The following is a 56255-nucleotide window of genomic DNA, read 5'->3' as shown; positions in this document are numbered from 1 at the left end:
CCTTCTTCGTCCTGGGGGACGGGGTGACGCGCTTCCCGCACACCACGCTGGAGATCGTCCGCCGGGGCCATGAGCTGGCCGTCCACGGCTGGACCCACAGCCGCCCCTGGCTGCCCACGGTGTCCCGGGACGTCACGGAGGTCGCCCGTGCCGCCCGCGCGATACGGCTGGCCACCGGCGAGGTACCGCTGTGGTACCGGCCGCCGTACGGCATCCTCACCGGCGGCCGCTGGCTGGCGGCGGCATGGGCCGGGCTCACCCCCGTGCTCTGGTCGGCCTGGGGACGCGACTGGTCCGCGGGCGCCACCGCGCGATCGGTGTTCGCCGTCATACGGCGCGATCTGTGCGGCGGTGCCACCGTTCTGCTCCACGACACCGACCGCGCCGCGGCCACGGGCTGCTGGCGCGCCACACTGGCCGCGCTGCCCATGGTGGTGGCGGAGTGCCGGGCCGCGGGTCTGGAGGTGGGGCCGCTGGCCGAGCACGGCATACGCCGATGAGGTCAGCCGTCGCGAAGGCGGGCCATCTTCCGGGGGTCCACGATGCGGTCGAAGTCCTCGGCGCTGATATGGCCGCTGGCGATGGCCGCCTCGCGCAGGGTCGTCCCCTCGGCGGCGGCCTTGTGGGCGATCTCGCCGGCCTTGTCGTGGCCGATTTCCGGGGACAGCGCGGTGACCAGCATCAGCGAGCGGGCGAGATGCTCGTCGATCCGCTCGCGGTTCAGCTCGATGCCCTCGACGCAGTACTCGCGCAGCTTCTCGCAGGCGTCGGCGAGGATGCGGGCGGAGTGCAGGAAGTCGCTGATGACCAGCGGCCGCGCCGCGTTGAGCTGGAAGTTGCCCCGGGTACCCGCGTGTGCGACGGCGCTGTCGTCGGAGAGCACCTGGGTGCACACCATCATCATGGCCTCGCACTGGGTCGGGTTGACCTTGCCGGGCATGCTGGAGCTGCCGGGCTCGTTGGCGGGCAGGGTGAGCTCCCCGATTCCGCCGCGAGGGCCGGAGGCGAGCCAGCGGAGATCGTCGGCGATCTTCATCAGGGGGACGGCGAGGCCCCGCAGCCCGGCGGAGGCGGCCACCATGGTGTCCACACCGCTCTGGGCCGCGAAGGAGTTGGACGCCACCTTGAACGGATGCCCGGTGGCCCCCGCGATCTCCCGGGCCACCGCCGGTCCGAACCCCTCGGGGGCGCCCAGCCCGGTGCCGACCGCGGTGCCGCCGATGGCGACCTGGTACAGATCCGGCAGGGTGGCGCGCAGCCGCTCCAGCGCGTCGGAGAGCTGGGCGGCGTAGCCGGACCACTCCTGCCCCACGGACAGGGGGAGCGCGTCCTGAAGATGGGTGCGGCCGGTCTTGACGACGTCGTACCACGCGCGGGACTTGGCGGCGATAGCCTCCTGGAGCAGGCTGACCTGCGGCAGCAGGGGGTCGTGCAGGATGCGCACGGCGGCGATGTGCATGGCCGTGGGGAAGGTGTCGTTGGTGGACTGGCCCAGATTGACGTGGTCGTCCGGGTGTACCGGATCCTTGCTGCCGAGGACGCCGCCGACCAGCTGGATCGCGCGATTGCTGATGACCTCGTTGACGTTCACATTGGTCTGGGTGCCGGAGCCGGCCTGCCACACATACAGCGGGAAGTGGTCGTCCAGCGCACCGGAGATCACCTCGTCGGCCACATGCGCGATCAGATCGGCCTGCCACCCCGCCAGCCGTCCCTCCCGGCCGTTGACCAGCGCGGCGGCCTTCTTGACATAGCCGTAGGCGTGGTAGACCGCCTTGGGCATACGGTCGTCACCGATCGCGAAGTGGACCAGGGCGCGCTGGGTCTGGGCGCCCCAGTAGCGGTCGGCGGGGACCTCGACGGTCCCCAGGGCGTCCGTCTCACGCCGGGTGCCGGTGGCGTCGATGCGGGTGGGGAGGTCCCGCACCCTTGGGGTGCCCTGGGCGCCCCGGCGCCTGTGGGGCGTGTTCATCGCGTGCTCTCCCAGGCGGATGGCAGCCCATCCATACGCACACTCCGCATCACGGCTGTTGCACTCACCGCCAGTGTCGCTCCGCTCCGCCCCGGCCGCATCCGGCACCGGAGTGGCCGCCGGCGCCCGCCAGGTCAGGCGCCGTGGCGCGGGGCCGGGGACGGGCGCGGGAGCGCCGGCGGGCGGCGGGTGGGCGACCTTCCCATCCGCCCCACGGCCCGTCCGTGTGCGTCCGCGGGCGACGCGACGTCAGATGCGGGTGCGCAGCCGGATGAGGGTGCCGTCCGCGTCGGCCTGCATCTGTACGACGTCGCACAGCATGCGCACGCCCCACAGCCCGAATCCGGGCTCGGTGCCGGCCGGCGGGGTGAAGCCCCACAGCGCGTCCGGGTACCAATGGCCGGGCCCGGAGATGTCGCAGACCAGATCGCCGTCATGGACCCAGGTGCTCAGCCGCGCCGGGGCCTCGCCGTGCCGGATCGCGGTGGTGGACACCTCGCTCACGGCCGCGACCATGTTGCGCAGCGCGTCATGGCCCATGCCGTGCCGGCTCGCCCGCTCGGCGACGAAGGTGCGCACGGCGTGCAGATCGGTCGAGACGATCGACACCGATTCGGCCATGCGCGGGGCGGGCGGCAGGGGACGCCGGTCGCAGGTGGCGCTGAACGGGCCGGGGTCGGTGTAGGCGTCGCTGCGCTCCGGCCCGTGGCCGTCGATGATCTCGGGGTGGGTCTGGCGCGCGTACGCGAGGATCTCGGGGTGCAGCAGGCGCCGGTCGTAACAGCAGATCGCGCGGGCGCCGGAGTGGGCGAAGGCCGCGTTGACGATCGACTCGTAGCGCGCCCACTCCACGACCTCGAGCGGGGTGCGGCCCTGCCACACCGGTTCGGCGATCACCCGGACCCGGCGCGGCTTCTCGGCCTTCACGAAGGAGTCGTAGGCGGCGATGGTCTTGACCGGGTGCTGGTACCAGCTGAGCGCCTCCTCGAACTGCACCGCCTTGGCGTCCTGCCCGAGCGCGTCCCGCAGCGCGTCGAGGTTGGAGGAGGCGGCGACGACGGCCACGGCGTCGTCCGCCTCCAGGCCCTCGCGGAGGAAGGGGACGCAGACGTCGACGACTTCGTCCTCGTCGCGATAGAGGAATCCGCGATGCATCATGGCGTCGCGGTGGTCCGCGACGGGGCTGCTCGGGCTGGTCATCGGGCCTCCCTGGGGCTCGGCCGGCGAAAACACTTCAGGTGCGTCATCGAATTTCCGGACGGTATAGCGCAGTCTGCCACTTCTCCGGCCCGGCGCGCAGCCCGTTCCGGCCATACGTGGACGGCATCCTGACGGTGCATTAGCATCCTCGGGCGTGACAGAGCTGAAGAACATCAACGCAAATGGACTTGATTTCGGGTATTTCGAAGCGGGCCCGGCCGACGCCCCATTGGCGCTCTGCTTGCACGGCTTCCCGGACACCGCGCACTCCTGGCGTCATCTGCTTCCCGCGCTCGCGGACGCGGGCTACCACGCCGTCGCGCCCTTTCTGAGGGGCTACGCGCCCTCCGGTATACCGGCCGACGGCGCCTACCAGGCGGGTGCGATCGCCGCCGACGCCAACGCGCTCCATGAGGCATTCGGCGGCGACGGTGACGCCGTGCTCATCGGCCACGACTGGGGCGCCATCGCCGCGTACGGCGCCACCGGCAGCGCCCCCGAGCGCTGGCGGCGCGCGGTCACGATGTCGGTGCCCCCGCTGGGCGGGGTGCTGGCCGACTTCTTCAACTACGACTACGGCCAGTTCAAGCGCTCCTTCTACATCTTCCTGTTCCAGACGCCGCTGGCCGAGGCCGGTGCGGCGGCGCACGACATGGCCCTGATCGACGGCCTGTGGCGCGACTGGTCGCCCGGCTACGAGGACGCCGCCGAGGACATCGCGCACGTCAAGGAGAGCCTGCGGGACCCGGCCCATCTCGCCGCCGCGATCGGCTACTACCGGGCCCTGTTCGACCCGTCGCGTCATGTGGCGGCGTACGCGGCGGAGCAGGAGGCCGTCACGGCCACCGGGGAGACCCCCATCCTCTATCTGCATGGCACAGACGACGGCTGCATCGGCGCCGATGTCGTCAAGGGGGCCGAGGACCACCTCCCGGCGGGCTCGCGCATGGAACTGGTCGAGGGCACGGGGCACTTCCTCCACCTGGAGGCGCCCGAGCGGATCAACCGGGAGGTCCTGGCCTGGCTCGCCGGCTGACCGGGCGGCCTTGGGCTCACGCCTTGCTGCCACATCGTGTGTGACCAGGGCCTTTCCCATGCGGAACGCGGTGCGGCCGCGGCGGGGATCTGGACCGGGGCGGACCCGGTCGAGCCGCCGCGGCCGTCGCTTTACCGCCGGTATACCGCCGCTGGTCCGCCCTGGTGCATGCTGGGCGCATCGCTACAGCCGCCCGGCAGGGACGCGTCTGGAGAGGGCCTGTGAACGTCGACCAGCAGCATCAGCCTCGCACCGAGGACGAACCCCTCTACGCCTGGAGCACCTTCCAGCTCTGCGGCGGGGTGGAGGGGTCCGGCCCGAGCGGCACCTGCCGGGCCGAACACACCGCTCGCACCTGTCTGGAAGCGGCGCTCCAGGCCACCGCGACCCACTCCGGCGCGTACTCGTGGGGGCAGCTCAGCCGGGTGTCCGCCGATGTCGGGCTGCCCTTCCACCTATGGGCGCGGGATCCGGTCGCCTGGGCCGAACCGGGGCCCAGTGAGACGGTCACCTGGCGTCCGGGCGCGGCTCCGCATCCGCAGTGATCCGGAACCGTCCGCGGTGAGGCGAGGCAGTGCTATGGGTAAGGGAATCACGATGAAGAGCAGCGGACCCGGGATAGGGCTCCTCAGGACAAGGGCGTGGCGGCCGGCCGACCACGGCCGTCTCGCGGTCAGCGAGGCGAATCCGGCCAGGGTCTACAACTATCTGGTCGGCGGTAAGGACAATTACCTCGCCGATTACGAGCAGGCCCAGCGATTTCTCGGAGTCGCACCCGAAGTCCGCGATACCGCGCTCTCCAATCGGAGATTCCTGCACCGTGCCGTCCGTCATCTCGCCGCCAGTGGAATCAGCCAATTCCTGGATATCGGTGCGGGATTGCCAGCGAATCCGAATGTGCACGAAATCGCCCAGGCCGTGAATCCCCGGGCCCGTGTGGTCTACGCCGACAACGACCCCATCGTGGCCAGCCACGGCCAGGCCCGTCTCTCCGTCTCCGGCACCACCATGGTCAGGGCCGATGTCCGCTCGCCCGACGACCTCCTGGGCCATGAGGAGCTGCGGCGGCTGCTCGACCCCGCGCAGCCGGTCGCCATCCTGCTGACGCTCGTCCTCGACTACATCGAGGACATGGAGAACCCCGTCGGCATCGTCCGCCGGTTCATGGACTGGGCCGCACCGGGCAGCTGTCTGGTCCTCTCCCACGCCACCGGTGACTTCACCCTCGACACCGACCGGGAATGGGAGGTCATCAGCTTCGGGGACGCCGTCAGCCTGGTCGCCCGCGACCGTGCCGGGATCATGGAGTTCTTCACCGGCCTCGACCTGCTCGCCCCGGGCCTGGTGCAACTGCCCTCCTGGCGCCCGGGCATCGGGGCCGAGTCCGACCCGAGCCGGGTGTGGGCCTACGGCGGGGTGGCCCGCAAGCCGTGACCCCGCCCCCGCGGTGTACGACGTCGTACCCCCGGTGCCGACGTCCGCCCCGGATCCCGCCTCAGCGCGGGCCGGGGCCGATCTGTTCGGCGCGGGCCGGGTTCAGCGCGGTCCGGGGCCGATCTGGAGGGTCATACAGGCGGGGAAGAGCCCGCTCCAGGTGTGCCCGCGCCAGCTCTCGTAGGTACCGGGGCGCTGCCACACGGGCAGGGCCTGGTCCATATGGGACCGGCCCTCGACGAACCTGCCCTGTTCCATATAAGTGATCCCGATCTCGTAGAGCGCGAAGCCCTCATGGTGGATGTTGCCCGTGCGGCGGGCGTACTCCAGGCTCTCCTTGAAACAGGTCAGGGCGTCCTCGGGACGGCCCATGCCGCGGTGGGCGCGGCCGAGATTGCCCAGGCCGATCACCTCGGCCGGCAGATCCCCGGCCTCCCGGGCGAGCGTCAGCTGCCGCTCCTGCACCGTGATGGCCTCCTCGAACAGGCCCAGTTCGCACAGCGCGTCCGCGAGATTACAGGCGGAGCGCAACTCCCCCTCCCGGTGACCCAGTTCGCGCCAGATCTCCAGCGCCGACTCCAGCGCGGTCCGCACCTCGTCGTAGCTGTGCTGCAGCCAGTACGCGGCGGAGAGACCGTCCAGCGCCCAAGCCTCGCTCTCCGGGTCGCCCAGGCGGCGGGCGGTCTCGATGGCCAGCTCGTTGACCGTCTGCAAATCCTGGGCGTGGGCCCGGGGGAAGAGAAACCACTGGAGCGCCCGCGCCAGCCGCAGCCCGAGGCGGGCGATGGCCTCGGGCTGGGCGGGCTCGGCCGCGTGGGCGACGGCGGACAGCAGATTGGGGAGCTCGGTCTTCAGCCAGCTCTCGGCCTCGTCCTGGCCGGTCAGCGGGACCGCCGGGCCCTCACCCGGATGCCGGGGCCAGGGGCGGAGCGGGTCGAGCAGGGCGACCGCCTGCTGGGCGGTGGCCGCATAGCAGGACAGGGCCCGCTCCAGCGCCGCCGAGCGCTCCGCCTCGGGCTCCTCCTGCTCGGCCTGCTCCGACGCGAACAGCCGCAGCAGATCGTGCATGTGGTAGCGGACGGAGTCGCGGCTCTCCAGGAGCTGGGCGTCGACCAGCCGCTCCAGCGCGTTCTCGGTGCGGTCGGCGGGCAGGTCCAGCAGCGCGGCCGCCACCGGCAGGCTCACATCGGGCCCGTGCACCACGCTCAGCAGCCGGAAGGCGCGGACCGCGTCCAGGTCGTCGGAGCGCCGGCCGAGCCGGAACGCCTCGTAGCTCACCTGGAAGCTGATACGGACGGCCAGATCGCCGAATCGCAGCTCGTCCAGCCGGCCGCGGGCGTCGGTCAGCTTGGCCACGAGGGTGCGCAGCGGCCACGCGGGGCGGGCGGCCAGCCGGGCACCGGCGATCCGCAGCGCCAACGGCAGCCCGCCGCACAGCCGGGTGATCTCCTCCGCCTCCGCGGGCTCCGCCCGCACCCGCTCCGCGCCGACGACCCGCTCCAGCAGCGCCACCGCCTGGTCCTGGGGGAGCACATCCAGATGCAGATGGGTGGCGCCCTCCAGGGTGGTCAGCATCTCGCGGCTGGTGACCAGCGCGGCGCAGCCCGGCCCGGCGGGAATCAGCGGCCGCACCTGGTCCACACTCGCCGCGTTGTCGAGGATCACCAGCAGCCGCCGACCCGCCGCCAGCGAACGGAACTGCGCGGACGCCTCGTCGGTGTCGCCCGGCACGCTCGAGCCGTCCACGCCGAGGGCGCGCAGGAACCGGCCGAGCACCTCGCCGGGGTCCAGGGCCGACTGCCCGGCGGTCGCCCCGTACAGATCCACATAGAGCTGGCCGTCGGGGAAGCGGTCGGCGAGCTGGTGCGCGGCGTGAATGGCCAGGGTCGACTTGCCGACCCCGCCGGTGCCGTCGATGGCCGCGAGCACCACCGACCGCCCGCCCTCGCCCGGGTCCCCGGCCGCGTCCATCAGCGCCTGGATCACCGCGACCTCGCCATGGCGGCCGGTGAACGTGGGGCTGGCGGGCGGCAGTTGGCGGGGGCCCCGGGGGGTCTTGCGGGGAGCGGCGGGGGCGGGGCGGTCCGCCTCCGGGGCGGGCGGCGCCATCAGGGAGGCGTCGGCGTTCAGGATCCGCTCGTGGAGGCCGCGCAGGGGCGGGGTCGGCTCGACCCCGAGCTCCTCGCTCAGCAGCCGGTGCAGATCCCGGTAGGCGGCCAGGGCGTCGGCCTGCCGGCCGGACCGGTACAGGGCCAGCATCAGCCGGCCGCGCAGCTCCTCACGGAAGGGATGCTCGGCGGTCAGCGCCTCCAGCTCGCCCAGGACGGCCGTATGCCGCCCGCACCGCAGGTCCGCGTCGATCCGGGCGTCCACGGCCTGCAGCCGGCACTCCTCGAGCCGGGTGGCCTCCGCCGCCACCGCCGGGGTCGGGGGCACATCGGCGAACGGGGCGCCGCGCCACATGGCCAGCGCCTCGCGCAGCCGCTCCGCCGCGGTCTCGGGCGCCTCCCGGTCGAGGCTCCGCCGCCCCTCCTCGACCAGCTGCTCGAAGCGGTGGGCGTCGAACTCGGCGGCCTCCACCGCCAGTCGGTAGCCCTGCGCCTTGTAGCCCTGCTTCTCGGTGATCAGGGCCCGCCCGGCCTCGTCGCCCAGGGTCTGGCGGAGCCGGGAGACATAGGTCTGCAGCAGCTTGGTGGCGCTCTGGGGTGCCCGGTCCTCGCCCCAGAGCTCGTCCAGGAGCCGCTCGGTGGAGACGGTCTGGTTGGCGTGGCACAGCAGCACCGCGAGCAGGGTCCGCCACTTGGCGGGCCCCAGGGAGGTCCAGCCCTCGCCGTCGCGCAGCTCAAGCGCTCCCAGCACCCGGTATCGCACCCGTCGCCTTCCCTCGGCTCGTCAACTGACCACTCCATAAGGGTTATACCTCCGGTGTGGCGCCTGCCGGGCATCGTTTCATCCGCCCGGAACCAGGCGACACCGGGTACGCGCTTTCTACGGAGCTTGCAGGGACCTCCCACGGCTCTTCCACGGGCTTTCGCAGGCATCGCGGATGACCGAAAATCGCCGTAGCGGGGTCCCTGCCGGCCGAGGTCAGAACGGCTGGTCGCCCTCGATGGCGACGCGTTCGGCGACCCTGCGATGCGGGGCGTAGTCATTGACCGCGTAGTGCTGCGTGGCGCGGTTGTCCCAGAACGCGATGTCGCCCGGCTGCCAGTGGAAACGCACCTGGTACTCCGGGACATGCGCCTGCCGGCACAGAAAGCTCAGCAGCCGGTCGCTCTCCTCCCGCTCCATCCCGGTGATCCGGGTGGTGAAGGAGGTGTTGACGAAGAGCATCCGCCGGCCGGTCTCGGGATGGGTGCGCACGACCGGATGCTCCACCGGCGGGAAAATCTCCTGGAACGGGGCCAGCCGCTCGGGCCCGTAGAAGCGGGAGAAGCCGGGGATGAAGTCGTGGACGGCGGTGGCGCCGTCGATGCGGTCCTTCACCTCCGCCGGGAGGTTGTCGTACGCCGCGGCCATGTCCGCCCACAGGGTGTCCCCGCCCACCGGGGGCACCTCGCGCAACTGCAGCACGGCGCCGAGCGCGGGCCGGGTGCGGAAGGTGACGTCGGTGTGCCAGATGTTCTCGAAGGTCGGCGTGGCGCCGGAACCCTTGTCGAAGCGGACGACATCCTCGCTGGAACCGGCGGCCAGCAGCGGATTGGTCTCCAACTCGCCCCAGTGGCGCGCGAAGCCGCGCTGCCGCTCCGGGGTGAGGTGCTGGCCGCGGAAGAAGAGCACCTTCCACTCCAGCAGGGCCCGGTTCAGCTCCTCGCGCAGCGCGGGCTCCAGCGGCCGGGACAGGTCCAGCCCGCGGATCTCGGCCCCGATGACGCGTCCGAGGGGCGCGACCTCGAACCGCTCGTACGGACGCTCCTCCCACCCCTCGGGCACTCGCCGCAGGATGCGCTGGCCCTCGTACATCCCGTCCGGCGGGATGGGGGCCTCGCGCAGCGTCGCTGGTGTGGTGTCGACAACGGTCATGGCGTCTCCTCATACGTGACAACGGGCAGGGGGCAGGCGGGGGGAGATGCCCTCGTGCCGAGGGGGACCACGGGAACGTCGTCCGGATCGTCGCGATATCCGGATCGTCAGTCGTCACGATGTCCGGATCGGCAAGGGAATGACCGGCGATCGTCAGAGGAATGACCGGCGTGGCCTCGGGGGCGCGGGGGCGTTGGCCGCGGGATGCGGAGAGTCCCGGTTAGAGGCCCGAGCGCTCACACCCGGTCCGGTCCGGGGCGCGAAGGTGTCCCGTCGAGTCGAACCGGTGCCTGATCATGCGGCAATTCTGGAATCTGCCCTGGTGGGCTGTCAATGGGGCCTGCCATGCGTGTGCGGGGAGACGAGTCCTTACCCGGCGGCGCGGTCGGGGGCCGACGTGGCGGACGTGGCGCACGCTCAGCCCGCCAGGGCGGTGCGGGCGCGCTCGACCAAGGCCCGGCCGGCCGGGCCGCTCGGGCCCTCCGCCCGCCAGGCGAAGGCCAGCCGCCCGCGCAGGGCCGGCCGGTCGATGCGGATCGACCGCAGCCGGCCCGACCGCGCCTCGGCGAACGCGCCGGGCAGGATCGCCGCGCCCAGCCCCCGCTCGGCGAGCTGCGCCAGCACCTCCGGATCGCTGGCCTCGAAGGCGATATGCGGAGTGAAACCGGCGGCCGCGCACGCCTCGTCGATCCGGGTGCGCAGCCCCGTGCCGCGCGGCAGGCTGATCAGCGCACGGCCCCGCAGCGTGTCCAGCGAGATGGCCGAGTGCACGGCGAGCTCATGGCCCGGGCTGACCGCGGCCACGATCGGCTGGTCCGTGATCACCTCCAGCTCGACACCGGCCGGGGTCGTGGCGCCCACGCTGACGATCGCCGCGTCGAGCCGTCCCGTGCGCAGGCCCTCCAGCAGCTCGTCCGAGGTGGCCTCGGTGAGGGTGATCTCCACCGCCGGGTGGGCGTCGTGGAACTCCGCCAGCAGCCCCGGCAGATCCACGCTGTGCGAGGTGACCGTCCCGACCGCCACATGGCCGCGCAGCAGTCCGGTCAGCTCGTCGACCGCGAGCCGGGCGCCCTCCACCGCCGCGAGCGCGGCCCGTGCGTAGGGGAGCACCGCCGCGCCCGCCTCGGTCAGCCGCACCGAGCGGCCCGACCGGTCCAGCAGCTGCTCGCCCAGCTCGCGCTCCAGCCGGCGGATCTGTGCGCTGACCCCGGGCTGGGCCACATGCACCCTCTCCGCGGCCCGGGTGAAGTTCCGCTCCTCGGCCACCGCCACGAAGTATTCAAGCTGTCGCAGCTCCATAACCAATGATTCTAGCAACCAGACTTACCATCTCTTGGACTTCTGATCGCGCCCGCCGGAGGGTGGAGACAGCCGAAAGACGGCCACAAGGCAGTCGAAAGGCAGCCGAAAGGAGTCGACCATGACCGAGACCCGTGCCCGCGCCACCACCCCCGAGGATCTGGCCCGGCTGTTCGTGGAACGTGCCAACGCCGGTGACGCCGAGGGGCTGGCCGAGCTCTACGAGCCCGACGCGGTGCTCGCCTACCCGCCGGGTGCCACGACCGTCGGCCGGGAGGCGATCCGCGCCGTCTGCGAGCGGATGCTGGCGCACGCCCCGCGCCCCTTCCAGGTGGAGGAGGCGCTGCCGACCGTCCGCTACGGCGATCTGGCCCTCACCTCGACCCGCCCCGCCGACCACACCGGCGGCCGGGTGCAGGTGGCCCGCCGTCAGCCGGACGGCACCTGGCTGCGCATCATGGACCGCCCCGAGATCCGCCCCGGGGCCGGAGCCGAGTGATGAGTGTGCTCATCGCCGGGGCCGGGATCGGCGGGCTGGCCGCCGCCCTGAGCCTCCACGCGGCCGGTGTCGGGACGGCGGTCGTCGAGAGCGCCCGGGAGATCCGGCCACTCGGCGTCGGAATCAACCTGCTGCCGCACGCCGTGCGCGAGCTCATCGAACTCGGCCTGGGCGACGAACTCGCCGCCATCGGTGTGGCCACCGCCGAGAACGTGTACGCCGACCGGTTCGGCCGCCGGATCTTCACCGAACCGCGGGGCATGGCCCAGGGCTACCGCTGGCCGCAGTATTCGGTGCACCGCGGGGAGCTGCAGCGGCTGCTCCTCGCGGCGGTCCGCGAGCGCCTGGGCGCGGACGCGGTCCGCACCGGGGCGCGGGTCGTGGGATTCGACGACTCCGCGGAAGGGGCGGGGCCGGCGGAGCGGGACGGTGTGCGCGTACGCATCCTCGACCGGGCGACGCGGACGGTCGAGGAGAGCGCCGCCCGGGCGCTGATCGGCGCCGACGGGCTGCACTCCGCGGTCCGCGCCGCGCTCCACCCGCAGGACGGTCCGCTGCTGTGGTCGGGCATCCGGATGTGGCGGGGCACGACGCGAGCCGCGCCGTTTCTCACCGGACGCTCGATGGTGATCGTGCGCGACGGGGACGCCGAGCTGGTCGCGTATCCGATCGGCGGCGGCCGGGTGAATTGGGTCTGCCAGGTGCGGGTGTCCGAGCCCGGGCCGCTCACCGGGGACGCGGCCTGGAACCGGGTGGGCCGGCTCGCCGATGTGCTGCCGTACTTCGACCACTGGCGGCTCGGCTGGCTCGATGTGCCCGGTCTGCTGGTGAACAGCGGCGAGATCCTCGAATACCCGATGGTCGACCGCGAGCCGCTGCCGTGGTGGGGGAGCGGCAGGGTGACCCTGCTCGGCGATGCCGCGCATCCGATGTATCCGGTGGGGGCCAACGGCGCGTCCCAGGCCGTCGTGGACGCTCGCGTCCTCGCCCGCGAACTCGCGCGAACGGACGATGTGCCGGCCGCGCTGGCCCGCTATGAGACCGAGCGCCGCGAGGCGACGGCGGCCGTCGTACGGGCGAACCGGGCCATGAACCGGGCCGGTGCGCGGACCCCCGAGGAGCTCGCCCGCGTCACCGACACCTACCGGGACAGCACGGGAAGCGACGTTCGCACGCTCAACGCCCGCGCCTCCCTGAGCTGCCGGTGAGCCGTCCGGTCGGCGGGAGGGAGGGGGAGGGCGGAGCGCACCGCGCCGGTCGCCGGCGCACCGCGGCCGGGTGACGCCGTGTCCATGGCGCCGACCCGGCCCGGTCGTTGGGCCGGATGCCAGCGTTGGCGCCCTCCTGACGCCGCGCTTAGCGTGGACATCAGACAGCGGTCTTCACGAGACGGCCCGACGCGGCGACGTGCCGGACCACTCCTGGTGCGGGAGGTCGGGAATGGACTCCGTCTCCTTCCTTCTGGTGGCTGTCATCCTCACGGCACTGGCCTTCGACTTCACCAACGGCTTCCACGACACCGCCAATTCGATGGCCACGTCCATCGCCACGGGGGCGCTGTCGCCCCGGATCGCCGTCGTCGTCGCCGCGGTGCTCAATCTGGCCGGGGCCTTTCTCTCCACGGAAGTGGCCAAGACGATCTCCAATGGCATCGTCGACGACGCCAAGGTCTCCCCGGTCATGATTTTCGCGGGACTGATCGGGGCGATCCTGTGGAATTTGATCACCTGGCTCGCCGGGCTGCCGTCGAGTTCCTCGCACGCCCTGTTCGGCGGGCTGATCGGCGCGGTGTGGGTGGGCGCCGGGGAATCCGCGGTGCGCTTCGCCGCCATCATCGAGAAGATCCTGATTCCGGCGGTCGCCTCACCGATAGTGGCCTGTGCGGTGGCCATGCTGGCGACCTATCTCGCCTATGTGATCACCCGTCGGGCGGCTGTCTCCGCGGCACGCAAGGGGTTCCGCGCGGGCCAGGTGGGATCCGCCTCCCTGGTGGCCCTCGCTCACGGCACCAATGACGCGCAGAAGACGATGGGGGTCATCACCCTCACCCTCATCGCCGGCGGTGCGCTCGGCCACGGCTCAGGGCCCCCGTGGTGGGTGGTGCTCGCCGCGGGCCTGGCGATCTCGCTCGGCACCTATGTCGGCGGGTGGCGGATCATCCGGACCATGGGGAAGGGGCTGACCGACATCCAGCCCCCGCAGGGCTTCGCCGCCGAGACCAGCGCCACCGCGGTGATCCTGGCCTCCTCGCATCTGGGCTTCCCCCTCTCCACCACCCAGGTGTGCACGGGCAGCATCCTGGGGGCCGGCCTCGGCCGCAAGCTGGCCCATGTGCGCTGGGGGATCGCCGGGCGGATCGCCGTGTCCTGGCTGCTGACCCTGCCCGCGGCGGCGGCCGTGGGAGGTGTCGCGGCCTGGGTGGCGGGCCGGGGCAACGCGGGGGTGGCCCTGGTGGCGGGCATCGCCGTGGCCGCGGCGGTGGCCTTCTACGCGCTCTCGCGCCGGCGCCCGGTGAATCCGGACAACGTGAACGAGCCGGGCGTCCCCGAGCCCGCCGAGCGCACCCTGGACAGAACCGTCTGACCCGGATACGACCGCCGTGAGGAGTTGATCCGTATGGGCACCACCTGGGGCACGATCGGCGGGGTCTTCGGGGTCAGCCTCGGGGTCACCGTTCTGGTGGTCGTGATGTTCTCCCTCGGCGTCGCCGCCTGGGCCCGCGCCGGTGGCGGCGTACCGCGCCACGGGGCGCGCCGCGGTCGTTCGGACACGGTGGCGGTGGCCGCGGCGGTGGTGTGTTTCGCCGCCTGCCTGGCGATCGCCGCCTATGGAATCGACCTGATCATTCCCGGCTGAGCCCGCTTGCGACAATGGAGCGCAACCGAGCACCGCCCGCATCGCGGTGCTCTTGTCCAAGCGGGAGACCACGCACGGTGTCACATCCGACCGAAACCCCCTCCTCCGGCCCGGCCGCCGCGGAGCGCACCGCCCTGCGGGCCGACTGCGGCAGCTGCTTCGGGCTGTGCTGTGTCGCCCTGCCCTTCGCCGCCTCCGCGGACTTCGCCATCGGCAAGGGCGCGGGGGAGCCCTGCCGTAACCTCCGGTCCGACTTCCGCTGCGGTATCCACTCCCGGCTGCGGGAAGAGGGCTTCAAGGGCTGCACGGTCTACGACTGCTTCGGCGCCGGGCAGAAGGTCTCCCAGCTCACCTTCGAGGGCCGCGACTGGCGGGCGCACCCCGGGACGGCCTCCGAGATGTTCGCGGTCCTGCCCACCATGCGCCACCTCCATGAGCTGCTCTGGTACCTCACCGAGGCCCTGACCCTGCCGGCCGCCCGGCCCGTCCACGGCGCGGTGCGCCGGGCGTTGCGGGAGACGGAGCGCCTCACCCACGGGAGCGCCTCCGAGCTGATGGAACTCGACGTGGCGGCCCATCGCGACCGGGTCAATCAGCTGCTGCTGCGGACGAGCGAGCTGATACGGGCCCGGATCCCGGGCAAGAAGAAGAACCGCAGGGGAGCCGATCTCATCGGCGCCGACCTGAGGGAAGCCGATCTGCGGGGCGCCAACCTCCGCGGGGCCCGCCTCATCGCGGCGGACCTCACCCGCGCCGATCTGACCGCGGCCGATCTGATCGGGGCCGACTTCCGCGACGCCGACCTGGGCGCGGCCGACCTCCGGGGCGCCATCTTCCTCACCCAGGCCCAGTTGGCCGCGGCCAAGGGCGACGCCGCCACCCGGCTGCCGCCGTCCCTCGCCCGCCCCGCGCACTGGTGATCCCCTCCTCGCCACCGTGCGGTGTGCGACCCTGGCTGCCATGTCCGACACCGTCGACGCGCCCGTGATCCGTAGCGATGAACCCGGATCGTTCGCCCGGAGTGTGCTGGCCGAGCGCCATCCCGCACTGATCGAGAAGGTGCGCGACGCCTTCCCGTACGGTCCCGGGCAGCACCGCGCCCTCGACGCGCTGCGCGACAACGCCGCCGAGGGCACCATCACCCCGCTCCCGCCCACCGCGTACGACCACGACCGGTGGGCGGAGTGGGGCCGGGAGCACTTTGGCCGGTCCTGGTTCGACGTGCCGTTCCTGTGGGCGGAGAGCTACTTCTACCGCAGGCTCCTGGAAGCCGTGGGCTACTTCGCCGACGGCCCCTGGCGGGGCATCGACCCGTTCCGCCCCTTCAAACAGGCCGAGCTGCACACCCCTGAGGCCGAGGCCGAACTGGCCACCCTCGATGACATCCTGCGCAAACCCGCCGGGGAACAGGCCGACGCGCTGGTGCACGGCTCGCTGTGGGGCAACCGCGCGGACCTGGGCTTCCGCATTTCCTCATCGGCCGCGGACGCGAGCGGCGCCGACACCCCGCCGCTGGTCGCGGACGACTCCGAGGCGCTGTGGTCCCTGCTGCCCGCCGGCTCCCCGGCCACGCTGTGCGTGGTGGCGGACAATGCCGGGCGGGAGCTGCTCCCCGACCTCGTCCTCATCGACCATGTGCTCCACCACGGGCGCGCCGAGCGGGTGGTGCTGCAGGTGAAGCCGTATCCGTACTACGTCTCCGACGCCACCACCGAGGATGTCGTCGACTGTCTGCGCCGTCTGCTGCGGGCGGAGGGTGCCGCGGCCGGAACCGGCAGACGGCTCTGGGCCGCCATGGGCGACGGGCGGCTCGTCGTGCGGGCGCATGACTTCTTCCGCGCCCCGCTGCCGTACCAGGAGATGCCCGGCGATCTGCGGAGCGAGTTCGCCGAGGCCACGCTCACCGTCTTCAAGGGCGATCTGAACTACCGCCGCCTCGTCGGCGACCGGCTGTGGCCCCCGACCACCTCCTTCGCCGACCGCACCGCGTACTTCCCCGGCCCGGTGGCCGCGCTGCGCACCCTGAAGTCGGATGTCATCGTCGGCCTCGACGAGCGGACCGTGGCCGCGCTGGACGCGCATGAGGACCACTGGCGCACCAGCGGCGCCCATGCGCTGATCCAGGTGCGGCGGTAAGGGCGCGCTCCCCTCGCCCCGGAGGGCGGAGGGGAGCGCAAGGGCCGGCGACCGTGGCCGCCGTGATGTTTCCCGACGTTACCCGCCGATCAGGTTGGCGCAGGTGCTGCCGATCTCCAGGTCACCGCTCGGGGCGGCTGCGCCGGTGGAGGTGGTGGTGCCGGTGTTGGTGTCACAGTCGTTGCTCTGGAAGATGAAGCTGGACAGGTTGAAGGTGGTGGGAACATCGGCGCTGCTGCCGTAGCCCTGGGCGGTGGCGGTGCCGGTGCCGAGGAGCACGAGGGTGCCGGCGGTGGCGGCCAGCAGGGCGGCCTTCTTCGCGATCTGCATGGATTCCTCCGTGTGGGGTCGCAGAGCGATATATCTGACGATCAGATTTAACGGAGAAGGTGCGGGGAAAGTCAGGTAAGCGCACCGAAGAGTGACCCGTTCGGCGCACCATTCGATCCGAAGAGAAAGCTCCCCCCATCGCCGGAGCGATGAGGGGAGCCTTCTGGTTCGGCGACCGTGGCCGCCGAGGTGTCGCAGAGGTCATCCACCAATGGAGTTGATGCAGGTGCTGCCGATCTCGATCTCGCCGCTCGGAGCGGCGGCAGCGGTGGAGAGGGTGGTGCCGGTGGAGGTGTCGCAGTCGTTGCTCTGGAAGATGAAGCTGGACAGATTGACGCTGGTGGGAACGTCGGCGCCTCTGTCGGAGCCGCCGCCGTTGCCGTAGGCGGCTGCGGTGCCGGTGCCGAGGAGCACGAGGGTGCCGGCGGTGGCGGCCAGCAGGGCGGCCTTCTTCGCGATCTGCATGGATTCCTCCGTGTGGGGTCGCAGAGCGATATATCTGACGATCAGATTTAACGGAGGAATGCCGGAGAAAGTCGGGTAAGCGCACCGTGGAGTGCCCCGTACGGCGTACGTCATCCTCTCCGGTGTCAGTCGGTCCCCGCGGGGATGTCCGACCCGGATGGCAGGATCGCCCCCGCACGCCGTCCGCCCTCTCAGGAAAGTGAGCCCCGCATGGCGCCGTCCCCCCGTGAACTCGCCGATCTGCCCTTCGCCGACCATCTGCGGCCGTTCGACGGGGTCTTGGCGGAAGGGGGCGACTACGACACCGTTCATCTGGACGGCGACGCGTTCGACGGGGCCACCTGCGACAACGCCCGGTTCCTCGAATCCGCGTTCTCCTCGGTGACCTTCACCGGGGGCCGTGGTCGCGGGGCCCGGTTCAATGAGGTGTGGCTGGACGGTGTGCGGTGGGTCGGCACCGATCTGGCGGACACCGACTGGCTGGACGGCGAGCTCAGCGGCTGTGTGCTGGCCGGCCTCGAAATGTTCTCCGCGCGGCTGCACCGGGTGGTCTTCCACCGGTGCAAGCTGGAATCGGTGAATCTGCGCACCGCCACGCTGCGGAACGTCACCTTCGTGGACTGTCTGCTGCGTGATGTCGACCTCGGCGGTGCGGGGCTGACGGAGGTGGCGTTTCCGGGGTCGGCGCTGGAGGACGTGCGGTTCGGCAAGGCGCGGATGGCGAAGGTCGATCTGCGAGGGGCCACCCGGCTGGAGATCGGCGATGGCTATGACGCGCTGCGTGGCGCCACCATCGGCAGCGGGCAGCTGATGGAGCTGGCGCCGATGCTCGCCGACGCCTTGGGGATCACGGTACGGGACGGTGGGGCCGCGCGGTGAGCCCCCACGTCCCACGGTGACCGAGGTTCACTGAGGGATCAGCCAGGGCTGCTGCGGCAGTGGACTCCCCGTCTCGATCAGCGACTTCAGGTTGGACAGCACCGCGGCCCAGCCACCGGCCGCCGCGGTCCGCTCGGCCTCGTCGGCCAGGTTCTCATGGGTCACGGTGAGCCGGACGATGTCGCCGTGCGGCTGGATGTCGAAGGTGACCCGGGAGGGCTCGGCGGCGCCATCCGCGTCGGGCGCGGCCCAGGTGGTCACCAGCCGGGTGGGCGGTGCGCTCTCCACGACCGTGCCGACGACATCGGCGGTGCCGGAGCCGTCCGTCCGCTGATGCTCCCACGGGGAGCCGACCTGCCAGTCCGACACATTGCTGTGGCCCCAGTACTCGGCCGTGAGATCGGCGTCGGTCAGCGCGTGCCAGACCTTCTCCGGTGTGCTCTCGATATAGATGACGTACACGAACGCGGGCTTGTCGGCCATCGCTTCCATCGCTTTCTCGGCTTGTCGTCTCACCAAGCTCAGCGCGCGCAGCCGCGGGCGCTCGAACTTGTCGATCCAGCGCTCCTGGATCTCATGGAGGGGGACGGGGTTGAGGTAATGGAGTTTTTCGCGGCCCCGCCGCACCGTGCTGACCAGATTGGCGGCCTCCAGGACGGCCAGATGCTGGGTCGCGGACTGGCGGGTCATCTCCAGCCGCCGGCACAGCTCGCCCAGCGTCTGGCCGTTGTGCTCATGCAGCATGTCCAGCAGATACCGCCGGGTCTGGTCGGCCAGCGCCTTGAAGACCTTGTCCATCTCTGAGCTCACACCGCACGTTATGCAGGCGATTGCCTGCATGTCAATGCGAGCGATATGACGGCCCCCGTTCTCCGTGATTCCGCGCTAGCGCCTGCGGATCGCGCCGCGGATGAACGCCGCCTGCCCGGCGTGCTCCAGATCGTCCCCGATCACGCTGACCAGCCGTACGCCGAGGGTCACCGCCGGGGTCCACCGCTCGTCCACGATCCGGTCGAGATCGGCGTCGCGGAGGCCGCGCACGAAGGCCAGCGTGTTCTCGTGGACGGCGTCGTAGTACCCGGCGAGCAACTCGGCGTCCGCCCGCACCGCCGCCACGTCCTTGCTCCGGTGGCCGTAGCCGGTGGCGTCCGGCGGGAACGGCAGACCGAACCGCTCGGCCCAGCCCTCGGACGTCCACAGCTGCTCGGTGCCCGCCGCGTCGGCGATGTGGTCGTCCTGGACCCGGGTCAGATGCCACACCAGCCAGGCGATCGAATTGGCCCCGCTGTCGAGCCGTACGGCCAGCTCGTCCTCGGAGAGCCCGTCCACGGCCGCCTGCACCTCCTCGCGCACCCGCTCAAAGGCGTCGGCCAGCAGATCGGCGCTGTTCATTCACGGCTCCCTCGCTCGTGGTTACCTTCCGGCCATGGTTTCACCCCGCGGCGCGGGCCGAGGGGTGCCGACTCGCCGGAACGCGACTCACACGGGCGGGACGAGGGTGAAGTAGCGGTCGGGCACCGCCTGGTCGCCGCGTTCGCCTTCGCTGTCGGCAGACCGAATCGGCCGCGGGCGAAGAAGCACGGGCCCGGCGCGCCGCCGCTGTTAGCTTCCCCCCATCCGGCTCGGCGCCCAAGAAGGCCCGAGAACCCCCAAGAGCCCATGAACGCCCAAGAACACGGTCGAGGACAAGGGAGCGCGGCGATGGTGACGACCAGGCGAATCGAATACCCCGTGGACGGCACGACCATGGTGGGCCATCTGGCGCTGCCCGGGGGAACGGGCCGGCGCCCCGCCGTGCTGATCGCCCATGAGGGCCCCGGCCTCACCGATCACCAGCGCGAGCGCGCCGACCGGCTCGCCGAACTCGGCTATGTCGCCTTCGCCCTCGACTACCACGGCGGCGGTCGGTTCATCGAGGACCGCGAGGAGATGTTCGCCCGGGTCGACGAGCTGCTCGCCGACCCCGACCGCATGCGTGCCCTCACCGGAGCCGGGCTCGCCGTGCTGACCGCCGAGCCCAGGGCCGATACCTCGCGGCTCGCCGCCATCGGCTACTGCCTGGGCGGCACCATGGCCCTCGAACTCGCCCGCGGGGGCGCGGACCTCAAGGCCGTGGTCGGCTTCCACCCCAGTCTGACGACCACCCGCCCCGAGGACGCCGCCAACATCACCGGCAAGGTCCTGGTCTGCGTGGGGTCGGAGGATCCGATCATCCCGGTCGAGCAGCGCCTGGCCTTCGAGGAGGAGATGCGGGCCGCCGGGGTGGACTGGCGCATGACCATCCACGGCGGCGCCCTGCACAGCTTCACCCACCCGGACCTCGACCCCGATCCCTCGGCCCGCCCGGGCATCGGCTACCACCGGGCCTCCGCCGAACGGGCCTGGCGGGCCATGCTCGACCTGTTCGACGAGGTGTTCCCGACCATGGTGTGAACAGCTGACGACCCCTATCGTGAAATGCCATGAGAGACCAACTGCGCTTCCGCCCGGCGAAGTTGGCCGCGACCGCCACGGTCACCGCGGTACTTCTCGCCGGATGCGGCGGCTCCGAGGAGGAGTCCGGGGCCCGGGGCGGGCCGGAGAAGAAGACGATCACGGTCGCCGGACTGCCGCTCGCCGATGTGGCCGCGCTGCACATCGCCATCGATCGGGGGCTCTTCGAGAAGGAGGGGCTGAACGTCCGCGTCCAGCCGGTCCAGCAGAGCGTCCAGGCGCTGCCCGCGCTCGCCCACGGCCAGGTGGACGTCATCGGCGGCGCCAACTTCGTGACGTTCCTCCAGGCCCGCGAGAAGGGCACCCTGGACACTCGGGTGCTGGCCGAGGGCGCGCGCAACGCCCCGCACATGATGGATGTGCTGGTGCCCTCCGACTCCAAGATCAAGGGGCCACGGGACCTCAAGGGCAAGAAGATCGCGGTCAACATCCTCAACAACATCCAGTCGCTCACCCTCAACGCCGTCCTCGGCAAGGCCGGGGCAGGGCTGCCCGAGTACCGGCAGGTCCCGTTCCCGCAGATGGGCTCGGTGCTGGAGCGGGGCCAGGTGGACGCGGTGCATGCCGCCGAGCCGTTCGTCACCGCGCTCAAACGCGAGCTGAAGGCGCGTACCGTGATCGACGGCAACGCGGCACCCACCGCCGGACTGCCGCTCAGCGGTTATGTCACCACCGACCAGTTCATCGACAAGTACCCCAAGTCCGCTGCCGCGTTCCAGCGTGCCATCACCGCCGCCCAGGCCGTCGCCGCCAAGGACCGCGGCGCCGTGGAGAAGGTGCTGCCCGGCTATACGAAGATCAAGCCGGCGGAGGCCGCCACCATCGGCCTGCCCGACTACCCGGCCACTTCCAGCGCCGCCCAGCTGAAGCGGCTCATCTCCCTGATGCGGGCGCAGAAGCTGCTGACCAAGGACCTGGACCCCGCCGCCGTCCTCTACCAGCCCGCCAGGTGAGCCCCGCGACGGCCAGGCGGAAGCGCACCGGGCGGGCCAGGGACGCGCTGCTCGGGGCCGTCGGCGTGCTCGTGGCCTTCGGCGCCTGCGAGGCCCTCAGCCGTTCCGGGATGGTGCGGCGCGCGTTCCTGCCGCCCGCCTCCGAGGTGCTGGTACGGGCCGTCGAACTCGGCGGCGACACCGCCTTCCTGAACGGCGTCGGCGCCACCCTCGAGGCATGGGCCACCGGGCTCGCCCTGGCCTGCGCCCTCGCGATCCCCCTCGGGCTGCTGCTGGGCAGTGTGCCGGCGGCCGGGCAGGCCGCGCGGGTGCTGATCGAGTTCCTGCGCCCGGTGCCGTCGGTGGCCCTGATCCCGTTGGTGTCACTGCTGCTCGGCGCCGGCAGCGAGACGACGATCGCCCTCGTCACCTACGCCTGTGTCTGGCCCGTGCTGTTCAACACCGTCTACGGGCTCGGCGAGACCGATCCGCTGGCCAAGGACACGCTGCGCGCCTTCGGCTTCGGGCGGCTCGCCGTCCTGCTGAGGGCCGGGCTGCCCTCGGCAGCCCCGTTCATCGCCACCGGGGTGCGCATCGCGGCGGCCACCGCCCTGATCCTCGCCGTGGCCAGCGAGATCCTGGCCGGATTCGGCGAGGGGCTGGGCACCTTCATCGCCCAGGCGGGCATGGCCACCGACGGCACCCGCGATGTGCTGGCCGGTGTGGTGTGGGCGGGAGCGCTCGGCCTCGTCGTCAATCTGGCCCTCACCGCGGTCGAACGGCGGTTGTTCCCCTGGGCGCCCGAGCACCGGGGGAGCCGCACATGACCGCGCAGGCCACCTCGCTCCGCACCGTCCGGCGGCTGCCCCGGACGCTCGCGCTGCGCCTCGGCGTACCGGTGGTGGCGGTGGTGCTGTGGCAGCTCGCCGCGCGGGCCCACGGCAGTGTGTTCTTCCCGACCCCCGCCCGGATCGTCGAGCACGGCTATCACCTGTGGTTCTCCGGCCCCGCCGGACGGGCGTTCCTCACCGACGCGGCGGTCCGCGATCTGCTGCCCAGCCTCGGGCGGGTGCTCGCCGGATTCGCCCTCGCCGCGGCCGGTGGCATCGTGCTGGGGCTCGCCTTGGGCCGCTCGCGCACCCTGTACGCGCTGTGCGACCCGGTGCTGCAGTTCGCCCGCGCCGTGCCCCCGCCCGCGCTGGTGCCCGTCTTCGTCGTCGTCTTCGACCTCGGCACGCCGATGCAGCTCGCCTCGATCGTCTTCGGCGCCATCTGGCCCGTACTGATCAACACGGCCGAGGGGGTCCGCGGAATCGACCCGCTGCGGCTGGACGTCGCCGCCACCGTGCAGATGCGGCCCGCCGAGCGGATCGTGCTGCTGTATCTGCCCGCCGCGCTTCCGCGCATCTTCGCGGGGCTGCGGCTGAGCCTGTCGCTCTCGCTGATCCTGATGGTGTTCTCGGAGCTGCTGCCCGGCACCGCCGACGGCATAGGTTTCCAGCTCACCGACGCCCAGACCCGCTCCGATCTGCTCACGGTGTGGGCGGTGATGGTGCTGCTCGGCGCGCTCGGCCATCTGCTCAACAGCGTGCTGCTCACCGTCGAACGCATGGCCCTCGGCAGACACCGTGCCGCGCACCGCTCCTGACGACCCGTACGCAGGACCCGCCCCCGCACCCAGCCGAGGAGGTGGCCCCATGGCCGCGCCCCCCGCCCACCCTCCGACCAGCACGGTCCGCGACGCGGTGCTGGCACTGTGCCGCGCCACCGGCATGACGACCGTCTTCGGCAATCCCGGCTCCACCGAACTGCGGATGTTCCGCGACTGGCCCGAGGACTTCCGCTATGTGCTCGGACTGCAGGAGTCGACCGCCGTCGCCATGGCCGCGGGCCACGCCCTGGGCACCGGGCGGGCGGCGCTGGTCAGCCTGCACTCCGCCGGGGGCGTCGGCCACTCCCTGGGTGCGGTGTTCAACGCCTACCGCGATCGGGTGCCGGTGGTGATCATCGCCGGCCAGCAGTCCCGTGCGCTGCTCCCGCTGCGGCCCTTCCTCGGCGCCGACGAACCGGCCCGGTTCCCGCGCCCGTATGTGAAGTTCAGCAGGCAGCCGGAGCGGGCCGCCGATGTGCCCGCCGCGCTCGCCGAGGCCCACCGGATCGCCATGAGCCACCCCCGGGGCCCGGTCTTCCTCTCCGTACCGGAGGACGACTGGGACCGCCCCGCCGAGCCGGTCGCCCCGCGCACCGTCCACGGCGGCTACACCGCCGACCCCGGCGCGCTGGCCGGTCTCGCCCGCGCACTCGACGCCGCGGCCCGCCCCGCGCTGGTCGCCGGGCCGGGTGTGGACGACGAGCACGCCGTACGCGAAGTGGCCGAACTGGCCGAACGCCTGCGGGCCGCGGTGTGGATCAGCCCGCTCTCCGGACGCTCCGGCTTCGACGAACGCCACCCGCTCTTCCAGGGTTTTCTGCCGCCCGTCGCCGACCAGCTGGCGGAGCGGCTGGCCCCCTACGATGTGGTGGTCGCGCTAGGGGCCCCGCTGTTCACCTACCACGTGCACACCGAGGGCCCGCCGCTCGCCGACGGTACCGAGCTCTACCACCTCGACTGCGACCCCGCGCAGGCCGCGTGGCTCCCCGTGGGCACCAGCATCGTGACCACCCTCCGCCCCGCCCTGCGCACCCTCGCCGATCTCGTCCAGCCCTCCGATCGGCCCGCGCCAGAGGTGCGGCCCGCCCTCCAGCCGCTGCCCGCCTCGGCCGAGGAGATCTCCCCCGAGCTGGTGATGGAGCTGCTCCGCGAGCGGCTGCCCCGGGACACCGTGCTGGTGGAGGAGACTCCCAGCCACCGCGACGCCCTCCACGCCCGCCTCCCCATCAGCGGCGCGGGCCGCTTCCTCACCACCGGCAGCGGCGCGCTCGGCTGGGGGCTGCCGCTCGCGGTCGGACGCGCCCTCGCGGACGGCGAACGGGTGGTGTGCGTGGTCGGCGACGGCTCGGCGCTCTACTCGGTGCAGGCCCTGTGGACCGCGGCCCGGCACCGCGCCCCGGTGACCTACCTCCTGCTCGACAACGGCGGCTACGGTGCGGTCAAGGCGCTGGGCCGCCGCATCGGCATCACACCCGTGCCGGGCACCGAGATCGGCGGCATCGACTTCGCCGCGCTCGCCGGGTCCTTCGGCTGCCCGGCCGACCGGGTGGAGCGGCCCGACGAGCTTCCCAAGGCCCTCGACCGGGCCTTCGCTCTCGGCCGTGACGACGGCCCGGTGCTGCTCCAGATCCGGGTCCCCGCCGACGACTCCCCGGCGTACGAGCCCTGGGCCCGGTGAGGCGGAGATGCTGCGGATCGACCACCTCAGCCACCGCTACGGCGACGGCCCCGATGTGCTCCAGGACATCGAACTCACCGTCCCCGAAGGACAGTTGCTCACCCTCGTCGGCCCCTCCGGCTGCGGCAAGTCCACCCTGCTGCGCTGTGCCGCGGGTCTCGTCCGCCCCTCCACCGGGCGGATCACCCTGGACGGGGAGGTGGTGAACGGCGTCCCGGACCGGCTCGGTGTCGTCTTCCAGGACTACAGCCGCTCCCTCTTCCCCTGGCTCTCGGTACGGGAGAACGTGGCCCTTCCGCTGCGGCGGCGCGGACTGGCCCGCGCGGAACGCCACGCGGCGGCGGTGGCCATGCTGGAACAGGTGGGCCTGGCCGACGCCGCCCGCCGCCACCCCTGGCAGCTCTCGGGCGGGATGCAGCAGCGCGTCGCCCTCGCCCGCGCACTGGCCGCCCGGCCCGCGCTGCTGCTGATGGACGAGCCCTTCGGCGCGCTGGACGCCCAGACGCGGGAGGATCTGGAGGATCTGCTGCTGCGGTTGCACCGGGCCGAGGGGATGACGATTGTGCTGGTCACCCATGACATCGACGAAAGTGTCTATGTGGCGGACCGGGTGGTGGTGCTGGCTTCGGGCCCGGGCCGGGTGCGGGCGGATCTGCCGGTGGCGCTGCCCGCCGACCGCGACCAGATCGCCACCCGGGGGCTGCCGGAGTTCATCGCGCTGCGGACGGAGGTGGGGGCGCGGTGCGCCAGGGAGCGGCCGCGCCCCCACCTCGTCCCCTCTGACACATCTGACGCGTCTAGCCCGCCTGACGCAGGGTCAGCCAGTCGACGGCGGCCACCCGGTGGCCGCCCGTGGCGACGAGATAGACGTCATGGGAGCCGGTCACCGCGCGGGGGAGACGTACCGAAAGCTCCCGCCAGCTGTCCGTGCCGCCGCGCACCGGAAGCGTGGCCGCCACCGGTCCGTCCGGGGAGTCCAGGCGCAGTCGCAGGGCGCAGTCCCCGCAGCCGCCGGACGCCAGCCGCACCGTGAGCGTGTCCGCGCCCGCACCGAACCGCACCCCCCGGAAGCCGATCGCGCCCCCCTGCCCGAGGACCGAGGTGGCCGCCTCGCCGCGCTCGGCGCCCCGGACCACCTCGGCGCGCTCCGCCTGCAAGGTGGCGGCCGCGTCGGGGCCGTCGGCGTAGAGCCGGATCTCGTTCACCGCCCAGGGGTTCTCGCCCGGCGCCGTCAGCTCGATCCGCAGGTAGCGGGCGGTGTGCTGCGGGAAGACCGCGTCCTGGGTGAAGGAGCGGCCACCGACCCGGGCCACCGGCGTGCCCCAGTGGTCACCGTCGCGGCTGACCGAGACGGTGAAGCCATAAGGGTGCCCGGTGGCGTCCAACCCCGCGTCGATCGCCACCCGGCCGAAGGTCTTCACGGTGCCCAGATCGACGGTGAGCGACTGACCGGGGGACTGGGGAGCGCTTCCCTTCCACTGGGTGGTCTGGACCCCGTCGACGGCGGCCGAGGCATCGCCGCCCCCCGAGGCGGTCGCCTTCCAGCCGTCGTTGCGGACCCGGGTCTCACAGCCCGGCAGCCGGCAGCCGGACGACCAGATGGGCGCCCCGTATTCATACGCGCCCTGGTCCGGCCCATCGCCCCGGACCTCGCCGGTCACCCCGTCCACCATCTCACCCGCGTCGATGGCGGGAGAGCCCGCGCGTGGCCACAGCTCGCCGTTGCGCGCGTCGGTGTAGCGCGGATCCGTGGGCGGCAGCAGGTTGTTCCGTACGACCGGGGCCGGATCGCCGGGGCCGGAGATCTCCATCGGCGTGAGCGCCACGTCGTTGCTCACATACGTGCCCGTGGCGTCGGTCGCGCCGCTCAGCCGGACGGCGGCGGTGGAAATGCCCGTGCCGTACGAGGAGTTGTGGTCGCGGTTGCCGAGGCTCACGCTGCTGTGGCCGTTGAAGAAGGTGCCTCGGGTGCCGGTGTTGTAGGCCACGTTGTGGTGCAGCAGGAACTGGCTGGAGGAGTTGTCGATGTAGTAGCCGACCTGGCCGTCCGCGTCATGAACGGTGTTGTGGTCGACGCTGGTGCCCTTGGCGTCCAGGTTGCAGCAGACATAGAACGGGCTGCCGTCACGTGAGGTGCGCATCGCCTCGGAGAGGTCGTTGTAGGCGATCCGGTTGTCGTGGAAGGGCACGCCGTTCAGCTGCCAGGCGGTGTCGATGCTCGCGCGGCCGGTGCGGCGGATGGTGTTGTGGGTGACGGTCTGGCCGCTGCCGTTGATCTCGATACCGGGGGTGTAGCTGCCCATCCAGCCCACGTCGTGGATGTAGTTGCCGGTGACGGTGTTGCCGCTGCCGCGCAGCAGCACCCCCGTACCGGCGGAGTAGCCGATGTCGCTGTCGCGCAGGGTGTTGCCGTTGCCGAGGATCTGGACACCGGAGTTCAGCACCCGCGAGGCGACGATGTGGCCTTCGCCGGGCGGGATGGCCAACTCGTCGTCGCGCGGCATGGGGAGCGTGGAGAACTCCGAGATGTAGCGCGCCCGGAGCCCCTCGACCAGCACACCGGTGCTGTCCGCGCCGGTGCGCAGCGACGTGCCCCGCAGGCCGAGGCCGCGCACGGTGACATGCGAGCTGTGCGAGAGGTCCACGCCCCAGCTCTCGTGCTTCGCGGTCACGGTGTGGCCCGCGATGCCGCCCTGGGGCGGGACCAGATAGAGGCGGCCCGCGTCCTTGTCGTAGTACCACTCACCGGGCTGGTCGAGCGTGGCCTTGGCACCCACCAGGTAGTAGTTGCGGTAGGTCTGGTCGCCCATGCACAGCGGGGTGCAGCGGTAGTTGCCACCGGTGAAGTCCAGCGCCCCGGCCCTGGCGGCGGTCACCGTGCCGGTCTGCTGGCTCCATGGGTTGGATCCGGCCCATAGATGGACGGTGGCGCCGGTGAAGTCGCCGTCCGGCAGATCCGGGTCGTCGATGTGCTGATCGGTGGAGGAGCGCTCGGCCACCGCCCAGGACGGATTGAGCGGATCGGAGCCGGAGTTGGGCCAGCGGCCCTCCATGGCGCGCTCCCCGTCCAGGAACAGCGCGTTCTCGCTGTTGTCGAGCGGAAGGTCCACATCGGCGGCCACCAGACCACCGCCCGCGTCCCGCCAGCCGGTGACGGTCCTCGTCCCGTCCACCGTGACCGCGCCGTCGCCGTACGCGGCGAGGGTGATCGGAGCGTCCTTGGTGCCCGAGGGCGGGGCGACGCGCTCCTGGTAGCGGCCGCGGTGGATCAGGCAGGTGTCCCCGGGCCGGACCTGTTCGGTGCAGCGGCCGATGGTGTGGAACGGATGGAGCGAGCTGCCGCTGTCGCGGTCGGCACCCCAGGTGGCGACGTGATACGTGCGCCCCTGGTGCCGTCCTTCGGCCGATGCGGCGCCCGGCAGCGCGGTCAGGACCGCCGCTGCGGCGGCGACCACGGATATGCGCCTGAGCGCGGATCTCATCTACAGCCTCCCCGGTTGGGATTCGACCGCAACGTAGGAGAAACATCGGATGGGGTCAACGGTTGGGGAGGGAATGGCTGGAGATGTGGCCGAGAGGCTAGGGAAGATTTCACAGCTAGTTGCCTCTATCACCCCAAAGGGGGGCGACGACAGGTCCGATGTATCTGGAGTTGCTTTGCTTAATTCACGCGCTTTAAAGTGACCGCGACAGAGCTCACCGGAAGACGAACGGCAAGGTCCTCGTCTCCGCCGTGGCCACACCCGAGGACCGGAGCGCCGCGCACACCAACCTCTACGAGTACCTGGACCAGTTGGTCGGGGAGAAGCTCGCCAAGCCGGGTGACGACCTGCTCTCCGGCCTCGGCCGGCAGATCGCGGCGGGCGAGCTGACCCGCCGCGAGGCCGCCGCGATGGGCGTGCTGCTGCTCCTCGGCGGGCACGAGACCACGGCCAACATGATCACCATGGGGACGCTGCTGCTGCTCCAGCACCCCGAACAGCTCGCCCGCGTCCGCGAGGCCGACGACCCCAAGGTGATCGCCTCCGCGGTGGAGGAACTCCTGCGCTACCTCAGCGTCGTCCACCTCGGACGCCGCCGGACGGCGCTGGAGGATATCGAGATCGCCGACCGGACCATCCGGGCCGGTGAAGGGGTGATCCTCCTCGGCGAACTGGCCAACCGGGACCCGGCCGTCTTCCCCGAGCCGGACCGGCTGGACATCGGCCGGGACGCCCGCCACCATCAGGCGTTCGGCGTGGGCACCCATCACTGCCTCGGCCAGCCGCTGGCCCGGATGGAACTCCAGGTGGTCTACCCCACCCTGCTCCGCCGCGTCCCCACCCTGCGGATGGCGACGGACCTGGCGGACATCCCCTTCAAGTACGACGCGGTGATCTACGGAGTCTACGAACTCCCCGTCACCTGGTAGCCGCCCCGGCGCCGGGCATACGCAGCGGCGGAACGGCCGGGACCTCCGGCGCGGTGCCGATGTCCTCGGGCGTCAGCATGAACTCCTCGGGGTAGGCGTCGCGCCGGGTGCGCCGTGCGGGCTCGGTGGTGCGCCACATGTACAGGCACCGCCCGCACTGGAGCACCTCCCAGACGCCGGGGACGGGGGAGCCGGTGATGTGCTCGATCGTCTCGTGGGCACAGCGCGGGCACAGGGGCATGGTGTCGGACATCCGAAGTCCTTCCGTGGTGTGGGGTGGTGTGGTCAGCGGGCGGCGGTGAGCTTCTGCAGCCGGGCCAGCCACTCGGCCGTCTCGGGCAGATCGCGCACCTGGGTGCCGTAGGTGCCGCGGCGGTCGGGGGCGACGGGGGTGGTGGCGTCGAGGATGAGCTTGTCGGTGATTCCGGGGGTGACGGCCTGCGGGGCCAGCTCCAGCACCGACAGGTTGGGGATCTGGACCAGATCGCCGGCCGGGTTCATCTTCGTGGACAGCGCCCACATCACCTGGGGGAGGTTGAACGGGTCGACGTCCTCGTCCACCACGATCACGGTGGCCGCGTAGCCGAGGCCGTGCGGAGTGGTCAGCACCCGCATGCCGACGGCCTTGGCGAAACCGCCGTAGCGCTTCTTGGTGGACACGATGACGACCAGCCCGTGGGTGTACATCGCGTTGACCGCCTGGACCTCGGGGAAGTCGCGGCGCAGCTGCTTGTACAGCGGCACACAGGTGTTGGCGGCGATCAGATAGTCCACCTCGGTCCACGGCATGCCGAGGTAGAGGTGTTCGAAGACGGGGGCGGTGCGGTACGAGATCCGGTCGATGCGGATCACGGGCATGTTCCGGCCGCCGGAGTAGTGGCCGGTGAACTCGCCGAACGGCCCCTCGATCTCCCGCTTGCGGCCCTCGATGACACCCTCGATGACCACCTCGCTGCCCCACGGCACGGGCAGCCCGGTGAGCGGGGCCCGGGAGAGCGGGGCGGGAGCGCCGCGCAGGGCGCCGGCCAGCTCGTACTCGTTCTGTTCGTACTCCATCGGGGTGGACGCCACGATGGAGATCACCGGCTCGTTGCCGAGCGTGATGGCCACGGGCAGGTCCTCGCCCCGCTCCTCGGCGGTGTGCAGATGCTGGGCGATGTCATGCATCGGCACCGGCTGGATGGCGAGCGTCCGCCTGCCCTTGACCTCGATGCGGTAGATGCCGACGTTCTGCTTGCCGCTGTGCTCGGGGTCGGCGGGGTCCTTGGAGACCACGGCGGCCTTGTCGATGTAGAAGCCGCCGTCGCCGTCGTTGAGCCGGATCAGCGGAAGCACCCGGAAGATGTCGGCGTCCTCGCCCTCCAGGGTGTTCTCGGCCCACAGCGGGTTCTCGCGCCACTCGGGGGCGACCGGGAAGGTGTCCCAGCGGCGGATGAACTCCTCGACCTGCTCCTTGGTACCGGTCTCCTTGGGCAGGCCGAGCGCGAGCGCGTGATTGGCCCAGGAGCCGTGCACATTGAGCGCGATCCGCGCTTCGGTGAAGCCCTTGATGTTGTCGAAGTACAGGGCGGGGGCGTGGCCGCCCAGGCGCGGGGCGGCGTTCGCCGCGGCGGCGATGTCCGGCTCCGGCATCACCTCGTCGGCGATGTGCAGCAGTTGACCCTCCTCCCGGAGGGTGTCGAGAAAGGCGCGGAAGTCGTCGTAGGCCATGGGAACTCCAAGTGGGGGCGGGGCGGGGGATCAGGCGGCGGTGGGCTTCGGGCCGCGGGCGGCGCGCATGCCCTCCCACCGCTTGGCGGCGGGTGCGGGCAGATCGAACTGGTCGAGGAGGCGGGCAGTGAGGTGGTCGACGATGTCGTCCACCGACCGGGGGTGGTTGTAGAAGGCGGGCATGGGCGGGACCATCCGCACGCCCATCCGGGAGAGCGCCAGCATGTTCTCGAGGTGGATCTCGCTGAGCGGGGTCTCCCTCGGTACGAGGACGAGCCTGCGCCGCTCCTTGAGGACTACGTCCGCGGCGCGGCCCACCAGACCGTCGGCGTATCCGGCGCGGATCCCGGCGAGGGTCTTCATCGAGCACGGCGCGATGACCATGCCGTCGGTGCGGAAGGAGCCGGAGGAGATGGTGGCGCCCTGGTCCTCGGGGGAGTGCGTCACCTCGGCGAGCTCGGCCACCTCGCGGGCGGACCGGCCGGTCTCCAGCTCGATCGTGGCGCGCGCCCAGCGGCTGAGCACCAGATGGGTCTCCACCCCGGGCAGCTCGGCCAGCGTCTCCAGCAGACGGACGCCGAACACGGCACCCGTTGCTCCTGTCATGCCCACGATCAATCGCACGGTGGCGCGCTCCCTCGGCTGCGGTCGGTGGAAGGAAAGCGGTGATCCGGGGACTCTTTCGGTCACCCGTTCATCGCAACGCACTCCACGCTAGATGCGGACCAGGGCACACCAGCCGTACACTGAGGACGCGCTATGGACACAAACGGACACCGTGATGTCACCGAGGTTCCGTTCCGGCCCTCCGTGGGAGCCCCGCCGGGAGCGGCCGTCCTGGATTTCCCCGGGCTGGCCGCCCGTGCCCGGAGCCATGGCCTCGATGTCCACGCACCGATGCGGCTCGCCTTCCACCAGCTGATCACCGTGCGCTCCGGGGTGCTGCGCTGCTCGGTGGACTTCACCGAGCACGAGCTGACCGAGGGCGGCTGGATGTGGGCACGCCCCGGGCAGATCCACCAGTTCCACTCCCCGCTCGGCGCCGCGGAGGGCGCCGCCGTGCTCTTCCCGCCCGGCTATCTCGCCACCGCCACCGCCGTGGTCGCCCGGCTGGACCGGCCCGCGTCGCGGTCCCCGCTGGTGGTTCCCGAAGGCGTCGACGCCGAGGCCGTCCGCGGCGTCCTGGACCTCCTGGAGAGCGAGTACCGGACGGTGTCCGGGCCGCTGGAGGCGCATGTCGAGGTGGTGCGCCACCTCGTCGCGGTCCTCGTGCTGCGGCTCGCCCATCTGCCCGGCGCCCAGAGCGGGGACACGGCGGCCGGCGAGGCGTTCCGCCGCTTCCAGCAGGCCGTGGAGCGCGACTACACCCGCAGCCACCGGGTCGAGGACTACGCGGCCCGGCTGGGCTACAGCGTCCGCACCCTGACCCGTGCCACCCGCGCCACCGCCGGATGCGGCGCCAAGCGGTTCATCGACGACCGGGTGCTGCTCGAGGCCAAGCGGCTGCTGGTGCACACCGATCTGTCCGCCACGGCCATCGGCGAGCGGCTCGGCTTCCCGGATGCCACCGTCTTCACCAAGTTCTTCCGCCGCCGGGCGGGCGAGACCCCGGCCGGCTTCCGCACCCGCGCCTCGGGCACCCGGCACTGACGGCCCGGGACCCGCACGCGGTACATGAGGGCCGTCCGAGGTATATGAGGACGTCGGGGCGGTGTGCGAGGGCGACAAGGACCGTACGCGGCGGGGAGACGCACCGCGCGCCCGTCCGGCGGGGAGCCGCCGGACGGGCGCGCGACGAGGGGCCGGTGGCGGTGGTTCAGTCCGCCGAGAGCGCGGGGTCGCTCATCCCCGCACGGCCGGTCTCCACATGCCCGGCCAGCCGGCGCAGATAGCCGCTGTCGTGGTCGGAGACCACCGACAGGTCGTACCACTGGTGGCTGCGCCCGGTGCGCACGGTGTGCACCACCCGCGCCCCCGGCCGAAGCCGGTAGTGCACCGGCTTCTCCTTCTCGTAGCCGTCCGTGACGGTGAGCCGCACCGTCGCGTCGCCCTGGTTGACGAGGGTCAGCCCGACTTCCCCGGTCGCCCGGTCGTGACGGGCGCTCACCTCGGGGCCCGTGTCGGTGGCGTGGCCGGTGAAGTGGCGCAGGAAACCGGCCGGACCGTGCACCTGGAAGTCATAGGCGCCCTGGTCCGCCGAGGAGCGCTGCCAGCTGCCGGACAGCCGCTTGCCCGCCTCGACGGTGTAGCCCCACGGCCCGCCCGCATGGCTCGCGGAGGTCACGTGGAAGTGCGCCCCGGCGCCCCGGCCGTGGTTGACGAAGTCGACCCGCAGGCCGCCGTCGGCGGCGGTCGTGGCATCGGCCGACAGCTCGTACGGCAGCGGCCGGGCGCGGCGCAGCCCGGGCTCCTGCCGGGGCAGCGAGGGGTGCTCCGGCAGCGCCGGCACGTAGTCGGGGTGCCGGTCGTTGTCCTTGGGCCGGTAGCCGCTGGTGTCCGGCATGGCCGGGACCTTCAGGTCGGTCCGCGAGAAGTCGAAGGCCGCGGTCAGGTCGCCGGACACCGCCCGCCGCCACGGCGAGATGTTCGGCTCCTGGACACCGAAGCGCCGCTCCATGAGCCGGATGACCGAGGTGTGGTCCAGCGTCTGCGAGCACACCCAGCCGCCCTTGCTCCACGGCGACACCACGAGCATCGGCACCCGCTGCCCCAGCCCGTACGGGCCCGCGGGCTGCGAGGAGGAGCCGGGGAACAGCTCCCCGGCGGTGTCCACGGTCGAACCGCCCCGCTTGTCGCCGGGCGCGTACGGCGGCATCACGTGGTCGAAGAAGCCGTCGTTCTCGTCATAGGTGATGAGCAGCGCGGTCTTGCTCCACACCTCGGGGTTGGAGGTGAGCGCGTCCAGCACTTGCGCGATGTACCAGGCGCCGTAGTTGGCGGGCCAGTTGGGGTGCTCGGTGAAGGCTTCGGGCGCCGCGATCCAGGAGACCTGGGGCAGCTTCCCGGCCTTCACATCGGCCCGCAGGATGTCGAAGAAACCGTCGCCGTTCTTGGCGTTGGTGCCGGTGCGGGCCTTGTCGTACAGCGGGTCGCCGGGCGAGGCGTTGCGGTACTGGTTGAAGAAGAGCAGGGAGTTGTCGCCGTAGTTGCCGCGGTAGGCGTCGTCGATCCAGCCCCAGCCGCCGTCCGCGTCCAGCCCGTCGCCGATGTCCTGGTAGATCTTCCAGGAGATCCCGGCCTTCTCCAGGCGCTCGGGGTAGGTGGTCCAGCTGTAGCCGGCCTCCGCGTTGTCCAGCACCGGGCCGCCGCCCTTGCCGTCGTTGCCCGTGTAACCGGACCACAGGTAGTAGCGGTTGGGGTCCGTGGAGCCGATGAACGAGCAGTGGTAGGCGTCGCAGATGGTGAAGGCGTCGGCCAGCGCGTAGTGGAAGGGGATGTCCTCGCGCGTCAGGTACGCCATGGTGGTGGCCGACTTCGAGGGGATCCACTTGTCGTACGCGCCGTCGTTGAACGCGACATGGCCGTCGCCCCAGCCGTGCGGCAGGTCCTGCAGGAACTGCAGTCCGAGGTCGTTCACCTCTGGCCGGAACGGCAGGACCTCCTTGGAGCCGTCCGACTGGTGCCATACCGGCTTGCCGTTGGGCAGCCGCACCGGCCGCGGATCGCCGAATCCCCGCACCCCGCGCAGGGTGCCGAAGTAGTGGTCGAAGGAACGGTTTTCCTGCATCAGCACCACGATGTGCTCGATGTCCCGCAGGCTTCCGGTCCGGCGGTTGGCGGGTATCTCCGCGGCGCGCGCGATGCTGGCGGAGAGCAGGGAGGTGGCCGCACCGGCCCCGGCCAGTTGCATGAATCGTCGACGATCGAAGGAGGTCATGGCGCTCCGGTCTTCTATGGCGTGCGAGGGGAAGTAGCGGAATCGGTGCAGTCTGTTCCGCCGGGACGGTACGGACAACGGCAAATGGGCGAAACGGCGGGAAAGCCTCCGTAAATCTTGATCGCGGGCTGAAACTCTGCCGCGCCCCCCGTGCACGCTTCCACCGCTCCTACCGGCGCCTCCCGGACCGTTGTGACGCGTGACGCATCGGATGAGCCGGTATCCGCCGGGGCGAACTCCGTTTCGCGGGGCCGAAGGCGGGCACGCGAGCAGTGTGCTTCGGACCGGAGGCGCGCCACGGGAGCAGCCCGGCTGGGCAAGGCGTGTTCACGGTCGCCCGAGTTGTCTGGAATGTCTCCCGTGGTGACACGGACAACAGTCAAGGGAGGCACCGGCTCATGACGTCCGTACAAGCACATCCCCGAGCCCACCCCAAGCATGCGCACGACGACGCCCCCGACACCTCCGGCGCCTTCCGCCGGATCGCCGAACTGCCGGACGGCTCGCAGAAGGAGGCCCTGCGGGAGGAAGTCGTCCGGGCCTGGATGCCGATGGCCGAGCGCATCGCCTCGCAGTACCGCAACCGCGGTGAAACGCCCGAGGACCTGCGGCAGGTGGCCATGGTCGGTCTGGTCGAGGCGGTCAAGCGCTATGAGCCGGACCGGGGTTCGGCCTTCGAGGGCTACGCCGTCCCGACCGTCGTCGGCGAGGTCAAGCGGCACTTCCGCGACCACATGTGGGGCCTGCACGTGCCGCGCCGGGTCCAGGAGCTGCGCAACCGGGTCCGCACCGCCGCCCGGGAGCTGACCCGCTCACCGGACGACCGTTCGCCCGGCGTCAAGGACATCGCACGGCACACCGGCATGGCCGAGGAGGACGTCCTCGTCGGCATGGAGGCGCTCGAGAGCTTCCGTACGCTGTCGCTGGACGCGGCGCTGCGCGGCGCGGACGACGGCTACGCGCTGGTGGACACCCTCGGCTCCACCGAGTCCTCCTACGAGCGGGTGGTCCAGCGTGAATCCCTCGAGCCCTGCCTGCGCAGGCTCCCCGAGCGTGAGCGGGAGATTCTCTACCTGCGGTTCTTCTGCGACGAGACCCAGAGCCGGATCGCCGACCGGCTCGGCATCTCCCAGATGCATGTCTCCCGGCTCATCAGCCGCACCTGCGCCCGCCTGGGCGAGGAGGTGGGCGCGCGTGCCGCGTAGCGCCCCCGTCCCCGGCGACCGCGCCCCTGGTGGCCACTGCCCCGGCGACCACCGCCCCGAGCCCAGACGCCGTGAGCGGGGACGCCGTCAGCGGGGACGCTGCGAGTGAGGACGCCCTGAGCGGGGCGTGCCTCATCCACCCGGTCCCGCCTCCCGCTCCTCGGCGCATACGACACACAGCTCCGTGTGGGGCAGGGCCAGCGACCGCTCCCGGCCCTGAGGCCGGCCGCATCGCGTGCAGATCCCGAAGGATCCGGCGCGCAGCCGGTCGAGCGCCGCGACGGTCCGCTCCAGCAGGGCCTCATCCGCCTCCGCGCGCGTGCGCAGCTCCCGGAGCGTCATGGCCTTCGCGCCCGTGTCCCCCGCGTCGAGATCGCAGTCCGCGCGCAACGCGGACGCGGCCTCCTCCGTCCGGGCGAGCTGCGACCGCAGCCGGTCCGCCTGCTCCGAGAGCCGGGCCGCGGCCTCCTCCAGGTCCCGGGGCCGCAGCGGGCTCTCACTCGTCTCCGCTCTGTTCATCCGCCGCACCTCCCTGTGCGTCCACCCCCGGGTCCCCGCCATGGCGACGGTCACTCATGGCGGGCTATGCGATCGTTGAGATATGTACGGCACGGCGGTGACGCTGTTCCTCTGCGGCGATGTGATGCTCGCCCGCGGTGTGGACCAGATCCTGCCGCACCCCGGTGACCCGGAGCTCCACGAGCCCTTCATCCGCGACTCCCGGGCCTATGTCGAGCTGGCCGAGGAGGCCAACGGCCCGATCCCGCGCCCGGTCGACTTCTGCTGGCCCTGGGGCGACGCCCTGGCGGTACTGGACGAGGAGGAACCCGATGTGCGGGTGCTCAACCTGGAGACGAGCGTCACCCGCAGCGGTGAATTCGCCCCGGGGAAGGACGTCCACTACCGGATGAGCCCGGACAACCTCCCCTGCCTGACCGCCGTCCGGCCCGACGTCTGCGTCCTGGCCAACAACCATGTGCTCGACGGCGGCCGGCGCGGGCTGGAGGAGACGCTCGACACCCTGGCGGCGGCCGGACTCCGGGTGGCCGGGGCGGGCCGTGACGCGGCCGCCGCGCGGCGCCCCGCCGTCGTCCCGGCCGGTGACCACCGCCGGGTGCTGGTGTTCTCGTTCGGCGTGGCCTCCAGTGGCATTCCGGGCCGGTGGGCCGCGGCCGGGAACCGGCCGGGGGTCGACTTCCTGCCCGATCTGTCGGACGCCCGCGCCGCCGCGATCACCGACCGCGTACGGCAGCTCAGCCACCCCGGCGACATCGCCGTCGCCTCGGTCCACTGGGGCGGCAACTGGGGATACGGCGTCTCACCGGACCAGATCCACTTCGCCCATGCCCTGATCGACGGCGGTGTGGACCTCGTCCACGGCCACTCCTCCCATCACCCCCGCCCGCTCGAGGTGTACCGCGGCAAGCTGATCCTCTACGGCTGCGGCGACGTGGTCGACGACTACGAGGGCATCGGCGGCCACGAGCAGTACCGCGACGATCTGCGGCTGCTCTACTTCCCCGAGGTGGACCCGGACACCGGCCGCCTGATGAGCCTGCGCATGGTGCCCCTGCGATCACGACGGATGCGGCTGGAGCACACCGGCCACGAGGATGCCGCATGGCTGGGCGCGACCCTCGACCAGGCCGGATCCGGCCTCGGCTCGCATATCGACGTCCGGCCCGACGACGTCCTCACCCTGCGCCGGCCCTGACCCCGCCGGGTCAGACGATCTTCGAGCGCACCAGCCCGCCCAGCACCAGCGCCCCGGGGATCAGCGGCAGCCATACCGTGATGAAGCGGTACGCCAGCACCGTGGACGTGGCCGCCTCGACCGGCGCCCCCGCCGCGACCAGCGCGATGACCAGCGCCGCGTCGACCGAGCCGATACCACCGGGGGAGGGGACGACCGCGGCCACCGCCGTGGCGGCCAGATACGCGAGCATCACATGCGCCGGCCGCACCTCGAGCTCCAGCGCCAGGGCGACCGCCACCAGCCCCGCCGCCTGCAGCAGGGGAAACGCCAGCGAACCGCCCCACAGCGCCAGCGCCCTGGACGGCCGCATGTGCAGCGACCGGGCGTCGGCCATCGCGGTGCGGAGAAACCTCACCACGATCCTGCGCACCGGACGGATCAGCGCCACTCCGGCCACCAGCGCCCCGGCCGCCACCACCGCGCCGGCCACCACCATCCCGCTCACCGACTCCGGGAGCAGCGGGCCCAGCCGCAGCGCCTGGGGAAACACCAGCAGCAGCACCACCAGCAGCCCCACCCGGGTCGTGGCCTCCGCCAGGAAGTACAGGGCCAGCGCCGCCGAGGAACGGGCGGGCGGCAGCCCGCAGCCGGTCATGAACCGGATGTTCACCGCGCTCGCGCCGATCCCCGACGGCAGCAGATGATTGGCCGCTCCCGCGGCGAACTGGGTGGCGAACAGCCGCCTGGCCGGCAGCCGCTCCAGCACTGTGCCCTGCCGGGCGAATGACACCGCCACCCAGCCGAGCCCGGTCGTGGCCAGCGCCGTCAGCAGCCAGTACGGATTGGCGGTGAACATCTGACGGGCCCCGGAGCCGATCAGCGACCGGTGCTGGACCACCCAGTAACCGACGACGAGCAGCGGCAGCAGGCACAGGATCCGGCGCAGCGGCAGCCGCCGGAGCAGGGCCCAGCGCCCCGCCCGCTCCTTGGGGTGCTCCTCGGGCTGGTCCAGGGGCTGCCCCGTGGGGCACGGCATCACATCAGGCATCGGTCCGGACACTCCTCTGGTCATGGGATACGTGCCGGATACGGCTCTTGGCTCAGCATGTTCGCGGAACGCCCGCCGCGCAGCGGGAGCGCGATCAGCAGGCCGAGGCAGATCCACACATAGGCGTTGCTGCCGAGGAAGCCGTCCACCCCGGTGGAGTCGAACCGCCACAGCCACACCACGCTGCTGCAGAGGAGCACGTACACCACCGCACAGATCCGGAGCAGCAGCCTGCGCCGGGCCGGTGGTGCGTCCGGCCGCAGCCCGCTGTCGACGAGCACCGCCAGGGCCGGAATCAGCCACACCAGATGGTGCACCCAGGTGATCGGGCTGATCAGACAGGCGGCGACCCCGGTCAGCGCGAATCCGGCCCGCTCGTCCCCGGCGGCCGCCGCCCAGCGCACCCGGCGCGCCCAGACGGCCAGCACGGCGAGCACCCCGAGCCCCCACACCACACCGCTCGGCGGAACCGGGTCGACCAGCCGGGCCAGCACCCCCTCCCACGACTGGTTGGAGACGTAACTGAGCACACCGATCCGGTCGGTGTCCCACAGCGCCTCGGTCCAGTAGACCCGTGAGGCCCCCGGCGCCACCGCCAGGGCGAGCAGGGTGGCGGCCGCGGCGGTGGCCGTCGCCGTGGCGGCGGCGCGCCAGCGCCGGGTGATCAGCAGATAGCCGATGAAGATCGCCGGGGTGAGCTTGATGGCGGCGGCCAGTCCGATACCGCACCCGGCGAACCGGCCGCGCCCCGTGGACAGCAGCCAGGCGTCGAAGAACACCAGCACCAGCAGCAGCAGATTGACCTGCCCGAAGCTGAAGGTGTCCCGCACCGGCTCCAGCAGGGCGAACAGACAGGCCGCCACCACGAAGGCGAACCACTTGTTCCAGCCGTGCCGGCGGACGATCGGGCCGATCAGCCAGGTCAGCAGGGTGGCCGAGGCCGCCACGTTGAGCACCATGCTCAGGGTGATCGCGGCCGGCCAGTCGAACAGGGCCATCGGCAGCATGCACAGCGCGGCGAAGGGCGGATAGGTGAAGCCGTAGTCGGCTCCGTCCGCGCCGGGGATGGTGAAGTCGTAGATACGGCCGTCCCGCAGCCAGTGGCCCACGGCGCCGTAGTAGACGTTCAGGTCGAACCAGTCGCGGTGCAGCGGGACGAAGGCCAGGAAGAGCCCCACCGCCACGGTGAGGGCGAGCGCCAGTACCAGCCGTCCGCGAGATGTGGTGGGCCCCGTCATGCCGAACGCTCCGATCGGTGGCCGCCGTGGAGGGCGGAGAGCGGGGTGCCGGTGGCGAACCCCGGTGCGCGCCGTGCGCACCACAGCGCGCACACCGCCAGCACGCCCCCGCACACGGCGAACGTCAGCTGCCGCGAATCGGGCGCGAACCCGTTGGGCAGCACGGCCAGCGTGAGCACCCCGCTCCCGGCCACCACTGCCTTGCGCACCGTTCCGCCCGGCCCGGCCGCCGCGATCACGAACAGCCCCCACAGCACGTACCAGGGCCGGATCGCCGGGCCCAGCACGGCCACCGCCATCAGGCTCAGCCCCAGCGCGTACACGGGCCGGGGGCGGGGTGGACGCAGCCAGGCGATCCCTACGGCCACGGCGGTGGCCAGCAGCCCCAGACCGTGCCACGCGGGCGCGGCCAGCGGAGCCAGACCGCTGCCGACGGCCTGCAGCAGGGCGCCGGTGGCGCGGCCCAGGGTGCTGGTGAGCGCCCAGTTGTCCGGTGAGGCCGGGGTGGTGAGCGCGGAGATCCAGCCATAGCCGGTGCCGGCGACGGCCGTCGCCACTCCAGTGGTGGCCAGGGCCAGCGCCCCGGTGGCCGCCACGGCGCCGACGCGGCGCCTGCGGCCCTCCACCCGGCGCACCCATAGCGTGGCCACCGCCAGCAGCCCCAGCGCGGCCGGAGCCTTGACCAGGGCGGCGAGCGTGACCAGCACCGCGCCGCAGGCCGGCCATCGGCCCGTCGCGGCCACCAGCCCGGCCCCGAGCAGCCCGAGCATCACGGCATCATTGTGCGCCCCGCCCACCAGATGCAGCAGCAGGAGAGGGTTGAGCGCCCCCAGCCACAGGGCGGCGCTCGGGTCGGTGCCGCAGCGGCGGGCCAGAATGGGCAGCGCCAGAACCATCACCGCCACACCGAGCAGCGCGATCAGCCGCAGCCCGATCACCCCGAGGGACGGCTCGGCGCGCGAGGCGTGGGCGACGGCGGATTCGAAGGCCAGCGAGACCGGGCCGTACGGCGTCGGGGTGTGCTGCCACACCGGCGCCACCTCGTCCGCCAGCGGCCCGCCGAGCCGTATGGGGCCGTGGGTGTAGACATCGATGCGGGCGTGCACCATGGCGCCCTGGGCGAGATAGCTGTACACATCCCGGCTGAACAGCGGCGGCCCGGGCAGCAGCGGAGCCGCCCAGGTGGCGAGCGTGAGCAGCAGGGAGCGGGGCCCGGGCGGCCGCGGTCCGCGCACCTCGCGCCCCAGCAGCCACCACGCCGCGACCAGCAGCACCAGCCCGAAATAGGTGCTGATCAGCCCGAGCGCCTCTCTCTGGGAGTCAGGGGTGAGGGCGTCCCCCACCGGCAGCGCTCCGGCCGCCGCCCCGCCCGCCGCCAGGGCCATTGACCCAGCGAGCCCGAGAAGCCGGCAGTGACCCGGAGCGACGGCGACACCTTGGACGAGAACACGACGCAGCACCCCGCCAGGGTCGCGAGAGCGCATGGCCGGAAATTGACGTCGCGGTCACCGGAGACTGGCCGAGAGGTGTCGGCCGGGCCACACCGCAGGCGGGGTGGGCAGGATCGATGTCCATGGTGCCCGGTCGACCACGAGTTGACGCAGTTTGCGCAGCTCGCACGGGCTGTTCCAGCCGAGCACCCCGACCACCCGGCCGCGGTGTCCGTAGGCCACGACGAAGTGGCCGCCTTCGAGCTCGCCGTGGAGCACGGCGAGCTCGGCATCGGCGGGGAATATGCCGTACGCCTGGATATGGGCGTCGTACTGGTCGGTCCAGAAGTACGGCACGGGGGCGAACGGTTGGCCCTCGCCGAGCACATTGCGGGCGACGGCCTGGGCCTGTTCCGTCGCGTTCAGCCGGTGTTCCAGCCGCATCCGGCAGCCGAAGTGGTCGTTGTGCCACGAGGCGACATCACCGGCCGCGTAGACACCGGGCGCGGCACGGCAGGTGGGATCGCATTCGACACCGTTGCCCAGCTCCAGTCCGGATCCGGCCAGCCAGCCGATCGCCGGGGCGGCCCCGATGGCGACCACCACGACATCGGCGTCGAGCAGCGTGCCGTCGGTCAGCTCCAGACCGGTCACCCGGCCGCCGGACTCGAAGAACCGCCGCACCCCGGTGCCGCAGCGCATGGACACGCCGTTCTTCGTGTGCAGCCGCCCGACGAGACCGGCGATCCGGTCGCCGAACTGCCGCCGCATCGGCACCGGCCGGGGGTCGATCATGGTGACGTCCAGCTGCATCCTGCGGGCCGCCGCCGCGGCCTCCGAGCCGAGGAAACCCGCACCGACCACCGCCACCTTCACATCGGGCTTGTGGCGCAGATCGGCGCGCAGCGTGAGGGCGTCGTCGAGGGTGCGCAGCAGATGCACCCCGGCCAGATGGTGGGCGCCGGGCAGGCTGTTGGGGGTGACGCCGGTGGCGATGACCAGGGCGTCGTAGGAGACGCTGTCGCCGCCCTCCAGCACCACCCGGCGGGCGGCGGTGTCCAGACCGGTGGCGGACTTGCCGAACAGCAGCCGCGCGTCGAGGTCGGACAGCTCCTCGTCGGTGCGCAGCTTGATCCGGTCCGGCTCCCAGGTGCCCGCCAGGATCTGCTTGGACAACGGCGGCCGGTTGTAGGGGGTGTGGGGCTCGTCGCCGATGAGGGTGAGCCTTCCGTCGTATCCCAGGGTGCGCAGCGTGACGGCCGCGGTGAGCCCCGCGACCGAGGCGCCCACGACCACGACGTTCCCCGGTGTGTTCACGCGTCGGCCAGGGCGATGGCCAGGGCGGGGCAGACGGCGGCCGCTTGACGCACGTCGTCGTGGAGTTCCGCCGGCGGGCGATCGTCGAGGAGGACGGCGACACCGTCCAGGTCCCGCTGGTCGAACACGTCCTGGGCGGCGAGCACGCACTGCCCCGAGGCGACGCATTTGTCCTGATGCAAGGTCACCTGCATGGCGTTCTCCGGCACTGGGGGATCAACGGAAGTCGGTTACCAGACGAATGTTCGGTAACGGGCGGAAGGGAGGCTAGTTCTCCTGCGTACCCAGCACAACACGCTCCGCAAGAAGCTGGCCACGCAGCGAGACATATGAGCCTGGCATGTGCACCCTGGGCAGGCCGTCCGGCCGACCCGGGGAGTCCGTCCAAACCACCAGGTCACACCCGGGTATCCGGGTCGCGGACCGCCGTGGCGCGAGGTGGGGCATCAGCGCCTCACATGGCGGAAATACGCAGGTTACGAAAGTTCCGCATTGCTCACGTACGGTTCGAAGAGGCCCACGATTTCCACCTCACGGAGGATCCTTGCGCACGTTGCCCACACCGCCCGACTGGCTGACGCACCCCCTGCGCGGGGATCGGGCGCTGCGGGACCCCATACCCTGGGCGGCGGTGGCCCGCGGAGCCCTCGGCGTGGGACCGGTGGTGGCCGTTGGCGTGGCGTCGGGACATTTGCCCTTCGGGATGCTTGCCGGGCTGGGGGCCATGTTCGCCCATGTCAACGACCGCCCCGCCACCCGCGCCACCCGGATCGTGCGCATCGGCCTACCCGCCCTCGCCGGGACCGTCGGCCTGCTGACCGGGGCCTGGCTGGGCACACTGGGCCTCGGGATATGGATCGCGCTCGCCCTCGCCGCCGTCGGACTGGTCTCCGGCGCGATCAGCGCCATCGGGCCGGTCAGCTCCGCCGCCGGGGTGCAGCTGATGGTGCTCGCCGTGGTCGGCGCGGGCATGCCCGTCCCGGTGCCCCCGCCGGTCAAGGCGGGCCTGCTGCTCATCGGCGCCGTATGGGTGATCGCGATGGCCACGATGCTGCCACGTGTCATCCCCTCACGTCAGACCGCGCCCTCCGGTGAACGGGAAACGGTGGCCGCCGTATACGACGCCCTGGCCGACCTGATGACGGCGGTCGGCACCGAAGGCGGCCAGGCCGCCCGGCGCCGGCTGACCGCCGCCTACGACGCCGCGTACGGAGCCCTCTACGCCCACCGGCTCCCCTTCCACCGCCTCGACGAGGAGGAGCGGCGGCTGCGCGACCGGCTGGCGGTGGCCGGAGCACTCAGCGAAGGCGTCCTGACCCTCCTGTGGGAGAATGGACCGGTACCCGACCGCGTCGCGCGCACCCCCGCCCAACTGGCCCGCTCGGTGCGGACCGGACTGCCACCGGGCCGGCTGCCCGCCCCCGTACCCGACACCGCGGGCAATGTGGCCATGCACCGGGCCGTGCTGCTCGCCGCCCGGGTCTTCGACGGCGAACCGGCGCCCCCCGTCGGCGCGGTCGTCCCCGGCCACCGGCAGCGGCTGCGCCGCGCGCTCGGCCCGGCGGGCCGGGAGTACGCCGCCCGAGTGGCCCTGTGCGTGGGCGTCAGCACCGTGCTCGCCCAGCAACTGCCGGGCGAGCACTGGTACTGGCTCCCCGCCACCGCCGCCTTCCTGGTCAAGCCCGACATGGGCCCGCTGGTCTCCCGGGCCGTCTCCCGCGCGCTCGGCACCGCCGTGGGCGTGGCCGCCTTCGGCGGGCTCGCCACGCTGTTCAGCCCCGGCGCGGGCGCCACTCCCGATGCGGGCGCCCCCGCCATCTGGCCGGTCGTCGTCGCGGCGGTCTGCTCCGCGCTGATCCCCGTCTCCGTACGCCACTTCGCCCTGCAGACCGCCGTGCTCACACCGCTTCTGCTCTCCCTCGTCTACCTCGGCGGCGACACCGACCCCGGGTTCACCCGGCTCACCGACACGCTGCTGGCCTGCGGTGTGGTGCTGGCCGCCGGAGCGCTGCCCGGACTCGGCGGGCCGCGCGCCCAGGTGTCCGTGCGACTGTCGCTCGCCGTCCGCGCCACCCGCGACCACCTGGACCGGGTGCTGACCGCGGAAGCGCCGTATGCCACCCGGCTGCGGCTGCGCCGCGAGGCCTACCGCGCCCTCGCCGACGCGCGCAGCGCGGTGGAGGTGGCCAGCGCCGAACACCCGCCGTTCGGCCGGGACCTGGCGGCATGGGCGCCGGTGGTCTTCGCTCTGGAGGAGATCGTGGACGCGGCCACGGCCTGCGGCGTACGCCTCGATCAGGGCGCCCCGCAGCCCGAGCCCGCCCTCGCGGCCCGGCTGCGGGCCGCGCTGTCCGACCTGGCCGACGCCGTCGCCGCCCGCCGCCCCCCGACGGATCTCGTCCTGCCCGCGGGGGCGGCGGTGGGAGACTGCGCCACCCTCGCCGATGTCACCGCCGGGCTGCGCAGGGCCCGCGACCTGGCGGCGGGCTGAGCCCGCGCACCCTCACCGGCCCGGCAGCGGATTGCCCGGCGCGCATGCGGTACGCCGTCCTGCCCCGCGCACCTTGAGAACACACGTCACCGCCGCCGCCATCACCCACACCGCCGTACCGACGACTTGGTGGGCGCGGTTCCGCTCGGGGGCGCTCACTCGGGCCGGGCCCGCGGGGCGTTCCAGAGGTGGTGCATGGCGTACGAGCGCCAGGGCCGCCAGCCCTCGGAGTCCTCCAGATGCGCCCCGGCGCCGCGGGCCCCGGCCAGCACGGCGACATCCGACTCCAGCAGCACATCGGGGTCGCTCAGCGCCCGCATCCGGACGTAACCGGCCGTCCAGGGACCGATGCCGCGCAGCCCCAGGAGCTCTTTCTCGGCCCGGTCGCGGTCGGCCCCGGCGTCCAGCCGCACCGTGCCGTCCGCGAGCGCGGTGGCGAGCGTGCGGAGCGTGGCGCGTCGGCTCTCCGGCATGCCGAGCTCGGTGAGCGGCGCCTGGGCCAGATCCTCCGCGCGCGGGAAGAGATGCGTGAGCCCGCCGTCGGGCCGCGCCAGAGGCTTCCCGTACGCGGCGACCAGCGCATCGCCCAGCACGCGCCCGGCGGCCACCGAGACCTGCTGGCCGAGCACGGCGCGCACGGCGAGTTCATGGGGGTCGGCGGTGCCCGGGGAACGCAGCCCCGGCCGCGCGCCCACCAGGGGCGCGAGTGCGGCGTTGGCGCCGAGGCGCTCGGCGACCGCATACGGATCGGCGTCCAGGTCGAACAGGCGCCGGATGCGCTGGATGGCGGTGGTCAGATCGCGCAGCTCGGTCAGGCGCAGCCGGCACTCCAGCCAGCCGTCGCCGGGCCGTTCGTCGATCTCGACGATCGCGCAGGCGTGCGGCAGCCGCAAGGTGCGGCGGTAGGTCCGGGCGCCTGGGGTGCCCACCATCTCCTCCAGGCCGGTGAGGGCGCGCCGGGCGAGATAGTCGAAGACCTGCGTGGTGTCGTACGGGCCACGGTAGGCGAGCCGCAGCGGCACCCCCGCCGTCCCGCCGTTCGTCCCCAGCACCCCGCCGGTGGCCACCGCGGGCCCGGACAGGGAGGACTTCGCGGGCCGGGCGGCACGGAGTTCGGTGGGGGTGGCGGCGTAGATCTCGCGCAGCGTGTCATTGAACTGCCGGACGCTGGAGAATCCGGCCGCGAAGGCGATCTCCGAGGCCCGCAGGGCGGTGGTCTGCAGCAGGATCCGCGCGGTGTGGGCGCGCTGCGCGCGGGCGAGCGCGACCGGCCCGGCGCCGAGCTCGGCGGTGAGCTGCCGCTGCACCTGCCGGGCGCTGTAGCCGAGCCGCGCCGCGAGCCCGGCCACTCCCTCCCGGTCCACCACCCCGTCCCCGATCATCCGCATCGCGCGGCCGACGGCGTCCGCCCGCGCGTTCCAGTCGGCGGAGCCGGGCACGGCGTCCGGCCGACAGCGGCGGCAGGCCCGGAACCCCGCGCCCTGCGCGGCGGCCGAGGTCGGGAAGAACCGGACGTTCTTGCGCCGGGGCGTGGTCGCGGGGCAGCTCGGTCGGCAGTAGATCCCGGTCGTGGCGACACCGAAGAAGAACTCGCCGTCGAACCGTGCGTCGCGGCTGCACACCGCCTCGTACCTGCTGTCGTCGCTCATCACACCTCCACTGTGCGCCCTGGCAGGGGAAGCGTGCTGGCGGAAATCGGACATGGCGCTCCCGGCCCTGTGGGCGTGGGGGAGGGGCGTGCGTGGGCGGGTGCCGGCGAGGGCCGAGGACGATGACGTCGGGCAGGCCGCGGTGGTCGTGATGGGCTTGGGCGATCCCCGCGAGGGAGGACCGGCCCAACGCCCGGTAGATTCCGACGGGCAACGCATTCGCCAGCGCGTCGCTGACGGGGGCACCGGCCGACGCCCAATGCGGATCACGGCCCAGCGCCAGCGCTTCGGCACCGTCCAGGGCGGCGACCCCATGCGGGCCCGAGCGGCGCAACCACACCGTCGTGGGCGCGCACATACAGGGCGCCGGTCTCCTCTCGGTCGCCGGTCTGCAGCCCGGTGAGGGCCTTGCGCAGCAGCTTTGGCCCGTGGCGCCGAGCGGCCATGTGGTCCGCGTCCCCGGCCCCAAGGAACCGAAACCGGGGGCTGGGGGACCGACGACACGTGGGGCGATGCGGCCGGGGGTCAGCTCCATCCCATCTCGGTGTAGAGGCGTCCCGCCCTGATCCCGGCGATCGCGGCCCGGGCGTAGGCGACGGTCGGCTCCGGCAGGCCGTCCAGCGGCCACCAGTCCCAGCCGACGCACTTGTCCGGCTCCAGGAGTTCCGGCTCGCCCCGCCACCGCCGGGCGCGGAGGACCATCTGCATGCGTGGCTGGGTGCCGGGAGCGTCGATGAGGTGAACGGCATGCGCGAACTCCACGTCCTCGGGCTCGATCACCAGACCCGCCTCCTCCTGGGCCTCCCGGATCAGGCAGGCGACGGCGGACTCCTGCTCGCAGTGGCCGGCCAGGAAGTGGTACGTGGATGGCGCGTACGCCGAGTCGGGGTGGCGAAGCCCGAGCAGGACCTTGCCGTCGCGCTCCAGATACAGATGCACGCCGACGACATGGGGCACGGCCCGCCCGCCGCGGCGAGCGTCGGGTGCCCGCCGGGGCCCCCTGGGCGCGGGGATGACGGCGTCCGCCTGGTGGTGGGCGATGATGTCGGCCACCCAGGGCGCCATGGTCAGTTGTGCGGTGGTCGAGGCGTCGAAGAAGGCGAACATGATGCCCTCCGTCACCGGCAGGCGCGCGGGATCACCGTCCCAGCACCCCAGGAAGACCTGGATATGTCCTGTGGCGACGCCGTCTCTCCCGGTGCACTCGACGACGGTGTACGGAGTCAGCCCGTCGATGGTGAGCCCGGCCTCCTCCATCAGCTCGCGCGCGATCGCCTCCGAAGGCGTCTCGGCCCCCTCCCGGGCGCCGCCGGGAAGCGACCAGGTGCCCGGGTCGCAGATGGGCTTGTGCGCGTCGCGGAGATGGAGCAGGTACTGACCGCGCCGGTTGAGCAGCAGCGCGGCCGTCTGACGCGGGTCGGCAGCAGTCGTGGGCATGGGGACCGCCTTCGCATACGGAGGGGAGCGGGGCAACAGAAGGGGACGGAGCCGGAGTGCCGTCGGGGGCGCAAGGGAGCGATTCGGCCTGGTGGCATATGGGTCGGACAGCGTGGCGTTCGGACATGTGCTCGGATCAACGAGTGCCCCCGCATCGCGTCACGGCCCTGCGCCACCGCCAACTGCCCCTGGGGCCGGAGGGGCGGGCGCTGCTAGAGTCAGCAAGGTGACTGCCGGGTCGGCCATGGGCCACGCACGAGTGAGGCGCCCGGCCTCGGCGTGAGTCCAAGGCGGGCCAGAGCCCCGCCCCTTCCTCCGTGTCATTCCTCCTGGCGCCCGTACGTGGCGCCGGTTCCGGCGGATTCCACGATGCGGAGACACACCACAGATGCCCCACCAAACGCAGCCCCCACACGACTCCGAGCCCCGGGCCACCGTCGTTCAGCTGAATCACACCGCCGTCTACGCCCACGATCGGCAGCTGTCCGCCGAGTTCATCGCCGCGATTCTGGGGGTGGAGGTCGGCGCCCCGTTGGGCCCGTTTCTGCCCGTCGATCTCGGCAACGGCGTGACGCTCGACTATTACGAGAAGCGCGACGAGCCCATACAGCCGCAGCACTACGCGTTCCTCGTGCCCGATGAGCAGTTCGACGCCATGATCGCGCGCCTGGAAGCGGTCGGCGTCACCTACTACGCCGATCCTGGCCACACCGACTCCGGACGGATCAACCGTCTCTTCGGGGGCCGTGGCGCGTACTTCGACGATCCCGGTGGCCACAACATGGAGATCATCACCCGGCCCTATATCCGCCCCTAGCCACGGGGGGAGTCGGCCACCGGTGGCGCGCCCGAAAGGGCGCCCCGCCGGGCTGTACACCCGCGCGGCGCCTGCGTCACCATGTGCGGGGGGATGCGTAAGGGGGAGCGCATGCAGGGCGAGCCGGTGGCGCGCAACGAGTTCTCCGGTACCGCGCACACGGTGATCCAGGCGCACACCATCTACGGCGGTATCCACTTCAGCGACGGCCGCCGCCCGGTCACCGGCCTTCGGCTCGCAGGTCAACTGCTGCTCGCGGGCTGCTCGGTGGCGGTGGGCGCGGGTCTGTTCGCGCTCAGGGCACGGGACGACGGGGACGTTTCCGCGCTGCCCGGTTCGATGCTCGGGCCGGCGGCAATGGCACTGGCCACGTTCGGCGTGTGGCTGGCAGTCCGCGCCATCCTGCGCCACCGCCGCTCCAGGGTCCTGTGGGGCGACCTCTCCGGCTCGGAGCTGGACGCGGCTGCTGACCGGCTCGCGAGCGCCGTACGGGAGCAGTTGGGCCGGGAGGAGCGGCTGCGCCGCCTCCAGGATCCGGCGCCGATCCCGGTCCGCTGGGACACCGCCCGCCAGGACCTGATCGACCACTGGGTGAACGTCACCGGCGGCGGCCCGGTCGATCTCGGCGGGCGGTTCGAGGAGATCGCCGATGTTCTCGACCGGGTGCCGTCGGGCCGGCTCGTCGTACTCGGCCCGGCCGGTACCGGGAAGTCCGTGCTCATGGTCCGTCTCGCACTCGACCGCCTCGACCGCCTCGAACGCCGCGCCCCCGGCGAGAGGATCCCGGTGATCCTGCCCCTCGCCACCTGGCGGCCCCAGGCCCAGCCCGACCTATGGGAGTGGGCTGCCGAGTTGCTGGGCACCCGCTACGCCTCACTGGCCACCGGCACGGCCTCCGCACGCGACATCGCACGCGAACTGCTGCGCACCGGCCGCTTGTTGCCCATCCTCGACGGATTCGACGAACTGCCCGCGGCGGTGCGGCCGCAGGCCCTGCGCACCCTGAACGGAACTCTCGACCGGGCCGCACAGATCGTCCTCACCAGCCGCGAGGGCGAGTACCGCGCCGCGGCGGGGGAGGCGCGTGTGCTCACCGGCGCCGCCGCAGTCAGCGTGCGCCCGCTCACCCTCGCCGACCTCACGGCCTATCTCTCCCGCACCGCCGCCCCGTCCCCCAGAGCCGACAGTTCCTGGCGGCAGGTGCTCGATCCCCGCACGACCGACCCGGCGCGCGCGGCGCGGGCCCGGGTACTGGGCGAGGCGCTGGCCACCCCGCTGATGGCGTCGCTGGCCCGCAAGGCGTACAGCGACACCGGACGGAACCCGGCCGAACTGCTGGACACCAGCCGCTTCCCCGACAGCGCGGCCATCGAGGCACACCTCCTCGACCAGTTCGTGCCCGCCGTCTACGACGCCTCCCTCGCCGCCGCGAGCCCGGGGCGCCGCTGGGACGCCGAGGACGCACACCGCTGGCTCACCTTCCTCGCCCGCCACGCCCGGACCCTGGGCACCCCGGAGGTGACCTGGTGGAGCCTGCCACGCGCGCTGCCGTGGCCGGTACGCCACGCGGCGGTGATCGCGGCCATGGCGATGGGCCTGGTGGCGCTGACCCCCACCGGCTACAGCCGGCCCGTGGAGGGGCCGCTCGGCATGGGTTCGCCGCCCCTGTTCGCCGTGGCGGCCCTCTTCGGTGTCATCGCCGTCATCGACGACGCGGTGGACACCCCGCAGCCCCGCACACTCAGGGCCCGCGGCCGGATCCCCCTCCTCCTGCGGAGGACGACAGCCGTCGTCCCGTTCGCGGTCTTCGTGGTCATGGCCGCCACGGCGGCGGACCTGCGGTCGTCGCTGTACGCGGTGGTCCCGCTGGTACTGCTCGTGGGCGGCGCGGTCTGGCAGGACACCGCCGACCACGCCCTGGCCCGCAGTCCGCGAGCGCTGCTGCGCTCGGACCGCCGGACCGTACTGGCGCTGCCCGGCACGCGCGCCTTCGCGGACTCTCGCCATGCCTGCGCCGCGGCGCTGTGCCTCCTGTCGCCGCTGGCGCTGTTCCTGAGCCAACAGGTCACGACGTACTACCCTCCGGGCGTGACGCCCCCCGCTCACAGCGAGAAACTGGTCACCGGCGGGGACTGGTTGCTGGTGTGCCTGGCCGGCGCGGCGGCACTGCTCCTCTACGGATTCGCCTTTTCGGCGTGGGGGAAGTTCGCCGTCGCCAGACTCTGGCTGGCCGCCACCGGCCGTCTCCCCTGGCACCTGATGGAATTCCTGGAGGACGCCTGCCAACGTGGCGCTCTCCGCCAGACCGGCGGTGTTCTGTCCTTCCGGCACCGCACGCTCCAGGACCGGCTGGCACCACCCCGGCCGAGCCCGCCGACCTCCACCCCGAAACCCGATGCACCCTCACCATGGCAGGTGATCCTCCCCGCCCTGTCCCCGTTCGTGCTCTGCCTGATGCTGCCGGGGCTGATCATCACACTCAACACCCCGGACGACGAACGCCACCGGTCTGTCCCCGACGCCTGCGAACTGGTGGACGAGCACCTGGCCGCCCGGGCCATACCCCGACCGGAAGCGACGACCCGGGAACCCTTCAGCCAGACGCAGTCGCGCTGCTACTGGGCCACAGACGGTGAGATGACCCCCGGCATCTACTTGATAGTCACCATCGGGCGGGCGGAAGCGGGTCAGAGCGCTGTCCAGGAAGCCGTGATGGCGTTCCGCAACGCGGACACCATCAGCACAGAGCACGACAGCGGCCGCAGAACGACCCTGGAACTCGGGCAGGAAGCGGTCTGGCGGCGATTCGACAGCGGCGGCCAAGTGCTGGTGCGCCAGGACAACATCGTCCTCGACCTGAACATGTACGGAGTCGGCCCCAGCGTCGGCGCACGGCTGCCCGCGTACGCCGAGGAGGTGCTGCACCGGGCGCTGACGAAAGCCCGGCGCAGCAGCTGACCCTCAGGGGCTTGCGTCGGCCGGGCTCGCATCCCGGACGGCCTTTGGTGTGTGTTTTTCTTCCGTTTCCCTCGCCGCCGCACACCGTGCGTTTCCATGAGTGCGAGTGAATCCCACCCCTGGCCTGCGCATCATTCAAAGGCCCCTAGACTGTCTCGCAATCCTCACGTTGATCGGAGCACGACATGCGTCGCCTTGCCCTTGCCCTCCTGGCATGTTCAGCCCTCACACTCGCCGGGTGCGCGCAGGACTTTGACCGGGGGCCTGATGGGACAGTCAGCGACAAGGTCAAGGACGGGAAGAAGTTCTACTTGGTTGTCGATCCGGCCAAGGGTGGCGACGAGAAGAAGTTCCGCGTCAGCAAGTACGACTACCACGACTGCAACCGGGGCTCGAAGTACCCCAAGTGCGTTGACGACTAAGCGCTGTTGAGCCTCAGCGTATTCACCGTCGGCCCTGACACTCCGCCCATGTGCCGGGGCCGACTGCCATTGTCGGCGCTTTCCTGGCCTGCCCGGGAGGGGCGGGGCAGCGCCGGTTTATACGTTCGCCGCGGGGGTTGGGTCGTTCAGGTGAGCAGCTCGGCGAAGCGCCGCGCGAAGAGGTAGGCGTCGCCGGGCCAGCGGGCGGACAGGTATCGGCCGTCCTGAACGACGAAGGCGGGGGCGTCGTCGGTGGCCGTGCCGCGGCGTCGTAGCTCGATGGGTCCGCGTTCGAACTGGGCGGGGTCGTTCAGGGCGGCGACGACCTCGTCCTGGACGTAGGCCGGATAGGTGCGGTAGTAGCGGCCGCGGCGCCAGGCCGTGAGGTAGTAGGCGGTCCGCTCCATGTACGCGGGCAGGCAGGTGGTGCGCCGGTCGGCGAGGAGGCTGCGGCCGGTGGCCGGGTCGTTGGTGCGAGCCAGGGTGAGGACGCCGTGGCATATGGCGCCGACCGGGCGGTCCAGCCGCCAGAATTCCGCGATCTTCTCGCGCAGGACGTCGGAGCCGAGGTACTGGCGCATCCCCGGGGCGTGGCCGCCGGGCAGGATCAGCCCGTCGTACGCCTCGGGCTCGAGGTTCGCCCACGCGAGGGGGTGACGGAAGGCGGTCGCGTCGGTGAGCTGCCGGTAGAACTCCTTGGGCTCGGGCTCCGCGCCGAGTTGCCCGAAGAGCACCCCGGTGATCAGCAGCGGATCGGCGGCCGGCGGGACGTGGCCGTGTTCAGTGGCGATCACCACCTCATGGCCGAGGTCGGTCAGGAGCTTCCAGGGCACGGCCACCTCGGTGACGTCGAAGTCCCGGTCGGGCAGCGGCAAGAGAATACGCACGGGGACTGCCTACCACAGGGGCCCCGGCCGTCCGGAGCCAGGTGGCATGGAGGCCGTCGCGGCCGACGCCCCTGCCTCGGCGCATGCGTCGGGACAGGGGCGGGGGCGGAGCCGTGGGCTACTTCCAGATGGAGTCGACCCATTCGGGGTGGTCGATGAACGGGTTCCGGTTGTGCTGGAAGCTGTCGTAGATGACCTGGTTGCGGTTCTCCTCGAAGGCGTCGGGCGGGTCCTCGGCGCTCCACTCCTTCAGTACGGACAGGCGGCCGATATGGGGCGCGGAGCCGTTGTCGACGTTGTCGTTGGGCTCGAGGTCGGCGAAGCCGTCGTCTCCGTCGTAGCGGACGGCCATGTAGAGGATCATCCGGGCGACATCGCCCTTGACCTGATCACGGGGTTCGAAGGAGTCGTCGTCGGTGCGGTTGCCGGGGGCGTCGGGCACGTCCTGGCCGCCGTTGTCGAAGTCCTTGTTGCCGCGGATGCTGTTCACCGTGACGTTGGTGGGGCGCAGGTGGTGCAGGTCGGTGCCGGGCCCGGTGGCCGTGCCGAAGTCGCCGTGCGACTTCGCCCAGACGTGCTCGCGGTTCCAGTCGTCGGGGTTGCCGCCGCTCGCGTCCTTGGACTGGGAGCGGCCGGAGTAGAGGAGGATGACGTTCGACGGGTTGTCGGGGTCCTCGTCCGTGGACTTCAGCGCGTCCCATACCTCGTCGTAGGACACCTTGGTCTGGTCGCTGATGATCGTGTGCAGCGCCGCCTTCAGCTCCGGGCCGCTCTTGCCCATCGCGTCCTGGTAGTAGGTGTCGTCCAGCGCCTGCACGGCCGTGGGCCGGTTGGTGTCGGTCGCGGCCGGTGTGTTGGCGGCGGCGACCGAAGGAGCGGCGATACCGGCCACGGCCACTACGGCCAGCAGGGGAAGGCGCCGTGATCGGCTCGGGCGATGAGTGGACATGATGTGGGGGGTGTCCTCTCCTAGATGTGTACCCGGACCGCCAACCGGCGCCGCGAGTACGGATGTTCAAGGCACAAGCTCTGGGAGATTCCCATGCGCGAAGCCCGAACGCGTGTACATAGTGTGCCCGTTCGGTGCGGATCCGATGAACGCCCTGTGGCAAAGGGAGGACCGGCCGACGTCGACCGCGGCTCGCGTGAGGACTCGCGTGAGGAGCGGGAGTCTGCGGCCGTGAGGAGCGGGAGCGGGCGGCTCGGCCCACCATTGGCACAGCCCCCAGACCGCCGATGACCAGGTCTCCGCCGTGCCGGATGAGGGGTGCTGGCAGTATCGACGTATGGCTGAACAGATCATCGCCGCGTGTGACGGGGCATCGAAGGGAAACCCCGGGCCCGCGGCCTGGGCATGGGTCGTCGCGGGCACCGACGGTGCGGTGGAGCGCTGGGAGGCCGGGCCGCTTGGCACCGCGACCAACAACGTGGCCGAGCTCACCGCATTGCAAAGGCTGTTGGAGTCCACCGAGGCGGCCGTGCCGCTGCAGGTGCGCATGGACTCGCAGTACGCGATGAAGGCGGTCACCACATGGCTGCCCGGGTGGCGGAAGAAGGGGTGGAAGACCGCCTCGGGATCGCCGGTGGCCAACCGCGAGCTCGTGATGCGTATCGACGAGCTCCTGGACGGCCGCAAGGTGGAATTCGTCTATGTTCCGGCGCACCAGGTCGACGGGGACCCGTTCAACGCGGCCGCCGACCGGGCGGCCAGTCACACCGCCCGCACTCAGCAGCCCGCGGGCACCTCGCTCGGCTCCGCCCTGCCACCGCCCGAGGCCCGGACGACGACACGCTCAGCGGGCCGCGGTGGCACGGCGCGCCCGCGCACGACCACGGCACAGCGGGGGACAGGCATCCGCTCCAAGGCGTCCATCAAGGCGAAGTTCCCCGGCCGGTGCCGCTGCGGCACGCCTTACGCCAAGGGCGAGACGATCAGCAAGAACTCCGACGGTTGGGGCCATCCGGCCTGCGCCGCCTGAGCCACGGCGCATCCGTGGCCGCGGGCTGTCCGATCCAGCCCAGTCCAGTCCGCTCCGATCCCAGTCCGGGGGAGGGCGGTCCGCTCCGATCCGGTCCCCGGCCGGATCAGGGCGCGGTGAAGAGTGTGGGAAACCGTGGCGCGAGCCAGGGCTTCCGGCCCCAGGCGAGGACGTGGCCCCTGGCGGCGGCGCCCCACGGGCCGAGGCGGCCCAGCGCCATCAGGAGGAAGGCGACGGGCTCGGTGAGGATGGTGCAGTCCGGGCGGCTCGGTGGGTGCGGGGTGACGGTCACCGCCCCGTCGGTGAAGGTCGTGCCGAAGCGGGCGCCGCCTCTGAGGCGGACGGTGAAGCGGGCGGTGAGCCCGGCGGTGGCCGTGGTGTCGACCACCCGTGGCATGGCCGTGATCAGGAAGGGCAGGGTCAGCTCGACCCGGTCCCGGTTGATCATATGCGGGCGGCCCAGCGCGCGGGCGAGGTCATAGCCGTGGCCGAGCATATGGGTCAGCAGATACGACCCCAGTACGTCCAGGCTCATCGGGCCCATCGGCGTGATCAGCTCTCCGGGTGACGCGGGCCGGGCCGCCGACCGGAGGAAGGCATCGGCCTGCTCCACGATCATGGCGGCCAGCGGCTCGGCCCGGCGCTCGGCGAACGCGGCGAGCGCGAGCTGGTTGGCCTCGGCCAGCCCGTGCGGCGTGCCGTCCCCGTAGCTGCGTGTCCTCCCGTCCGCGAGGTGCGCCATCAGCTCGTTGGCCTGTGCCAGATGCGCCGCCGCCTCCCCGACCGTCCACTGTGACCCG

48 protein-coding genes and 2 pseudogenes (2 of these 50 running past the window's edge) are annotated in these 56255 nt (G+C 72.0%); 25 read left to right on the top strand and 25 right to left on the bottom strand.

From position 1 onward, the window contains the following. On the top strand, positions 1-500 hold the 3' portion of the coding sequence (locus ACFYOY_RS29570) for a polysaccharide deacetylase family protein (RefSeq protein WP_351885347.1). Its footprint begins 232 nt before the window's first position; only the last 500 of its 732 coding nucleotides appear in the window; its start codon lies beyond the left edge, outside the window; the stop codon is at positions 498-500. 2 nt (positions 501-502) lie between these two features. Here ACFYOY_RS29570 and ACFYOY_RS29565 read toward each other — a convergent pair whose 3' ends face one another. Both ACFYOY_RS29565 and ACFYOY_RS29560 read right to left on the bottom strand, forming a co-directional pair. Continuing rightward, complete coding sequence (locus ACFYOY_RS29565; protein WP_351885350.1) at positions 503-1972, bottom strand: class II fumarate hydratase; 1470 nt, start codon at positions 1970-1972, stop codon at positions 503-505. A 249-nt stretch (positions 1973-2221) separates the two neighbouring features. Then, positions 2222-3172 (bottom strand): anti-sigma factor RsbA family regulatory protein, encoded by a 951-nt coding sequence (locus tag ACFYOY_RS29560; RefSeq protein ID WP_388590569.1) that lies wholly within the window; start codon positions 3170-3172, stop codon positions 2222-2224. Between the two features lie 154 nt (positions 3173-3326). Here ACFYOY_RS29560 and ACFYOY_RS29555 point away from each other — a divergent pair, with 154 nt between their 5' ends. The 3 genes from ACFYOY_RS29555 (at position 3327) to ACFYOY_RS29545 (ending at position 5642) form a co-directional block, all read left to right on the top strand. Beyond that, positions 3327-4208, top strand: a complete 882-nt coding sequence (locus ACFYOY_RS29555) for an alpha/beta hydrolase (protein ID WP_351885356.1) — start codon at positions 3327-3329, stop codon at positions 4206-4208. Positions 4209-4429: 221 nt separating this feature from the next. Continuing rightward, positions 4430-4753 carry a hypothetical protein gene (locus ACFYOY_RS29550; RefSeq protein ID WP_351885358.1) on the top strand — a complete coding sequence of 108 codons (324 nt, stop codon included), beginning with the start codon at positions 4430-4432 and terminating at the stop codon, positions 4751-4753. A 52-nt stretch (positions 4754-4805) separates the two neighbouring features. Beyond that, on the top strand, positions 4806-5642 hold the full coding sequence (locus tag ACFYOY_RS29545) for an SAM-dependent methyltransferase (protein ID WP_351885361.1): 837 nt from the start codon (positions 4806-4808) through the stop codon (positions 5640-5642). A gap of 102 nt (positions 5643-5744) precedes the next feature. Here ACFYOY_RS29545 and ACFYOY_RS29540 read toward each other — a convergent pair whose 3' ends face one another. The 3 genes from ACFYOY_RS29540 to ACFYOY_RS29530 all read right to left on the bottom strand — a co-directional run bounded on the left by ACFYOY_RS29540 (position 5745) and on the right by ACFYOY_RS29530 (position 10964). Next, the gene (locus tag ACFYOY_RS29540) at positions 5745-8513 is read right to left on the bottom strand and encodes a BTAD domain-containing putative transcriptional regulator (protein ID WP_351885364.1); all 2769 of its coding nucleotides are present in this window, start codon (positions 8511-8513) and stop codon (positions 5745-5747) included. A 216-nt stretch (positions 8514-8729) separates the two neighbouring features. Further along, positions 8730-9665: a TauD/TfdA family dioxygenase gene (locus ACFYOY_RS29535; protein WP_351885367.1), complete on the bottom strand. Its 936-nt coding sequence runs from the start codon at positions 9663-9665 to the stop codon at positions 8730-8732. A gap of 417 nt (positions 9666-10082) precedes the next feature. Then, the gene (locus tag ACFYOY_RS29530; RefSeq protein ID WP_351885370.1) at positions 10083-10964 is read right to left on the bottom strand and encodes a LysR substrate-binding domain-containing protein; all 882 of its coding nucleotides are present in this window, start codon (positions 10962-10964) and stop codon (positions 10083-10085) included. Positions 10965-11085: 121 nt separating this feature from the next. Between ACFYOY_RS29530 and ACFYOY_RS29525 the strand changes: the two genes are divergently transcribed. The 6 genes from ACFYOY_RS29525 to ACFYOY_RS29500 all read left to right on the top strand — a co-directional run bounded on the left by ACFYOY_RS29525 (position 11086) and on the right by ACFYOY_RS29500 (position 16455). Then, a complete protein-coding gene (locus tag ACFYOY_RS29525) occupies positions 11086-11463 on the top strand; it encodes a nuclear transport factor 2 family protein (protein WP_351885373.1) in 378 nt (125 codons plus the stop codon). Next, entirely contained in the window at positions 11463-12671 is a 1209-nt protein-coding gene (locus ACFYOY_RS29520) for an FAD-dependent monooxygenase (protein WP_351885375.1), read from the top strand. The genes ACFYOY_RS29525 and ACFYOY_RS29520 overlap by 1 nt, the downstream gene beginning before the upstream one ends. Positions 12672-12903: 232 nt before the next feature. Next, the gene (locus ACFYOY_RS29515; RefSeq protein ID WP_351885377.1) at positions 12904-14046 is read left to right on the top strand and encodes an inorganic phosphate transporter; all 1143 of its coding nucleotides are present in this window, start codon (positions 12904-12906) and stop codon (positions 14044-14046) included. A gap of 33 nt (positions 14047-14079) precedes the next feature. Continuing rightward, on the top strand, positions 14080-14319 hold the full coding sequence (locus ACFYOY_RS29510; RefSeq protein ID WP_093469695.1) for a hypothetical protein: 240 nt from the start codon (positions 14080-14082) through the stop codon (positions 14317-14319). Between the two features lie 77 nt (positions 14320-14396). After that, on the top strand, positions 14397-15239 hold the full coding sequence (locus ACFYOY_RS29505) for a pentapeptide repeat-containing protein (protein WP_351885380.1): 843 nt from the start codon (positions 14397-14399) through the stop codon (positions 15237-15239). A gap of 40 nt (positions 15240-15279) precedes the next feature. Continuing rightward, positions 15280-16455, top strand: coding sequence for a damage-control phosphatase ARMT1 family protein (locus ACFYOY_RS29500; RefSeq protein WP_351885383.1), 1176 nt, complete (start codon positions 15280-15282; stop codon positions 16453-16455). 78 nt (positions 16456-16533) lie between these two features. Here ACFYOY_RS29500 and ACFYOY_RS29495 read toward each other — a convergent pair whose 3' ends face one another. Next, a complete protein-coding gene (locus ACFYOY_RS29495) occupies positions 16534-16785 on the bottom strand; it encodes a hypothetical protein (protein ID WP_351885386.1) in 252 nt (83 codons plus the stop codon). 201 nt (positions 16786-16986) lie between these two features. Next, positions 16987-17250 (bottom strand): hypothetical protein, encoded by a 264-nt coding sequence (locus tag ACFYOY_RS29490; RefSeq protein WP_351885389.1) that lies wholly within the window; start codon positions 17248-17250, stop codon positions 16987-16989. Positions 17251-17460: 210 nt separating this feature from the next. Between ACFYOY_RS29490 and ACFYOY_RS29485 the strand changes: the two genes are divergently transcribed. Next, entirely contained in the window at positions 17461-18129 is a 669-nt protein-coding gene (locus tag ACFYOY_RS29485; RefSeq protein WP_351885392.1) for a pentapeptide repeat-containing protein, read from the top strand. A 27-nt stretch (positions 18130-18156) separates the two neighbouring features. Here the strand turns inward: ACFYOY_RS29485 and ACFYOY_RS29480 are convergent, their stop codons facing one another. Both ACFYOY_RS29480 and ACFYOY_RS29475 read right to left on the bottom strand, forming a co-directional pair. Beyond that, positions 18157-18927, bottom strand: a complete 771-nt coding sequence (locus tag ACFYOY_RS29480; RefSeq protein ID WP_351885610.1) for a metalloregulator ArsR/SmtB family transcription factor — start codon at positions 18925-18927, stop codon at positions 18157-18159. Between the two features lie 87 nt (positions 18928-19014). Further along, on the bottom strand, positions 19015-19521 hold the full coding sequence (locus ACFYOY_RS29475) for a DUF664 domain-containing protein (RefSeq protein ID WP_351885395.1): 507 nt from the start codon (positions 19519-19521) through the stop codon (positions 19015-19017). Positions 19522-19830: 309 nt separating this feature from the next. Between ACFYOY_RS29475 and ACFYOY_RS29470 the strand changes: the two genes are divergently transcribed. The 6 genes and pseudogenes from ACFYOY_RS29470 to ACFYOY_RS29445 form a co-directional block, all read left to right on the top strand. Further along, positions 19831-20562: a dienelactone hydrolase family protein gene (locus tag ACFYOY_RS29470; protein WP_351885397.1), complete on the top strand. Its 732-nt coding sequence runs from the start codon at positions 19831-19833 to the stop codon at positions 20560-20562. A gap of 29 nt (positions 20563-20591) precedes the next feature. Further along, on the top strand, positions 20592-21575 hold the full coding sequence (locus ACFYOY_RS29465; RefSeq protein ID WP_351885399.1) for an ABC transporter substrate-binding protein: 984 nt from the start codon (positions 20592-20594) through the stop codon (positions 21573-21575). Next, positions 21572-22381: an ABC transporter permease subunit gene (locus ACFYOY_RS29460; protein WP_351885402.1), complete on the top strand. Its 810-nt coding sequence runs from the start codon at positions 21572-21574 to the stop codon at positions 22379-22381. Before ACFYOY_RS29465 ends, ACFYOY_RS29460 begins: the two co-directional genes overlap by 4 nt. Continuing rightward, positions 22378-23202, top strand: a complete 825-nt coding sequence (locus tag ACFYOY_RS29455; RefSeq protein ID WP_351885405.1) for an ABC transporter permease subunit — start codon at positions 22378-22380, stop codon at positions 23200-23202. Before ACFYOY_RS29460 ends, ACFYOY_RS29455 begins: the two co-directional genes overlap by 4 nt. 49 nt (positions 23203-23251) lie before the next feature. Beyond that, entirely contained in the window at positions 23252-24883 is a 1632-nt protein-coding gene (gene mdlC / locus ACFYOY_RS29450) for a benzoylformate decarboxylase (protein WP_351885408.1), read from the top strand. A 7-nt stretch (positions 24884-24890) separates the two neighbouring features. Beyond that, positions 24891-25307: pseudogene (locus ACFYOY_RS29445) on the top strand (ABC transporter ATP-binding protein); the annotation flags it as partial. A gap of 373 nt (positions 25308-25680) precedes the next feature. On the opposite strand, the gene ACFYOY_RS29440 reads toward ACFYOY_RS29445, so the two are convergent. Next, complete coding sequence (locus ACFYOY_RS29440; RefSeq protein WP_388590560.1) at positions 25681-28365, bottom strand: discoidin domain-containing protein; 2685 nt, start codon at positions 28363-28365, stop codon at positions 25681-25683. A gap of 227 nt (positions 28366-28592) precedes the next feature. Here ACFYOY_RS29440 and ACFYOY_RS29435 point away from each other — a divergent pair. Then, positions 28593-29294: pseudogene (locus tag ACFYOY_RS29435) on the top strand (cytochrome P450); the annotation flags it as partial. On the opposite strand, the gene ACFYOY_RS29430 reads toward ACFYOY_RS29435, so the two are convergent. The 3 genes from ACFYOY_RS29430 to ACFYOY_RS29420 are packed head-to-tail and all read right to left on the bottom strand — an operon-like array spanning position 29284 to position 31628. After that, on the bottom strand, positions 29284-29547 hold the full coding sequence (locus ACFYOY_RS29430) for a non-oxidative hydroxyarylic acid decarboxylases subunit D (protein ID WP_014058059.1): 264 nt from the start codon (positions 29545-29547) through the stop codon (positions 29284-29286). The pseudogene ACFYOY_RS29435 and the gene ACFYOY_RS29430 sit on opposite strands and share 11 nt — an antisense overlap. Positions 29548-29579: 32 nt before the next feature. Next, entirely contained in the window at positions 29580-31004 is a 1425-nt protein-coding gene (locus tag ACFYOY_RS29425; RefSeq protein ID WP_351885417.1) for a non-oxidative hydroxyarylic acid decarboxylases subunit C, read from the bottom strand. A gap of 30 nt (positions 31005-31034) precedes the next feature. Next, a complete protein-coding gene (locus ACFYOY_RS29420; protein WP_351885420.1) occupies positions 31035-31628 on the bottom strand; it encodes a non-oxidative hydroxyarylic acid decarboxylases subunit B in 594 nt (197 codons plus the stop codon). A gap of 135 nt (positions 31629-31763) precedes the next feature. Here ACFYOY_RS29420 and ACFYOY_RS29415 point away from each other — a divergent pair, with 135 nt between their 5' ends. After that, a complete protein-coding gene (locus ACFYOY_RS29415; RefSeq protein ID WP_388590557.1) occupies positions 31764-32654 on the top strand; it encodes an AraC family transcriptional regulator in 891 nt (296 codons plus the stop codon). Positions 32655-32820: 166 nt separating this feature from the next. Here ACFYOY_RS29415 and ACFYOY_RS29410 read toward each other — a convergent pair whose 3' ends face one another. Further along, positions 32821-34881, bottom strand: coding sequence for a phosphocholine-specific phospholipase C (locus ACFYOY_RS29410; RefSeq protein WP_388590555.1), 2061 nt, complete (start codon positions 34879-34881; stop codon positions 32821-32823). A 398-nt stretch (positions 34882-35279) separates the two neighbouring features. Between ACFYOY_RS29410 and ACFYOY_RS29405 the strand changes: the two genes are divergently transcribed. Further along, on the top strand, positions 35280-36086 hold the full coding sequence (locus tag ACFYOY_RS29405; protein WP_351885429.1) for a SigB/SigF/SigG family RNA polymerase sigma factor: 807 nt from the start codon (positions 35280-35282) through the stop codon (positions 36084-36086). Positions 36087-36218: 132 nt separating this feature from the next. Here the strand turns inward: ACFYOY_RS29405 and ACFYOY_RS29400 are convergent, their stop codons facing one another. Continuing rightward, positions 36219-36605, bottom strand: coding sequence for a TraR/DksA C4-type zinc finger protein (locus ACFYOY_RS29400; protein ID WP_351885432.1), 387 nt, complete (start codon positions 36603-36605; stop codon positions 36219-36221). 82 nt (positions 36606-36687) lie between these two features. Here ACFYOY_RS29400 and ACFYOY_RS29395 point away from each other — a divergent pair, with 82 nt between their 5' ends. Then, positions 36688-37800: a CapA family protein gene (locus tag ACFYOY_RS29395; RefSeq protein WP_351885435.1), complete on the top strand. Its 1113-nt coding sequence runs from the start codon at positions 36688-36690 to the stop codon at positions 37798-37800. Positions 37801-37810: 10 nt separating this feature from the next. On the opposite strand, the gene ACFYOY_RS29390 is transcribed toward ACFYOY_RS29395, so the two are convergent. Genes ACFYOY_RS29390 through ACFYOY_RS29370 form a run of 5 tightly spaced genes read right to left on the bottom strand, consistent with a single transcriptional unit; the run spans position 37811 to position 43009 of the window. Beyond that, positions 37811-38830 (bottom strand): lysylphosphatidylglycerol synthase transmembrane domain-containing protein, encoded by a 1020-nt coding sequence (locus ACFYOY_RS29390; protein ID WP_351885438.1) that lies wholly within the window; start codon positions 38828-38830, stop codon positions 37811-37813. A 20-nt stretch (positions 38831-38850) separates the two neighbouring features. Further along, positions 38851-40068: a glycosyltransferase 87 family protein gene (locus tag ACFYOY_RS29385; RefSeq protein ID WP_388590552.1), complete on the bottom strand. Its 1218-nt coding sequence runs from the start codon at positions 40066-40068 to the stop codon at positions 38851-38853. Beyond that, positions 40065-41552 (bottom strand): polyprenol phosphomannose-dependent alpha 1,6 mannosyltransferase MptB, encoded by a 1488-nt coding sequence (gene mptB / locus ACFYOY_RS29380; RefSeq protein WP_388590550.1) that lies wholly within the window; start codon positions 41550-41552, stop codon positions 40065-40067. Before mptB ends, ACFYOY_RS29385 begins: the two co-directional genes overlap by 4 nt. A gap of 21 nt (positions 41553-41573) precedes the next feature. After that, positions 41574-42815, bottom strand: a complete 1242-nt coding sequence (locus tag ACFYOY_RS29375) for an FAD-dependent oxidoreductase (RefSeq protein ID WP_351885444.1) — start codon at positions 42813-42815, stop codon at positions 41574-41576. Further along, positions 42812-43009 carry a ferredoxin gene (locus ACFYOY_RS29370; RefSeq protein ID WP_059148697.1) on the bottom strand — a complete coding sequence of 66 codons (198 nt, stop codon included), beginning with the start codon at positions 43007-43009 and terminating at the stop codon, positions 42812-42814. Before ACFYOY_RS29370 ends, ACFYOY_RS29375 begins: the two co-directional genes overlap by 4 nt. Positions 43010-43359: 350 nt before the next feature. Here ACFYOY_RS29370 and ACFYOY_RS29365 point away from each other — a divergent pair, with 350 nt between their 5' ends. Next, positions 43360-45306, top strand: a complete 1947-nt coding sequence (locus ACFYOY_RS29365) for an FUSC family protein (RefSeq protein WP_351885447.1) — start codon at positions 43360-43362, stop codon at positions 45304-45306. Between the two features lie 155 nt (positions 45307-45461). Here the strand turns inward: ACFYOY_RS29365 and ACFYOY_RS29360 are convergent, their stop codons facing one another. Beyond that, positions 45462-46955 carry an AlkA N-terminal domain-containing protein gene (locus ACFYOY_RS29360; RefSeq protein ID WP_351885450.1) on the bottom strand — a complete coding sequence of 498 codons (1494 nt, stop codon included), beginning with the start codon at positions 46953-46955 and terminating at the stop codon, positions 45462-45464. 525 nt (positions 46956-47480) lie between these two features. After that, complete coding sequence (locus ACFYOY_RS29355) at positions 47481-48392, bottom strand: NUDIX domain-containing protein (protein WP_351885452.1); 912 nt, start codon at positions 48390-48392, stop codon at positions 47481-47483. Between the two features lie 388 nt (positions 48393-48780). Between ACFYOY_RS29355 and ACFYOY_RS29350 the strand changes: the two genes are divergently transcribed. Then, the gene (locus ACFYOY_RS29350; protein ID WP_351885454.1) at positions 48781-49209 is read left to right on the top strand and encodes a VOC family protein; all 429 of its coding nucleotides are present in this window, start codon (positions 48781-48783) and stop codon (positions 49207-49209) included. Between the two features lie 111 nt (positions 49210-49320). Beyond that, the gene (locus ACFYOY_RS29345; protein WP_351885457.1) at positions 49321-52167 is read left to right on the top strand and encodes an NACHT domain-containing protein; all 2847 of its coding nucleotides are present in this window, start codon (positions 49321-49323) and stop codon (positions 52165-52167) included. 568 nt (positions 52168-52735) lie between these two features. Here ACFYOY_RS29345 and ACFYOY_RS29340 read toward each other — a convergent pair. After that, the gene (locus ACFYOY_RS29340; RefSeq protein ID WP_351885459.1) at positions 52736-53476 is read right to left on the bottom strand and encodes a type 1 glutamine amidotransferase domain-containing protein; all 741 of its coding nucleotides are present in this window, start codon (positions 53474-53476) and stop codon (positions 52736-52738) included. Between the two features lie 118 nt (positions 53477-53594). Further along, a complete protein-coding gene (locus tag ACFYOY_RS29335; protein WP_388590546.1) occupies positions 53595-54425 on the bottom strand; it encodes an endonuclease I family protein in 831 nt (276 codons plus the stop codon). A 337-nt stretch (positions 54426-54762) separates the two neighbouring features. Here ACFYOY_RS29335 and ACFYOY_RS29330 point away from each other — a divergent pair, with 337 nt between their 5' ends. Then, the gene (locus ACFYOY_RS29330) at positions 54763-55455 is read left to right on the top strand and encodes a ribonuclease H (RefSeq protein WP_388590544.1); all 693 of its coding nucleotides are present in this window, start codon (positions 54763-54765) and stop codon (positions 55453-55455) included. 106 nt (positions 55456-55561) lie between these two features. On the opposite strand, the gene ACFYOY_RS29325 is transcribed toward ACFYOY_RS29330, so the two are convergent. Beyond that, a protein-coding gene (locus ACFYOY_RS29325) for a maleylpyruvate isomerase family mycothiol-dependent enzyme (protein ID WP_351885468.1) crosses the window boundary here: on the bottom strand, positions 55562-56255 show its 3' portion. The gene runs 128 nt beyond the window's last position; only the last 694 of its 822 coding nucleotides appear in the window; its start codon lies beyond the right edge, outside the window — the gene reads right to left on this strand; it ends in the stop codon at positions 55562-55564.

It is taken from the genome of Streptomyces sp. NPDC007875, assembly GCF_042868035.1.
GTDB classification, from domain to species: domain Bacteria; phylum Actinomycetota; class Actinomycetes; order Streptomycetales; family Streptomycetaceae; genus Streptomyces; species Streptomyces antimycoticus.
Note: the sequence above shows the minus strand (reverse complement) of the source record. Positions and strands in the feature narration are given on the sequence as shown.

Coding starts and splice junctions, on each gene's coding strand:
- ACFYOY_RS29490 (WP_351885389.1), bottom strand. CDS start 17,250: ATGCAGATCGCGAAGAAGGCCGCCCTGCTGGCCGCCACCGCCGGCACC.
- ACFYOY_RS29510 (WP_093469695.1), top strand. CDS start 14,080: ATGGGCACCACCTGGGGCACGATCGGCGGGGTCTTCGGGGTCAGCCTC.
- ACFYOY_RS29530 (WP_351885370.1), bottom strand. CDS start 10,964: ATGGAGCTGCGACAGCTTGAATACTTCGTGGCGGTGGCCGAGGAGCGG.
- ACFYOY_RS29535 (WP_351885367.1), bottom strand. CDS start 9,665: ATGACCGTTGTCGACACCACACCAGCGACGCTGCGCGAGGCCCCCATC.
- ACFYOY_RS29355 (WP_351885452.1), bottom strand. CDS start 48,392: ATGCCCACGACTGCTGCCGACCCGCGTCAGACGGCCGCGCTGCTGCTC.
- ACFYOY_RS29440 (WP_388590560.1), bottom strand. CDS start 28,365: ATGAGATCCGCGCTCAGGCGCATATCCGTGGTCGCCGCCGCAGCGGCG.
- ACFYOY_RS29410 (WP_388590555.1), bottom strand. CDS start 34,881: ATGACCTCCTTCGATCGTCGACGATTCATGCAACTGGCCGGGGCCGGT.
- ACFYOY_RS29515 (WP_351885377.1), top strand. CDS start 12,904: ATGGACTCCGTCTCCTTCCTTCTGGTGGCTGTCATCCTCACGGCACTG.
- ACFYOY_RS29330 (WP_388590544.1), top strand. CDS start 54,763: ATGGCTGAACAGATCATCGCCGCGTGTGACGGGGCATCGAAGGGAAAC.
- ACFYOY_RS29475 (WP_351885395.1), bottom strand. CDS start 19,521: ATGAACAGCGCCGATCTGCTGGCCGACGCCTTTGAGCGGGTGCGCGAG.
- ACFYOY_RS29455 (WP_351885405.1), top strand. CDS start 22,378: ATGACCGCGCAGGCCACCTCGCTCCGCACCGTCCGGCGGCTGCCCCGG.
- ACFYOY_RS29390 (WP_351885438.1), bottom strand. CDS start 38,830: ATGCCTGATGTGATGCCGTGCCCCACGGGGCAGCCCCTGGACCAGCCC.
- ACFYOY_RS29405 (WP_351885429.1), top strand. CDS start 35,280: ATGACGTCCGTACAAGCACATCCCCGAGCCCACCCCAAGCATGCGCAC.
- ACFYOY_RS29465 (WP_351885399.1), top strand. CDS start 20,592: ATGAGAGACCAACTGCGCTTCCGCCCGGCGAAGTTGGCCGCGACCGCC.
- ACFYOY_RS29350 (WP_351885454.1), top strand. CDS start 48,781: ATGCCCCACCAAACGCAGCCCCCACACGACTCCGAGCCCCGGGCCACC.
- ACFYOY_RS29385 (WP_388590552.1), bottom strand. CDS start 40,068: ATGACGGGGCCCACCACATCTCGCGGACGGCTGGTACTGGCGCTCGCC.
- ACFYOY_RS29485 (WP_351885392.1), top strand. CDS start 17,461: ATGGCGCCGTCCCCCCGTGAACTCGCCGATCTGCCCTTCGCCGACCAT.
- ACFYOY_RS29360 (WP_351885450.1), bottom strand. CDS start 46,955: ATGAGCGACGACAGCAGGTACGAGGCGGTGTGCAGCCGCGACGCACGG.
- mptB (WP_388590550.1), bottom strand. CDS start 41,552: ATGCGCTCTCGCGACCCTGGCGGGGTGCTGCGTCGTGTTCTCGTCCAA.
- ACFYOY_RS29425 (WP_351885417.1), bottom strand. CDS start 31,004: ATGGCCTACGACGACTTCCGCGCCTTTCTCGACACCCTCCGGGAGGAG.
- ACFYOY_RS29430 (WP_014058059.1), bottom strand. CDS start 29,547: ATGTCCGACACCATGCCCCTGTGCCCGCGCTGTGCCCACGAGACGATC.
- ACFYOY_RS29335 (WP_388590546.1), bottom strand. CDS start 54,425: ATGTCCACTCATCGCCCGAGCCGATCACGGCGCCTTCCCCTGCTGGCC.
- ACFYOY_RS29545 (WP_351885361.1), top strand. CDS start 4,806: ATGAAGAGCAGCGGACCCGGGATAGGGCTCCTCAGGACAAGGGCGTGG.
- ACFYOY_RS29480 (WP_351885610.1), bottom strand. CDS start 18,927: ATGGACAAGGTCTTCAAGGCGCTGGCCGACCAGACCCGGCGGTATCTG.
- ACFYOY_RS29495 (WP_351885386.1), bottom strand. CDS start 16,785: ATGCAGATCGCGAAGAAGGCCGCCCTGCTGGCCGCCACCGCCGGCACC.
- ACFYOY_RS29400 (WP_351885432.1), bottom strand. CDS start 36,605: ATGAACAGAGCGGAGACGAGTGAGAGCCCGCTGCGGCCCCGGGACCTG.
- ACFYOY_RS29525 (WP_351885373.1), top strand. CDS start 11,086: ATGACCGAGACCCGTGCCCGCGCCACCACCCCCGAGGATCTGGCCCGG.
- ACFYOY_RS29520 (WP_351885375.1), top strand. CDS start 11,463: ATGAGTGTGCTCATCGCCGGGGCCGGGATCGGCGGGCTGGCCGCCGCC.
- ACFYOY_RS29415 (WP_388590557.1), top strand. CDS start 31,764: ATGGACACAAACGGACACCGTGATGTCACCGAGGTTCCGTTCCGGCCC.
- mdlC (WP_351885408.1), top strand. CDS start 23,252: ATGGCCGCGCCCCCCGCCCACCCTCCGACCAGCACGGTCCGCGACGCG.
- ACFYOY_RS29370 (WP_059148697.1), bottom strand. CDS start 43,009: ATGCAGGTGACCTTGCATCAGGACAAATGCGTCGCCTCGGGGCAGTGC.
- ACFYOY_RS29395 (WP_351885435.1), top strand. CDS start 36,688: ATGTACGGCACGGCGGTGACGCTGTTCCTCTGCGGCGATGTGATGCTC.
- ACFYOY_RS29565 (WP_351885350.1), bottom strand. CDS start 1,972: ATGAACACGCCCCACAGGCGCCGGGGCGCCCAGGGCACCCCAAGGGTG.
- ACFYOY_RS29500 (WP_351885383.1), top strand. CDS start 15,280: ATGTCCGACACCGTCGACGCGCCCGTGATCCGTAGCGATGAACCCGGA.
- ACFYOY_RS29345 (WP_351885457.1), top strand. CDS start 49,321: ATGCAGGGCGAGCCGGTGGCGCGCAACGAGTTCTCCGGTACCGCGCAC.
- ACFYOY_RS29470 (WP_351885397.1), top strand. CDS start 19,831: ATGGTGACGACCAGGCGAATCGAATACCCCGTGGACGGCACGACCATG.
- ACFYOY_RS29560 (WP_388590569.1), bottom strand. CDS start 3,172: ATGACCAGCCCGAGCAGCCCCGTCGCGGACCACCGCGACGCCATGATG.